Here is a 57,671-nt window from a genome sequence, read left to right as displayed (position 1 = left end):
TGCCACAGCCATTATTTATATGCTAGAGCGCGAGAAGATGTTTGTCGAGGGTGCAGGTGCCGCGGCATTTGCGGCCGTATTGAGCGGCAAACTGGGCGTGCCCGGCAGGCATATCGGCATCGTGGTCAGCGGCGGAAATGCCGATCTGGATAAAATTTCCTACTTCAAACGGCTGGCAATGGCAGGCAAAAAAAAACATAAGCTTGTTTCACTATAGAAAGCGGGGCGCCGAACCGGTGCAATATATTAAGGCGACATTCACCTTTATATTGCCCAAGGCGCCTTTTCTTTGCGCATTTCCCAGTTTTGCTAACAAAGTCTTCAAAAAATATATGAAAAAACGCAATATTTTGTTACACTAATGTTGGAAAGAGGTGAAGAGATGATTCGAACGGTATTATTTGATGTGGACGGTGTTTTGCTAAGCGAAGAGCGCTATTTTGACGCTTCGGGCTTAACCGTTTGGGAAATGATACATAGCAGCCATTATTTAGGGCTTGCACCGGAAAAATTTAAAACCACATTATCGGATGAAGAAATTACACGCATCCGGGCTGAAGTTTTCCGAAACGACCAGGTGCTCCGGCATCTAAAATCACAAGGCATGAACGCCAATTGGGACATGATCTATTTAACGTTCACTTGCCAGCTATTGCACTTGCTTTCGCAGATTAAGGAAAAAGAGGCCGGCAAAATCCGGGAGTGGCTGACGCACGAGATCGATTACGAGGTGCTAGGCGATATCCGCGGAATACTTGCAAACTATCAAGTATCCACGGATTTTGGGGTATTTTTAAAAGATTTTGCGGGAAGGCCGGAAACAAAACAGGATTTGCTGAAGGTATTGGATCAGCTTGCTTTTGAAAAATTCGGCATCACCGGCACAGCGCTTGGGAGAAAGGGTGCGCTCTGGTCTGTGTGTGAACATGCTTCCCAAGAATGGTATGTTGGTGACCAACATATTCTTGCTTCCACCGGGAAACCAAGCGTTCAAACCGGGAAAAAAGGATTTTTGGAAGAAGAAATTCCGCTTGCCGGGCCGGAAGAGATTGCTGATTTATTTTCTTATCTGTCGGAAAAAGGATTGAACCTCGGCGTCGGGACGGGGAGGCCGCAGCTGGAAACGTACGGGCCGTTCCGCGCGCTGGGTTGGCTGCCTTTATTTGATGAAAACCATATTGTGACCGCGGACGAAGTTTTAAAGGCGGAAGGGGAACTGGGCAGCGCCACCCCGCTTGCAAAACCGAATCCTTTCACCTATTTGTTCGCTTTAGAAGGAAAGCAGACCTCTGTCCGTGATTGTGTGAACACCCCGCTTCCGCTTAAAAACGGAAAAGAAGTTTTAATCGTCGGCGATTCACTTGCTGATCTTTTGGCAGCACAAAAAATGGGCTGCGTTTTTGCCGGGATTTTAACCGGCTTATCCGGCAAAGAGGCAAGGGTTGAATTTGAAGCCCATGGCGCCGATTATATTTTTGAAAATGTGACAGATCTCAAAACTATTTTTATGTAAGCAAAAAAGGCATGCACCGCCATGCCTTTTTTGTATGGCATATTTTATCACATACGAAAAATGAATTTTCAAAAAATGGCGCTTGCATTAGGTTAAGTGAAAACTTTACAAGAAATTTTTGGTGAGAAAAACGAACAAGCTTACTTTGTTGAAATAGTTTATATTAAACGGAACAAGAGCGCAAACCGTTACGAGTAGGATAAAAAATGTTAAAAAATAATATTTTTAAATAAAATATAAGATTGACTTTATTTTTTAATTGATGTAATATTTCAACATCAAAGCAAAAAGGGGCAGACCTGGATGATATATTTTCTTAAATCTGAAATTTTGCACATCATTCTCTTATACTGAAGCGGTGTTGACATATTCACACAATTAGATTTGTTTTAGTCCGCCAACCATCCAAAAATGAGGCGCCCAAACAGATAAAAGCGCCTATTGCAGTTGGTTTTTTATTCGGGTAACGATTACAGAATATTATAACAACAATATGGGAGTGGGGAAGATGAAACAGGCTACAAAAGATTACATCATTGATCGAAGTTATAAGGCGTCTGCAGGGATTGCGAACGCAGTACTGGTGACTTTGGGGCTTGGTCTATTATTTGAAACATTTGGCAAATTTTTAGGCTGGGACGGATTTCTTACGATCGGTGCCGCTACGAAATCGCTGCTCGCTCCGGCGATTGGTGCAGGTGTCGCATACCAGCTCGGCGGCAATACTTTGGTTATTTTCAGCGCAATGGCCTGCGCGGCGGTTGGCGGTAATGCAATTCACACGACATCGGATGGTTTAATTACGATCGCAACGGGCCAGCCTGTCAGCGCGGTGCTGGCTGCTGTTGTTGCAACCTGGGTTGGGAAACGTATTACAGGAAAAACGAAGCTGGATATGATGGCTATTCCGTTTGCGTCTATTCTTGTCGGCGGAGTTGCCGGAGCCGGGCTGGCTGCTGTGACAACACCGTTTTTGCAATGGCTGAGCGGGGAAATCACTACATCTGTACAAGGTTCACCACTTTTAGGTTCGATGGTTGTATCGCTTGTTTGGAGCATTCTCTTGATGTCGCCGTCATCTTCGGCTGCACTTGCGATTGCGTTGCAGCTTGACCCGGTTTCGAGCGCAGCCGCTCTGATCGGATGTACAGTGCAATTTGTTGGTTTCACGGCAATGTCGTTGAAGCAGAATGACTGGGGCGGAAACATTGCCCAATCGTTGATTACACCAAAAGTACAGTTCCCGAATTTGATCAAAAATCCGCGCCTTGTCATTCCACCATTTATTTCGTCGCTCATTTGCGCACCGGTTGCGACGATGGCGTTCCATTTGAAAGTACCGTATGAACTCGGCGGGCTTGGCTTGAATTCTTTGATCGCTCCACTGAATATCTTGGCGAACCAGGGCGTCGGTGTGTTGCTTGCCTTTGTGGCATCGGGCATTATCTTGCCGATTTTTACGACACTTGGCATTTACCATTTCCTGAAAGTACTTGGATGGGCGAAAGCCGGCGATCTGCGAATGGAAGTACAGTAAGCAGAGACAGAAAAGCGGGCTGGACTTTTGTCGTATTCAAATGTGTCCATTCCCATTCAAAAAAAGCGTTCACGCTGTACTGCGTGAATGCTTTTTTCCCATTACACCTCTACAAAGGGCTCTTCCTGAAAGGTATATCCTGTTGTCAGTTCTAAAATTTGGACATCTTTCATGCCGATCAGACCTCTTAGTTGATCCAGCACTTTGCGGCTGACGGTTTTATCTAAAGTCAGCACCATGATGGCTTCACCGCCGATTTCTTTCCGGCCGACCTGCATTGTGCCGATATTCGTGTCATTATCGCCGAGGATTGAGCCGACCTGGCCGATCATGCCCGGAATATCAAGATGCCGGATATAAAGCAGATGCTGTTCCGGCCGGATATCGACACGGTAATCGTTTAATTTGACGATGCGGCCGCCGAATCCGTTGATGATCGAAGCACCGATATTGACTTGCTTGCCTTCTTTGTAAAGCGAAAGTTCCAAATAATTGGAGAAGCCCTTGAACGAAGCATTCCGCTGGATGTTGTAAGTCAGCCCCTGCTCTTTCAACAGATGGAGGGCGTTGACAAGATTGACCGTGCTGCCGAGATGGTGGCTGAGAATGCCTTTAATGATTGTTCTCGTCAACAGCTTCGTATCTTCTTCGAGCAAGTCGCCGGCATACGTAATTTCAATTTTTTCCGGCGCTTCACGAAGCAATTGGATGCCGAGTTGTGCCACCTGTTCGCCGAGGAGCAGGTACGGTTCCATCCGTTCCCAGTTTTCCCCGGAAGTCTGCGGCATATTGATGGCGTTTCGGATTGCCTGTGATTCAAAAATATTGATGATTTCTTCGCTGACATCGACGGCCACCCGGATTTGCGCTTCCTGGGTCGATGCGCCCAGATGCGGCGTGACAATCACATTCGGCAGTTCTAAAAGCCCCGGCGTGATTTCCGGCTCTTTCTCAAATACGTCCAAAGCGGCGCCGGCGACACGGCCTTCCTTCAGCGCCTTAAGGAGCGCCTGCTCGTCGACAAGCCCGCCGCGCGCGCAGTTGATGATGCGTACGCCTTTTTTCGTTTTCGCCAAAAATGTTTCATCGATCATGTGCCTTGTTTCTTTCATGAGCGGCGTATGGAGGGTAATAAAATCGGATTGCGCGGCAATTTCATCAAGCGTCGCTTTCTTAATGCCGAGCTTGCTAGCACGTTCTTCCGTTAAGTACGGGTCATAACCGAGTACCGTCATTTCAAATGCTTTTGCCCGTTTTGTAACCTCTGTGCCGATTTTCCCTGTTCCGATGATGCCGAGCGTTTTCTTGAAAAGCTCGACGCCTTTAAATTTTTCGCGTTCCCATTTTCCCCTGGAAGCGGATCGGTGGGCCTGAGGAATATTGCGGGAGAGGGAAAGCATCATGGCCAAAGTGTGTTCTGTTGCTGAAATGGTATTTCCGCCCGGCGAATTGACGACAATGATTCCTTTTCTGGTGGCTGCATCGACATCAATATTGTCGACGCCGACGCCGGCACGGGCAATGACGCGCAAATTGCCGGCCGCTTCAATAATGTCTTTTGTGACTTTTGTCTGGTTGCGCACGATCAGGCCGTCATACTGTCCGATCACTGCCTTCAGATCCTGCGGCGCGATCCCGGGTTTATGTTCGACGATAAAATCTTTGTGTGCATATAATTTTTTCAGGCCTTCTTCGCTGACTTTATCCGTGACCAAAATTTTAAACATGTGCTTTCCATACCTCCTCTGCTTTTTTCACCGCAATGCCAAATGTATCTCTTCCTTCCAATTCGTGTACAACCATTTCCAATGCTGTTAAAACGTTTAAAACATCAAATGGGGTGCTGTAGCCCATATGGCCGATGCGGAAAATTTTCCCTTTCAGCTGCTTCTGCCCGCTTGCGATGGCCATAGAAAAATGTTCCTGTAAGTATTTTTTGATCACGTTTGCTTTGCCGTCAGCCGGTTTGACGGCGGTAACCGTAGGTGAGGCATCCGCATCATTTTCCACTAAAAGCGGAAGACCAAGGGCTTTCACGCCGGCACGGGTCATATCCCTTAAAATTTCATGCCGCTTAATGACATTGCCAAAACCTTCCTCTTCAATCATTTGGCATACTTCGTTGGCGCCGTAAACCATTGAGACAGGCGGGGTAAACGGCGTTGTCGTCCCTTCATCATATGATTGGATATAACGGTTTAAGTCGAGGTAAAACCGTTTTTTCGGCCCGTTTTTGATTTCTTCTTTGGCACGCTTGTTCACTGCGACAAAGGCAAGTCCCGGCGGCAGCATCAGCGCTTTTTGCGAACCGGAAACAAGAATATCGATCTGGTATTCTTCCATATCCACCGGCACGCCGCCGATACAGCTGACACCATCGACGATGTACAGCGCGTCCGTCAGCCGTTTTACGACCGCCCCAAGATCCTTGACCGGGTTTAAAACTGATGTCGATGTTTCACAATAAGTGGCAAAAACGGCTTTGACCGGGTGTTCCAGGCCTTTTAAGAAAGTTTCAAGCTGTTCCGGGCGGCAGGCGGTTCCCCATTCTATATCGAGGCGGTGTACATTGACACCGTATGACTCGCAAATGGAGGCAAAACGTTCCCCAAATACCCCGGTTACAACCACAACGACATGGTCGCCTTCATGGACTACGTTGCAGACGGCGCTTTCCAATGCGGATGTCCCGCTGCCGGCTATGACGATGACCGGTTCTTTGCTTCCGAAAACCGGCATCAATCTGGTTGCAACCTGCTTGAGATTATTGGAAAAAACTTCGCTGCGGTGGGCCACCATGGGCTGGTTCATTGCTTGTTTCACTCGATCCGGTACAGGTGTCGGGCCGGGTGTGAATAAAGATTCCTTGCAAAAAAGCATGTGTGCGTCAATCCTCCATTTTTAAAGATTAAAAATAAAACGCCCTCATAACAAGGTGATCCTTGTTATGAGGGACGTGATATACCGTGGTGCCACCCTCTTTTGCTGCGAAAAAGCAGCCTCTGGGCAAAATAACGGCGTGTGCCGGGTCCAGCCTACTCCAATTTCAGCCGGCCAGTTCAGAAGCGCTGGGCATTGTATTGGCAAAAGCATCGGTTCACAGCAACCACCGACTCTCTGTGGCTTTTTGCAAATACGCCTTCTTCATCATTACTTTTTCCAATGGGGTTAACTTTCTCTGTGTAAAATATTCTAACAGGTGTTTTTATTTATGTAAAGGGAAAAATTAAATAATTTTAAAATCGCCGTATTTTTTGACGAAGTAAGCGTTTTAATCCTCTTTCCGGTAATCGACAAGATTGGCAGCCGGCTTTTTCCCTGCCAAGTCCAGCCTTAAATTCGAGATGAAAATATGTTCATAAAATCCTCACATTTGAAAAGAAAAAGCGGTGTGATGGGAATGTAGGCCTTCTTCCCTCTTTTCACTTTTTGCAATATAGGGCAAAAGGACTATTTATGAACCATCATACTAAACGATAAAAAAATTAGGGGACTGCACAGACAGAAAAATCAGCCAAAGGAGTTGAACCAGATGGAAAACATTTTGAAAAAACATGTACGGTGGAATATGAAGGTGAAATTGATTATATCCATTTTATCCATTTTGCTTATTCCATCTGTACTGATCGGATATTTTTCAGAACAGTCTGCAAAAATACAGGTTGAAAAGCAGATGCTCAGTGATGCAGAAGAAAATGTAAAACTCTTGCAGGGGATTATGCGCGACACGATTCAACCGCGGATGCAGGATGTAAGTTATTTTTCTAAAAAAATCTCATCCGCATCCTATAAAAAGCAATCCTTAATTACGAATATGTTCAGCCAATATGCCGATTTGAATGAGAATGTCCTGAATGTTTATGTCGGCACCGCATCCGGGAAGATGATTATCCGGCCGAAAAACGATTTGCCGTCGGGCTACGACCCGAGGCAAAGGCTATGGTACATGCAAGCTATGGATAATCCCGGAAAAGTGATTATTACTGCCCCTTATAAGGATGCAGTTACAGGAGAGACAGTAATTACGATTGCGGAAACGACAAAAGACCAATCCGGCGTTGTCGCTGTGGACATGAAAATGAGCGCTGTCCAGCGATTGGCAAAAAAAATTAAAATCGGGCAAAACGGCTATGCCGTTCTGGTTGACTCAGCCCGCCGATATGTTGTGATGCCGGGGAAAACACCGGGCACTTACGCGAAAGAAAAAGTATATGATACCGTATTCGGCAAAGTTTCCGGTCACACAACTTATACATATAAAGGCCAGGAAAGGCAAATGTTTTTTACAACCGACAGCCTTACGGGATGGAAAATTGCCGGGACGATGTATTCAAATGAAATTGATCACGCAGCGAAGCCGATTGTCCAAAAAACCATTCTTATCGTTTTCATATTTCTTGTCCTCGGCACTTTATTAACTTATTTTGTCATCCGTTCGGTAACAAAGCCGATCAGCCGCCTGAAAGAAGCTGCACTGAAGATTTCCGGGGGTAATTTAACGGAGAAAATTGATGTGCGGAGAAAAGATGAAGTCGGCGAACTGGCCGAAAGTTTTAAAAAGATGCAGGACAGCTTGCGTGATTTGCTTGACCAAGTCGATAAAAGCGCGGAGATGGTCGTATCCTCGTCTGATCAGCTGAAGGCCAACGCGGAAAATACGACATCGGTGAGCCATGAAATCAATACCGCAGCCGCCCAAATCGCCAGCGGCGCGGAAACGCAGACGAACGGGACGGAAAGCAGCGCCCAGGCAATGGGGGAAATTGCAAAAGCAATGGAAAAAGTGGCGGACAGCACGATGGTGATTTCAAACTTGTCAAATACGACATTGGAGCATGCTAAAGCCGGCGGGGAATCTGTGCGTGAGACGGTGGCGCAAATGAGATCCATTGCCGAATCTGTAACCCATTCCAATACGAAAATCCAGGCCCTTTACGAAAATTCGAAGCAGATCAGCCAAATTACTGAGGTGATTAAAGGAATTGCCGCCCAGACAAATTTGCTTGCCCTAAATGCTGCGATTGAGGCGGCAAGGGCCGGCGAACATGGGAAAGGGTTTGCGGTTGTAGCGGAAGAAATCAGAAAACTGGCAGACCAGTCGCAAAATTCCACAAAAGAAATTGAAAATTTGATTTCCAAAATCCAAAACGACACGGAAGATTCCGTGCGGGAAATGGAAAAGGTTTCAAAAAATGTAGAAGACGGCGTGGCCCGCTCGGAAGATACGATCGAAAAATTCGAAACGATCATGGATGACATGAAAGAGATTACGCCGCAGGTTGAGGAAATGGCGGCTGTTTCTGAAGAAATTTCCGCATCCGTCCAGGAAGTTACGTCAACTGCGAATGAGCTTGCCCATATTGCCGAAGAAAACGCAGCGGCAACAGAAGAAATGGCCGCTTCTATTGAAAGCCATTTGAAGGCGATGGACGATATTGCCGATTCGGCAAGGGCGTTGTCCTACTTGGCAGAATACTTGCAGGATATTGTGAAAAAATATAAGTTTTAATTTAAATCCCCGGTTCTCTGCCTAGTGCGGAAGCCGGGTTTTTGTATTTTTTCGTCCCTTTGATTCATCAATGGGTCATTGCACCTGTATTTGATTTTTTTGCTTTTTAAGAAAGGAAAAAGGCCGCATCAGAGAAAATATGGCTTCTGGACAGATAAAAAAGGGAGTTTTGATGCCTTCTCACACTGGAAAGCATGCTGAAGCAGGCAACGGCTTTTGATATCTCGTTCCGCTATCCGAATGTAAAAACGGGCTAAAAAAATTTTTGAATAAGGGTTGACATATCCCCATTTCAGTATTAATATAATAATCAATCAATTGAAAACTCCAGGTGATGAAGAAGAAGAGTAGCCTGTATGGATTCCGAAGAGAGCCGGTGGCTGGTGTAAACCGGTGATGATGTGCAGGTGAATGGGCTTCCGAGCTTCCAAACCGAAACGATTTTGGAGTAGGCTTTGGCGAATGCCTTATCGTTACAAAAGGCAGGTATTAAGGTTTTCCCTGATACCGTCAAAGCCGGGCTGAAGAAGCCAATAAAGGTGGCACCGCGGGTTCCCCGTCCTTTACATGGATCGGGAACCCTTTTTGCGTTTAAAGGAAAAAATAAAGCAATTTTTACGATAACCAACAATATATTTTTAATAGAAAAATCGTTGAGTAAGAGGAGTATGTAAGGAAGCAGCGTCCCAGAGAGCCGGCGCGGGTGGGAGTCCGGCACGTCTGCCTTTACAGAATGGGCTTACGAGAGGTTTCCTGAAACAACAAGTAGGGAAACACGGCTTCCCCCGTTACCGGGATAGGGTATAAAAGCGGCAAATCCGTTCCGTACCCGAATGAGCGGGAAGGTTAAAAGCCTTTCAAAAGAGGTGGCACCGCGTTGGAAAACGTCCTCTATCTTTGCAGCAATGCTTGCACGGATAGAGGACGTATTTTTATTTACTTCAAATATAAAGGGGGAGCGAATGATGGAACAGATAAACTTCCAGTACAAAATTATTAAACTGAATGGCGATATTTTAACGCCGGTTATGATTTTTAAAAGATTAAATGGCAGTCGTAAATTTTTGTTTGAAAGCTCGCTGCCGAATGACAGCAACGGCCGGTTTTCTTTTATTGGAGCGGATCCGGTGAAGGAATTCATTGGGACGGCGGATGAGCTGCAGGTGATTGACCATTTGTCAGGCCGGGACGAAAAGAAAAACGGTAAGCCGCTCGAACTTATCAAAAGGCTGCTGCCTAAGCTCGATCTTCCGCTTCCTTTCCCGTTTTACGGCGGGGCGGTCGGTTATATTGGATATGACGCAATCCGCCAGTACGAAGATATCGGTGAAGTGCCGGAAGATGAAATCGGCATCCCGGATTTACATTTGATGTTGTATCAAAATGTTGTGGTTTACGACCATAAAAGCCAGTCGGTTTACCTTGTCTCTACCGGTGAAGACGGGGAGGCCATTGACAATAATCTTGCTGCCATGAAGAAAGCGATTTTTACGCAGACGGAAACAGAGCCGTTCGTTGACTACGGTCCGATCAATTTTGTTCCGTCAATCGAAAAAACAGTGTATATGCGGATGGTGGAAAAAGCGAAAAAATATATTGAAAACGGCGATATTTTCCAGGTCGTTCCTTCGCAGCGCATGAAAGGGAAAATTGATCACGACCCGTTTTATTTTTACCGGAAATTAAGAAAGGCAAACCCGTCGCCTTATATGTTTTATCTCGATTTCGGCAGCTATGTCGTCCTCGGTGCGTCCCCGGAAAGCTTGATCAAAGCAAAAGGAAGGATGGTTTACACGAATCCGATTGCAGGCACACGGCCGCGGGGGGATTCGCCGGAAGAAGACCTATATTTGGAGAAAGACTTGCTCCAGGATGAAAAAGAACTCGCCGAACATAAAATGCTAGTTGACTTGAGCCGCAATGACCTCGGCCGCGTGTGCGTGCCCGGCAGCGTTCGTGTCCATAAATATATGGTCGTTGAACGGTTCCAGTATGTGATGCACATTGTCTCGGAAGTACAGGGGAAGTTGAAAGACGGGTTCAGCGGAATTGATGCGCTTGTGTCATGCATCCCGGCCGGCACGGTATCGGGCGCGCCGAAGATTCGAGCGATGCAGATAATCAATGAACTGGAAAAGCAAAAGCGAGGCATGTACGCTGGCGCGGTTGGCTACATCAACTTTAACGGTGATATCGACTTCGCGCTCGCGATCCGCTCGCTTCTCATCAAAGACAACACCGCCTACCTGCAGTCAGGAGGAGGTATTGTGTACGATTCTGATCCGGCAAAAGAATATGATGAAACGCTAAATAAAGCAAGATCGATTTTGGAGGTGCAGACGAATGATTTTATTGCTCGATAACTATGATTCTTTCACTTACAACCTGTACCAGTATTTGTGCGAGCTTGGGGAAGAAGTGGAGGTTTTCCGGAATGATCGGATCACCATAGAAGAAATCGAGGCGCTCGCGCCGGAAGCTATTGTTTTATCGCCGGGTCCGGGTATGCCGGAAGACGCCGGGATTTCGGTCGAAGTTGTCCGGAAGCTTTACCGGAAAATCCCGATCCTCGGCGTCTGCCTTGGCCATCAGGCAATCGGCGCAGCTTTCGGGGCAAGAATCACAAAAGCAAAAGAAATCAAGCACGGCAAAACTTCGTTCATTCAGCATAACGGAAAAGGCGTGTTTGCCGGCCAGCCTGAACCGGTTGAAGTGATGCGCTACCACTCGCTTGTGATTGATAAAAAAACCGTGCCGGAAGAGCTGGAAGTTATTGCGGAATCTTTGGATGACGGCGAAATCATGGCAGTCAGACATAAAAGCGCCCCGTGCTGCGGCGTTCAGTTCCATCCCGAGTCGATCGGAACGGAAACCGGCAAACAAATGCTGAAAAACTTTTTACACGAACTTAGAAAGGATGAGCAATATGAAACCATATCTTGAAAAAATTTTATCCCAAAAAGGCCTCACGTTTGAAGAAATGCGGGAAGCATCGCGGGCGCTGTTCTCGGATGAAGTGACAGAAGGGGAAAAGGGCGCATTTTTGGCGACCTTGAGGTTTAAAGGCGAAACAGCGGAAGAAATTGCCGGGCTGGTCGAAGTGATCCGCGAAAAAGCGGTGTCGATCCCCTGCAATGTCTCCGGGCTTATGGACAACTGTGGCACTGGCGGAGACGGCAGCCACAGCTTTAACATCAGCTCGACTTCCGCATTTGTGCTTGCCGGAGCCGGGATTAAAGTCGCTAAACACGGCAACCGTAGCGTCTCCAGCCAGACCGGCAGCGCGGATGTGTTGGAGAAACTCGGCATTTCGCTGTCTTTTCCGGCTGAAGAAATTGAAAGCCTGTTAGAAAAAATCGGCATCGTCTTCCTGTTTGCGCCGAATGTCCATCCAGCCCTGAAGAAAATTATGAAAATCCGGAAAGATTTGCGGATACCGACGATTTTTAACCTGATCGGGCCACTTACGAATCCGATGAATCTGGAAACGCAACTGCTCGGCCTTTACCGCCGCGACAAGCTTGTCACGATGGCGGAAGTGCTCGGTCATCTGGGAAGGAAACGGGCACTTGTCGTAAACGGCGCTGGTTATCTCGATGAAGCTTCTTTGTCCGGTGAAAACCATTTAGCGCTTTTGGACGGAGGTAGGATCACAACATTTACGCTGTTGCCTGAAGATGTGGGGCTTCCATATTATTCAAACGAAGCAATCCGTGGCGGCGATGCACAAAAGAACAGTGAAATATTGTTGTCGGTATTAAAAGGTGAAAAAGGCCCTTACCGTGATACGGTGCTTTTCAATGCCGGGCTTGCCATATTTGCATCAGGAAAAGCGGAGACGGTGAAAGAAGGGATTAAGATAGCACAAGAAAGCATCGATTCAGGGGCAGCGCTTGAAAAGCTGCGCGCGCTCAGGAAAGCCAGCAGCAATGTGGCACGGGAGGCGATTTGATTTGACATTTTTGGAAAAAATTTTAGCCGAAAAAGAGAAAGAAGTGTCCCGCCTGAAAACATCCGGAGAAAGGTACGTGCCGGCAAACCGGGAAGCCCCTTCCCTGTATGAAACGTTTATGCAGGCGGAAAAAACATGCATCATCGCCGAAATCAAACGGGCTTCCCCTTCAAAAGGCGATATCAAAACGGTCGTCGATCCGGTTCAGCAGGCACTTGCTTACGAAAAAGCGGGTGCCGGAGCGATTTCTGTATTAACGGACGAAACCTTTTTTAATGGTACGATCAAAGATTTGAAAGAAGTAAGCGATGCGGTCCGGCTACCGGTCCTTTGCAAAGATTTTATTATTGATGAAATCCAGATCGACCGGGCAAGAGCAAACGGCGCAAGCGTCATTCTCCTGATTGTTGCGGCACTTAATCCGGAACGCCTGGAACAGCTTTATCGTTACGCGCGCGGCCAGGGGCTTGAAGTGTTGCTTGAAGTGCATACCGAACAGGAGCTAGGGACGGCGCTCCAAGTGGGTCCGGACATTATCGGCATAAATAACCGCAACTTAAAGACGTTTGAAGTGGATCTCGGCGTTGTTGAACGGCTCGCACGGAAAATCGATGATCCGGAAATCCTCATCATCAGCGAAAGCGGCATCCGCACCCGGAAAGACGTTGTTCGAGTAGAAAGAGCCGGTGCAAAAGGAATTTTAGTCGGTGAAACGCTCATGCGCTCAGGAGACCTGCTGGCAGCGGTCAAACGGCTCACCGGTGTGCCGGAAAAACGAAAAGTGAAAATCTGCGGGATTCAAACGCTTGAGGCGGCACAGGCGGCTGTTGCGGCGGGCGCCGATATGGTCGGGTTCGTTTTTGCCGAAAGCAAACGGAAAATTGAGCCAGATGAGGCGGTGCTGATTGCAAAACAATTGCCGGAAAACGTGGAAAAAGTCGGCGTGTTCGTCAATGAAACCCCTGAAAGAATGGCGGAGATTGCAGAAAGGACCTGCCTTGATTATCTCCAGCTCCACGGTGATGAAACAACGGAACAAGCGGCCCAAATCCCTTATCCGGTGATCAAAGCTTTTCCGGTTCAAACGCTTTCAGATATTGACGCATTAAAAGCTTACCGCTGCGATATTGTGCTCTTGGACAGTCCGGGTGGAAAATATCGCGGCGGAAGTGGAACAGCTTTTGAATGGGAATTGGCAAAAGATTTATCGAATGAGCGGACGGTCATGCTGGCAGGGGGGCTCTCGCCTGATAACGTTGAAACAGCGATTCTCACTGTCAGGCCGCATATCGTCGATGTTTCAAGCGGCGTGGAAACAAACGGGAAAAAAGATCCCGAAAAAATCAAAGCTTTTGTGGCAGCAGCCAAACAAGCTTTTCAAAAATTAGAGGAGCGTGACAGCTATGTTAGCATACAAACAACCCGATAAAACCGGGCACTTTGGGACATTCGGCGGAAGATTCGTGCCGGAAACACTGATGCCGGCAGTTCATGAATTGGAGAAGGCCTATCATGAAGCAATAAAAGACCCGGCCTTCCATCAGAAGTTGAATGAATTGTTGAAGCAATATGTTGGCCGCGAAACCCCGCTTTATTATGCGGAAAACTTAACAAAGCTCGGCGGAGGTCCGAAAATTTTCTTAAAACGCGAAGACTTGAACCATACAGGGGCGCATAAAATCAACAACACAGTCGGGCAGGCACTTCTGACGCTCCGGATGGGGAAAAAGAAAGTCGTTGCCGAAACAGGCGCCGGGCAGCACGGGGTAGCGACCGCCACCGTTTGCGCGCTGCTTGGACTCGAATGTTTCATTTTTATGGGTGAAGAAGATATCCGACGGCAAAAATTAAATGTCTTCCGGATGGAACTGCTGGGAGCAAAGGTTAAAAGTGTTACGCAGGGGAGCGGCACGCTTAAAGACGCGGTCAATGAAGCGCTGCGCTACTGGGTCAGCCATGTAGAAGACACCCATTATATTATGGGATCGGCAGTCGGACCGCATCCATTCCCGCAAATTGTCCGCGACTTCCAAAGCGTGATCGGGAAAGAAACGAAAAAACAGATCGTTGAACAGACCGGCAGACTTCCCGATGCGGTTGTCGCCTGTGTCGGCGGCGGCAGCAACTCGATCGGCATGTTTTATCCGTTTGTCCAGGATGAAATGGTAAAATTGTACGGCGTGGAAGCGGGGGGAGCCGGCTTTGAAACCGGGAAACACGCGGCCTCTTTAAGCGATGGCAGGCTCGGCGTTCTGCATGGCATGAAAACGTATTTGCTTCAAGATGACGACGGGCAGATCCAGGAAGCTTACTCTGTATCCGCTGGGCTCGATTACCCGGGTGTTGGCCCTGAGCATAGCTATTTAAAAGAAATCGGCCGCGTCACTTATACATCAATTAACGACGAAGAAGCGCTGGAAGCCTTCCAGCTGCTTTCCAAAACGGAAGGCATCATTCCGGCTTTGGAAAGCGCCCATGCTGTCAGCTTTGCGCTGAAACTGGCCAAAGAAATGGGAAAAGATAACTCCATTGTGATTTGCCTGTCGGGGCGCGGCGATAAAGATGTTGAAGCGGTCAGCCGCTTGCTGGGAGGGAAAAAGAATGGGTAAACAAAAATTGGAAGCGGCATTTGCAGATGTTTTAGCCCGTAATGAAAAAGCGTTTGTCCCTTATATTATGGCCGGGGACGGCGGTTTAGCGGAGACCGAAAAAAAGCTGCGGTTTTTAGAAAGCTGCGGCGCAACGGCGATTGAGCTCGGTATCCCGTTTTCCGACCCGGTCGCAGACGGCCCGACAATCCAGGCTGCCGGCCTCCGCGCGTTTAAACAAGGCACAACGGTCAAAAAAGTGCTGGACCACTTAAAAGCCCATCCGAGGCAGGTTCCGATTATTTTGATGACTTATTTTAACCCGATTTTTGCGTTCGGGATGGAAAAATTTGCAGATTCCTGCGTAGAAGCGGGCGTTGCCGGTCTGATCATTCCTGATTTGCCGCTTGAAGAAGAAGAGATCATTGCAGGGGAACTGAAAAAGCGTGGCCTTGCGCTGATCCGGCTTGCCGCGATTACAAGCCCGAAAGATCGGCTGAAAGAAATTGCCGCTCGTTCAGAAGGCTTCCTCTACGCAGTCACGGTCACCGGCACTACCGGCAGCCGCACGAGTTTCCACGACAATATCGAGGCTTATTTGGCTTACTTATCGGAAATCAGCCCGGTACCGGTGCTTGCCGGCTTCGGCGTTTCCAAACCGGAACATGTCCGCCATCTAACAAATTACTGTGCCGGCGTCGTTGCAGGCAGCAAAATTATCGAGCTTTTCAGGCAGGACGATACTGAAGCAATCCGAGAACTGATTGCAAGCGCTAAACAAACAATGGCTGATCAGAAGCTGTGACATTTTCCCACAGTTTTATACACATGAAAAACATAGGAAATTCAGGCTAATTTTAAGTTATAAACAATATCCACAATTCATACACAAAAAATGTGCACAATTTTATGCACAGACCACTGCTTTTGAAAATAGGGAAATTTAGGCATTATACACAATATCCACAAAAAGCGGGAGCCGGTCTCAGCCGGGCACCCGCTTTTGCTCCGTCAACTTCTGTTTTTTGCCCTTTTTTTCGCCGCTTCCGAACGGGCTTGCGCCTCTAAATCGTCCTGATCGGCAAGTTCACGTGAAAATTCAATATCCTTCCCGTCGCTTTTCATGTTTTTCGGTACTTGCGGCAGTGTTGCTTTGTTTTTATCGCGCGTTTTCTGCTTATGCCCGCGGCCCATGCTGAAAACCCCTTTCAAGCATTTTGCGGAAGGCCCCGCAAGCATACTTTTTGCCCAAAAGGTTTTTCTTAAACAGGTAATTATTTGCGCCCCTTGTCCATATACCCTCCGGCACGGTCCGCTTTTTTAAATTCTCTCTGATAGGTTACTTCCTGCATGCTTCTTAGCGTGCTTTTTGTTTGGACTTTTTTGTCTTTCGGCAACTGCAAAAACCTCCTTTTTTCATTTAGTGTTCCCCGATTTAACGCTTCCTACACTTTGAATGGTAAAATAAAGAGACGAGGGAGGTATTGGTGTGCCGGTCATTACAAAAATTTCTGTTCAAAAAAACAATAAAGAACGTTACAATATTTTTCTGGACGGCCAGTACCGTTTCAGTGTTGATGAGGAAGTGCTGGCGCGGTTCCGACTTTTAAAGGGGAAAGAACTGAACGAACTCGATATCGAATCCATTCTGGCCCAGGATGAAGTCCGAAAAGGGGTCAACACTGCAATCCAGTTTTTGTCATACCGGATGCGGTCTGAAAAAGAAGTTCGCGATGATCTCAAGAAAAAGGATTTTGCACCTGAAGTCATTCAGGAAGTGATTTTAAAGCTTTATGAAATGCAGTACTTGGATGATGCGGAATTTGCCGCTAGTTATGTGCGCACACAAATGAATACGACGTATAAAGGCCCGGTTGTAATTGAAATGGAACTGCGGCAAAAAGGTATTGCGCCAGACCTTATTGAAAAAGCGCTTGAGGAATTTCATACGGAGAAACAAGTGAAGCAAGCCTATGCTTATGCGGAAAAACTGGCCAGGCAGCACGCCAGGCTTTCGGAGAAACTTTTAAAACAAAAAGTGGCGCAGGGGCTGGCAGGAAAAGGGTACCCGCCTGATATAATTGCATTGGCGATGGAAAGGCTCCATCTTGAGAAGGGGGAAAAAGAAGAGTGGGAAGCGCTTTTGGTGCAGGCGGAAAAAGCAAAGCGCAAATACCGGAATTTGTCAGGATATGAATACGGACAGAAAATAAAGCAGTTTTTATATCGGAGAGGGTTTCCGCTCGATATGATTGAACGTTATTTGCGGGAGCAGGAATAGGGGGATGGAACAAATGGAAAAAAGGTACAGCGAAATGAGCGAGTATGAACTGAAGCAGGAAATTGCACAATTGACGGAGAAAGCGCGGAAAGCGGAGCAGCTTGGCATCGTTAATGAATTTGCCGTTCTGGAGCGGAAAATTGCAATGGCCAGGTCTTATTTGCTCGATCCGGCTTCTTTTAAAAAAGGGGAAATTTACGAGATCGAAGGGGATCCTGGCGCTTATTTTAAAATCGACTACATTGAAGGCGTATTTGCCTGGGGTTACCGGATCAGCGGCGGTAAACCGATCGAAGCCCTGCCGATCTCGATGCTGAAAGAAGTGAAATGAGGTTTTAAGGAGTGGATGTAGGAAAGCGGGACGGCAGGAATAAGCATGGCGGGCGCTAAAGGACAAAATGAGGCGGAATTGATGCCGGAAGGACAAAACGAGTTGAACCGGCCTGAGAAATGTCTTTTATAAGGGCCTTAAGACAGTTTGAAAGTTTTAACATGAGCGAATTGGTCTTTTCGAGACCCTAATAAAAAATGAAAACTCCCAATCGGATCAGCAGCAGAACAGGGGCTGCCAAAAGCAATGATCCCTGCTTTTTAACAGCCCTTTTTGCCCTACTGCCCCCGGTGGCTTGAAGCGTGCATGCGTTCCTGCGGATGGGTGTTGGTTGTGCCGTCCGCGCGCTTTGAAGCATATTCAGCTTTTGCGCGCGGCTCACCTTCAAATTTATTGTCACGATGAAACGGGAATCCTTTTTCTTTATTGCGCATGTTACAGCCCTCCTATAATAATAACCGGTACGGGAAAAGCCCCCGCACCGGTTATTATGCGTATTTTGCAACATAAGGAAACGCACCTTATCTTGGCACGACATCAAGTTTTTTCTTCAATTTATCCTTATTGAAAATCCAGCCGGTATAGGAACCGGTAATTTCCAGATCCTGATTGAGCTTGACAACGGCAACGAACGGATAATGGCCGTTTGTCCGGTAACGCAGGTCGGTAAAACGGACCTGGTAGCCGCCCTCATACTCTTTTACCTGCCAGCTGTAAACAGGGGAAAAACTCAGGAAAGACGATAAGTTTTTATCCTGTTTTGCCGCCTGCAAAATGTCATTTTCCGGTACAGGCAGCCGTTTGAATTTATCCAGCACGGTAATATCTGATTTATATGCTTTTGCAACATAATAAGCATCTTTCGTTTTCACCGCAATTTTCCACTGGTTAAAACGGATTGTTGGTGAAATAATGATATTTTCTGCGTCCGGGATAATGGCCAAAACGGCTTTTTTTACATCGTGACGGGCCAGGAATTTGGCGATATAATATAGGAATATAATAAAATACATGGCCAGAAAAGTTGCGCCCGGCTGTGCCCCAAGCGCCCAAGCGACCAAGCCGATGACATGGATTGTGAAAATGAAAGGGTCAAACGTATTGATCACACCAAGAGCAACCCATTTATAAGTAAACGGGCGGAGTGCCTGCGTTCCGTACGCGTTGAAAATATCAACGAAAACGTGCAGGAAAACGGCTAAAAACGACCACAACCATAAATGGAGCGCGTCAGTTCCCGGGAAGAAGATGCTGAGTACAGCCGTAATGGCGAGCGGCCACAGCAAAACGGCGGGAACGGAGTGGGTAACGCCGCGGTGGTTGCGGATGTAAACCGCATTATTTTTAAACTTCAATACCGTATCAATATCCGGTGCCTGTGAACCTAAAACCGTGGCAATAAGTACGCTGTGAAAATGAACCGCATCTTGTGCAACTACAGGGTCTAATGTTGCCAAACCACCGAGTGCAAATCCCATTACAACATGGGTTCCTGTATCCAATCTTATTCCTCCTAAAAGTGGTTCTGGTCCTGTTGTAAAGCGCTAATTTCTTTCATTATGCCTTCATCATATGGTAAATTAAAAAGAATTGCAACAGTTATGAGTAATACAATACAGTATTTTCTCGTTTATATTTTTCCCATCAAAAAGCGGATGTAACAATCATTTGGAGGATGTAAAGTGGAGAAAAATTTACCAATCGATTTTACAGGTTTTGATATACATGCCTTTCAAAAGGATTTAATTTCCTGGTTTGAAAGGGAAATGCGGGATCTTCCATGGCGGCGCGACAGTGATCCTTATAAAATTTGGGTGTCGGAAATCATGCTGCAGCAAACAAGGGTGGATACTGTCATCCCTTATTTTCAGCGTTTTATGGAAAAATTTCCGACGCTAGAAGCGCTGGCGGATGCGGATGAAGATGAAGTGTTAAAAGAATGGGAAGGGCTTGGCTACTATTCACGTGTCCGAAACCTGCACACTGCCGTGAAAGAGGTACAGGAAAAATACGGCGGTACTGTGCCAAAAACGCCTAAAGAAGTGGCAAAGCTGAAAGGGGTGGGGCCTTATACTGCCGGCGCGATTTTAAGTATTGCGTACGGCCAGCCGGAACCGGCAGTGGATGGCAATGTCATGCGGGTGCTTTCAAGAATTTTATCCGTATGGGAAGACATAGCCAAGCCTTCATCACGGAAAATTTTTGAAGATGCCGTACGAAAACTGATTTCACATGAAAACCCGTCTTTTTTTAACCAGGCGTTAATGGAGCTGGGGGCGCTTGTTTGCACGTCAAAATCACCGTCATGTCTGCTTTGCCCCGTCCGCGACCATTGCCGGGCATTTGCTGAAGGAACAACAGAAGTGCTCCCTGTTAAATCAAAAGGAAAAAAACAAAAACAGATCCAGCTGGCTGCAGCGGTACTGGAGGATGGAGACGGCCGTATTGTGATTCATAAACGGCCGGGTAAAGGTCTGCTTGCAAACATGTGGGAATTTGTCCAAACGGAAGAAAGCTCCTTCTTGCCGGCAAGGCAGGTGCTGAAAGATTATCTTTCTGAGGAATTCGGAATAGAAGCTGAGCTTGAAACGGATTATTTTACAGAAATCCGCCATGTATTTACCCACTTAATTTGGGATATTCGTGTTTACCGCGGAAAGATAAAAAACCGGGTAGAGGGAACGGATGAGTTGAAATGCGTACCGGCGTGGGAAATTGAAAAGTACGCATTCCCGGTCTCACATCAAAAAATTTGGAAAGCTTACCGGGCGTTAAAATAACGCGGGATGGTCGAAAAAGGTTAGTCAGCGTGATGTAGAATAAATGTTGGAAAATTGGCATGCCATAAAACTGCTCAAATAGTGTACATTCATAACTTACCAATGAAGCAAAATACAATAGAACAAAAAATCAGTTATTTTTCGAAATTCAGCTTGGAAAACCTGCCTACGAAAGCCATTCATTAGGTTTTCGCCACGGATTCAGGAAAATATAAGGATGAGGGTTAATTTAAGTGTTTCCATTTATTCATATTTGTTTTCATACAAAAAAGGGGTTGCCTATAACCGTCTTACAGGCTATGGGCAACCTCTTTAATTTTAATGTTAAACAGACGGTAGCTGGGCGGCAGCGGTTTTTTGCGCAAGATACAATTCAATTTCTTTTGCTGCTTTTTTTCCTTCCTGCATTGCCCAGACGATGAGGCTTGCGCCGCGTTTCGCATCCCCTGCGGCAAAGACGCCTTCACGGTTCGTTTGAAAGCTTCCCGGGCGTGTTTGAATGCGCCCGTTTTGGAGTTCTGCGCCCGCCGCTTTGGTAGGATCAACACCCTCAAATCCGATTGCGATCAGGACAAGATCCGCTTTCCAAAGTTGCTTCTCCGCAACAGGCTCATCTGTGAAAGGAACGGTGAGGAGACCGGTGACTTCATCGTCTTCATTGCCGAGAAATTCTGTTGTTTGGATATAATATTTCCGCGGGTCTTCCCCGAACGCTTTAAACGTTTCTTCGTAAGCATAATCCAACGTAAACAGGGATGGGTTAACAGGCCACGGCTCATGTTCCGGGCGTTCTTTCGGTAGTTCGCCGTGTTTGCCAAATTGTACAACACTTTTACAGCCCTGGCGGATGGCTGTTGCCACGCAGTCCGCACCGGTGTCCCCGCCGCCGATCACAATCACTTTTTTGCCTTTCGCTGTAATGCGGGGTTCACCGTTGCCGCCGTTATCCAGCAGGTGTTTTGTGCTTGTTTTCAAATATTCCATCGCCGGATATATACCTTTCAACCCGCGTCCCGGAATGTCTATTTCACGCTGCTTTTCCGCGCCGATGCAGAGCAGGACAGCGTCATATGTTTCCTGAAGCTCTTCCAGGGTAATATCTTTTCCGATTTCCGTATTGGCTATAAATTCGATGCCTTCAGCCTGAAGTAGGTCAATTCTGCGCTGAACATACTGCTTTTCGATTTTCATGTTCGGAATTCCGTACATTAACAGCCCGCCAAAGCGATCTTCTTTTTCAAAAACTGTCACATCATAGCCGGCTTGGTTCAAATCATCGGCTGCCGCCATACCGGCAGGTCCGCTTCCGACAACAGCCACTTTTAAGCCATTCCGTTTCAGTGGGATTCTCGGCTTTACCCAACCTTCTTTATAGGCGCGGTCAATGATCGCTTTTTCAATGCTTTTAATGGTGACCGGCTCACTGACCAGCCCGGCTGTGCATGACCCTTCGCACGGGGCGGGGCAGGCGCGGGAAGTAAATTCAGGGAAATTATTAGTCAAAAGCAGGCGGTAGTATGCTTCTTCCCATTTTCCCTGAGCGGCAAGCGTGTTCCATTCCGGAATTAAATTGTAAAGAGGGCAGCCGCTCGTTTGCCGGCCGATTAATTCCCCCATCTGGCAAAACGGGGTGCCGCATTCCATACAGCGGGATGCCTGGATTTTCAGTTTCTCTTCCGGAAAAGGTTTTTGGTACTCTTTCCATGTTGCGATCCGTTCGAGTGCATCGATTTCTTTCGGCTTTTCACGTTTTTGGTCAATAAAGTCTGTCGTTCCGCGCATGTCTCACACTCCCAACAAATCCATCCGACGGCTGACGGATGAATATTGATTATCGTTATTTTGCTTTAGTCGGAAAAGCTGCTTCTTTTTCGATTGCCGGCAGGCTCTTCCCGGATTTTTTAAATTCAAATGCAGCCAGTTTTGCTTCGTCAAGCGGCATTTGCTGATCCTGGAAGTATTGGATCAGTTCCATCATCGCTTTATATTCGCGAGGCACAATCTTCACAAACTGATGCAGAGACCATTCCCAATTTTTCAAAATACGTTTTGCAATCGGGCTGCCGGTATATTGGTAATGTTTCTGGATCATATGGTAAAGTTCGCGCATGTCTTCATCGGCTTCGGCGTCTTCAACGCTGACAAGTTCCTGGTTAACTTGCGATAAAGCTTCATCTTCGCCCATAATGCCGGTGTAGATATAGGCGATTCCGCCGGACATTCCGGCAGCAAAGTTTTTGCCGATGGAACCGAGCACGACAACGCGTCCTCCTGTCATGTATTCACAGCCGTGGTCGCCGATTCCTTCTACGACGGCATGCACACCGCTGTTGCGGACACAGAACCGCTGGCCGGCTGTTCCGCGGATGTATGCTTCACCGGAGGTGGCACCGAAGAAAGCGGTATTCCCTATAATGGCCTGTTCTTCATTATGCAGCCATCCGTTTCCTGGTTTAACAATGATTTTTCCGCCGGATAACCCTTTGCCGACATAATCGTTTGCGTCGCCTTCAAGATATAAGGTGAGGCCTTTTGGAATAAACGCTCCAAAGCTTTGGCCGGCGGAACCGTTCAGGTTAATTTGGATAAAATCTTCCGGCAGCCCGCGGTCACCGTATTCTTTTGTAATGATATGGCCCAAAGTGGTGCCAATTGCCCGGTCTGTATTGCGTACAGGCAGGGTAATGGCTGTCTTTTGCTTGTTCCGTACGGATATGGAAAGATGTTGCAATTCACGGCTGTCAAAACGTTCTTCCATTTTATGGTTTTGGGTGGTTTTTCCTTGTACGGAAAGCGGTGTTTCGTTTGCTTTAAACAATAGTTTATCGAAATTGAGCTGTTTTGCTTTCCAATGGTTTTTCACTTCGTCTTTCATTTTTAACAGGCCCGTTTCGCCGACAAGTTCATCGAGACTGCGGTAGCCGCATTCAGCCAAAATTTCACGGACTTCTTCTGCGATAAAGCGCATATAATTGACGACATGTTCCGGTTTGCCCATAAAATTGGCACGCAGTTTCGGATTTTGCGTGGCAACCCCGACCGGGCATGTATCAAGATGGCAGGCGCGCATCATGATGCAGCCGAGCACGACAAGCGGTGCGCTGGAGAAGCCGAATTCTTCGGCACCGAGGCAGGCGGCAATGACAACATCCCTTCCGGTCATCAGCTTACCATCCGTTTCCAGCACCACGCGGTTGCGCAAGCCATTCAGCGTTAATGTTTGATGGGTTTCAGCGAGGCCGAGTTCCCAAGGCATGCCGGCATGTTTGATGCTTGTTTGCGGGCTGGCTCCGGTGCCGCCGTCATGTCCGCTGATCAAAATCGTATCGGCGAGGCCTTTTGCCACGCCTGCCGCAATCGTTCCGACACCTGCTTTTGACACGAGTTTTACGGAAATGCGGGCGCTCGGGTTTGCGCTCTTCAAATCATAAATGAGCTGTGCCAGATCCTCAATCGAATATATATCATGATGAGGAGGAGGCGAGATTAAACCGACGCCCGGCGTGGAGCCGCGCACTTCCGCGATCCATGGATATACTTTTGAGCCCGGCAGCTGTCCGCCTTCGCCCGGCTTAGCGCCCTGGGCCATTTTAATTTGGATTTCATCCGCTTCGGTCAAATAAAGACTTGTGACGCCAAATCGGCCGGAAGCAACTTGTTTGATGGCGCTCCGCCTGAAATCCCCGTTGGCATCGCGCACGTAGCGTTCTTTTTCCTCTCCACCCTCGCCGCTGTTGCTCTTTCCGCCGATGCGGTTCATAGCAATGGCGAGCGCTTCGTGGGCTTCTTTGCTCAATGCACCGTAAGACATTGCACCTGTCTTAAATCTTTTCCAAATGGATTCCACCGGTTCCACCTCATCAATTGGGATCGGTTTCCGGTTGCTTTTGATCGTTAGCAGGCTCCGGATCGTCGCGTAAGGCCCGTGGTGGTACATTTCGGAAAACCGGCGGTACAATTCTTTATTGTTCGTCCGTGCCGCCTGCTGGAGCGTGTACATCATTTGCGGGTTAAATAAATGGTACTCGCCGTCTTTCCGCCACTGCAGTTCGCTGCCCGGATCGAGCGCTTTATTGTAATGGAAAAGGATTTCCTGGGCTTTTTCATAACGTTTATAAGACTCCATGCCGATTTCTTCAAGCCCGATGCCGCCGATTTGCGATACGGTACCGGTGAAGTAGCGGTCCACAACACTTTCTGCGATGCCGAGCGCTTCGAATGTTTGCGCGCCACGATAGCTTTGCAGCGTCGTAATCCCGACTTTTGTCATGATTTTGACGACGCTTTTCTTGATAACTTTCAAGTAATTTTCGCTTGCTTTTTTAAATGGCAGGCTGATATGCCCTTCTTCGATTAAGCCTCTAATCGTTTCAAGCGCAAGATATGGATGGATGGCATCCGCGCCGTACCCGAGCAAGGCGGCCATATGGTGCGCATCCCTGGGTTCCCCGGAATCGAGGACAAGGCTTGCTTTCGGCCTTGTGCCGCGGCGAATCATATGCTGGTGCACGGCCGACACGGCAAGCAAGGACGGGATCGGAACGGCGCTTTGGCCGACTGCACGGTCGGAAAGGATTAGGATTTCCGACCCTTCTTCAATTTTTTCGTCCACCAGCTTAAGCAACTGTTTCAGTGCCTGTTCAAGGCTTGTATCAGGCGAATGGTAAGCAGGGAGGACAGCAGCTTTCAGACCCTGGTTTTGTATGGCATGAAATTTTGCCGTGCTTAAAAACGGATGTTCCAATTGGATTTTTTTATGGGTGGTATCATCGTGCCCGTCAAGAGAGACTTGCGGACCTAGCCATGTGACCGTTGAAAGGACGCAGGCTTCGCGGATGGAATCGATCGGGGGATTCGTGACCTGCGAGAAACTTTGTTTGAAATAATGGAACAAAAGCTGCGGGCGTTCCGACAGTACCGCGATCGGCGTATCAACCCCCATCGCCCCGATCGGTTCCTTCATTTCCTGCGCCATTGGCACTATTGATTTCGTTAATTCTTCGTAAGTGTAGCCGAATAAAGTTTGCAAATAAGAAAGTTCATTTTTTTCCAGCTGGGATGCGGCCGGTATTAAATGTTTGTCTGCCGGCAGTTTGATCACGGATTCTTCGAGATGGTCCGCATATGGTTTTTCCAGGCTGATCTGCGCTTTTAATTCATCACTCGGGATCAGCATGCCTTTTTCAAGATCCACAAACAAAAGCTGTCCCGGTTTTAAATGGCGGCGTTCTTTTACATTTTCCGGTTCAACGTCAACAACGCCGACTTCAGAAGCAAAAATGATCTTATCGTCATTTGTAATATAGTAACGGGCAGGGCGCAATCCGTTCCGGTCAAGCACCGCCCCGATTTGTTTTCCGTTTGTAAATTCCAGCGCCATCGGGCCGTCCCATGGTTCCATGATCTGGCTGTGGTATTCATAAAATGATCTTAAATATGGCGGAAGGTCTTCGCTGCTTTCCCACGGCTCCGGCACCATCATCATAATGGCGTGCGGAAGGGAGATGCCGTTCATCGTCAAAAATTCAAGCACATTGTCAAAGATCGCGGAGTCCGATCCGCTCGCGTTGATCACGGGTTGGACTTTTTCCAGTGCTTCAAGATCCAGCTGATTAGCGAATAATGGGATTTTCGCGTTAAACCAGTTGACATTGCCTTTAATCGTATTGATTTCGCCGTTATGGGCGATCATCCGGTTTGGATGGGCCCTTTCCCAGCTCGGGAAAGTATTGGTGCTGAAACGGGAGTGGATCAGCGCCAACGCCGATTTGAATCGCCCATCCTGCAGGTCAACGTAAAATAAAGGAAGCTGATCTGCAGAAAGCATGCCTTTATAAACAATTGTTTGATTGGAAAAACTGGCGGCATAAAAAGAAGAACTAAATTTGTTCTCCACCAGTTTCCGCAAAATATAGACATTTCTTTGAAAAACCGATTCTTTCGTGTTATCGTTTGAAGAAGAGACGAAAATCTGAACGATGTGCGGCCGTGATTCTTCCGCCTGCCGGCCAAGTATACCCGGATTTACAGGCACATCGCGCACACCGAGGACGGAAAGGCCGAGAGAAGAAGCCTGCGTTTTAAATTCGACCAGTATTTCGTTTCGGGCGTGCGGATCATGTGGTAGGAAGAGCATTCCTACAGCATACTCCCCTTTTTTCGGAAGGGTGAAGGAACATACGGCTTCAAAGAACTCATGCGGAATTTGCATTGAAATGCCGGCGCCGTCGCTCGTTGTTTCATCTGCATTTTTACCGGCACGGTGATCCAGCCTTCTCAGCATTTCCAGAGCGGTTGTGATAATCTCATGAGACGCGCGGCCTTTAATATCCGCGTAAAAGCCGATGCCGCATGCATCATGCTCATATTCTGATCGGTAAAGTCCATAATGTTGATTATTCATTGCTTCACATTCCTTCCATTAATCAGCTCGAGTCCGAAAAGTAAGATTATTTTAAATTTTACCCTCTTGTTATTCTTTCTTACAATATATTATTAAGATGAAATTAATCTCATTTTGAGAATGGTGTGATGGCGAATGGAATTAAGGCAGTTAATTTACTTTATTGAAGTTGCAAAAAGGGAGCATGTGACAAGGGCGGCAGAAGACCTTCATGTCGCCCAGTCGGCGATCAGCAGGCAAATCTCTTTGCTGGAAGCGGAGCTCGGCGTCACCCTGTTTTTGCGTGAGGGAAGAAATGTCAAGCTGACGCCGATCGGCAAAGTATTCCTGGAACATGCCGAAAAAGTTGTGAATGAAATCAATAAAGCAAAGCAAAGAATGAATGAATTTTTGGATCCAGATACGGGCCATGTCCGTCTCGGCTTTTCTACCGGCCTGTCGGTGCAGCCGTTTTCGGCGCTGCTCGCGCAGTTCCGGAAAATGCATCCGAATTTGCAGTACCAGTTCGTGCAGGGCACCCCAAACTATTTAACTCGGTTAATCGAAAACGGGGAGCTTGATTTGGCCATCTCTTCCCCTGTTCCCGATAATCATCCGGCTGTGGCCGGAGAAATTTTATATATGGAAAAGCTGATGCTACTTTTCCGCCGCGACCATTGGCTTTCGGGCCAGGAGTTGATCCGGCTCTCCCAGCTGAAATCCGAACATTTTATTACGTTCCGGTCCGGGTTTTTAATCCGGGAAATGCTCGTGTCCGCATGCCAGCAGGCCGGTTTTGAACCTGCAATTGCTTTTGAAGGCGAGGATATGGAGACCATTAAAGGGCTCGTAGCAAGCGGAACGGGTGTTGCAATACTTCCGGAGCCTGCGCTATTATTTAATTTGTCTAAAGAAATCGTAACGGCTGAAATCAGCGATACCCAATTTATGCGCCCGGTTGGCGTGATGGTTCCGAAAAAAAGGGAAATTGCGCCGTCTGAAAAAAAGTTATATGAATTTTTAAAATCATTTTACGACAGGCTGAACCGGTTTCAAAGATAATTTTTTTAATAAAACTGTTCAATTGGTTGCGGATGTGCGGTGCCCCCGGAAAAAAAGCCGATTTTCGGGGAAATCAACTGCAGCCTTTGAAAATACGTAGGGAAGGTGTAATCCATGGCAAATAAAGTGGCACTTGTAACAGGGGCAAGCCGCGGCCTCGGCGGAGCAATCGCGCTTGATCTTGCAGAGATGGGCTATGATCTTGTGATAAATTATGCCCGGAGCCGGTCTAAGGCGATGGAAGTTGCCGAAGAAATTGAAAAACGGGGGCAAAAGGCGCTGCTCGTGAAAGCGAATGTCGGTGATGTGAAAAAAATTAAAGAGATGTTTGCGCAAATTCAGGATACATACGGCAGGCTTGATGTGTTGGTGAATAATGCCGCGTCCGGTGTCCTGCGCCCGGCGATGGAACTGGAAGAGCGGCACTGGGACTGGACGATGGATATCAACAGCAAAGCTTTTTTATTCTGCGCCAGGGAAGCCTCCAAATTGATGGAAAAAAACGGCGGCGGCAAAATCGTAAGCATAAGCTCATTAGGTTCAATCCGCTATATAGAAAATTATACGGCTGTCGGCGTCTCGAAAGCGGCGATCGAAGCGTTGACGCGCTATTTGGCGGTTGAACTGGCCCCGAAAAATATTTGCGTAAATGCCGTATCGGGCGGCGTTTTGGATACCGATGCACTCAGCCATTTTCCAAACCGCGAAGAGATGCTAGAAGATGCGCGGAAAAACACGCCGGCGGGGCGGATGGTTGAAATCGGGGATATGGTCAAAGCGGTGCGGTTTTTCATTTCGGATGATGCGTTCATGATCCGCGGGCAGACGATTATTGTTGACGGGGGCCGGTCGTTGCTGTTGAATTAAGTACATTTCCTTTTTTTGTAATGTTTGATTGAAAGGATAATTCGTTTCGCCTCTGGTTACATTATACTCGTGGAGGTGATAACGATGGCAAAAAACTTCAACAAAGCTGCCAAAGGAAATTTCGGTTCTGAATTTGCCAGCGAAACAAATGCGCAGGAAGTAAAAAAGCAAAATGCGCAATCTGCTTCCGGCCAAGGATCTTTCGGTTCTGAATTCGCAAGCGAAACTGACGCTCAGGAAGTAAGAAAGCAAAACCAGCAATCTGAAGCGAAAAAATCGCAAAATGCTGGACAATTCGGCCAGCAATAACGCGATACAAAGGGGCATCCGGTTCGGGTGCCCCTTTTTTGCATTTGTCGCCCCGGCATTCGACAAAAGCAGTCAAAGGAGTTTTACCCGACGTCCAGAATATGTGTTATTGAAAAGTTAAATTTGTCCTTTTGGGGGGAATCGTATGATGGGAGAATTTAATCGGCTTGTGGTGCAGCAAATGGATACGATGGACAAACTGCTGTATTTGCAATCGGAAATAGAAAGATGCAGGAAAATCGAATCGGAACTGCTGAAACTTGAGGAAGAAGCTAAAGCGGACGACTTACTCGCGGAAATTAAAAGGATGAATGAAGAATTGCACGAAATCCAAAAAGTTTTTGAAACGCAGACGGCGGAATTGATCCGCGTTTACCGGAGCTCGAAAATCTGCACTTAAACAATCCTATTCAAAATAGGGTTGTTTTGTTTTAAAAATTTCCAATAACCGTTATAATAAATAAAAAATAACCTGTTCCGTTCCATAATATACATAAGAGCTTGCCCCGGCCGTTTCCGGAGTGGATGCTGTCGGCCATTTGTTCCAAAACCCCTGTACGGGCGGGGGTTTACATAAACAATCATGAAAGTAGGCATGAGATTATGGGGATTCCGTCTGAAGGTGATAAAATACAAATACAAAGCTATAAGCATAACGGCCATATTCACCGTATATGGGAAGAAACAACCGTTTTGAAAAGCACAAAGACATTGGTGATTGGCGCGAACGACAGGACGCTTGTGACCGAGTCGGACGGAAGGACATGGATAACGAGGGAACCTGCGATCTGCTACTTTCACGCGGACCATTGGTTCAATATTATTGGAATGATTCGCGCAGACGGGGTCTATTATTACTGTAATTTGGGTTCCCCGTTTGTTTACGACAGCGAAGCGCTGAAATATATCGATTATGATTTGGATATTAAAGTATATCCGGACATGACGTTTACCCTGCTGGATGAGGATGAATATGAGTACCACCGCAAAAAAATGGGCTATCCAGATGTTATAGACCATATTTTAAAGCGGAATGTGGACATCCTCATTCACTGGATCCGTCAGCGGAAAGGCCCGTTCAGCCCGGACTTTATCGACATATGGTATGAGCGCTATTTGACCTATTTGCGTTAAAGTAAATTACCTGTTGACATCCAACAGGTTTTTTATATGTATCCATTTGGAATTGATTTTTAAAAAAAGAGGAAAAAACATGGTACGTTTTGTCCGTTCGGGGGTTTGTTGCGTGGATAGTGTAAAAAGATATATGAAGTTTGTAAAGCCTTACTGGATACAGATTATTGCAACCATTATTATCGGTATCATCAAGTTTGCGATTCCGCTTTTGATTCCGCTCTTGATTAAATATGTGATCGATGATATTATCGGCAGCCACAGTTTAACGGCTGAGGAGAAACTTCATAAGCTCGTCTGGATCATGGCAATGATGCTCGGCATTTTTGTCATCATCCGGCCTCCAATCGAATATTACCGGCAATATTTTGCGCAGTGGACTGCAAGCAAAATTTTGTACGATATCCGTGACCGCTTTTTTACGCATCTGCAAAAATTAAGTTTTAAATTTTATGCAAATACGCGCGGCGGGGAAGTCATTTCCCGGGTGATTAATGATGTCGAACAGACGAAGGATTTTGTCATTACAGGCCTGATGAACGTATGGCTGGATATGACAACGGTTCTTATTGCGATTGTGATGATGTTTATGATGGATGCCCGGCTGACGCTTATTTCGCTAGTTGTTTTTCCGTTTTATATTTTTTCGGTCAAATATTTTTTCGGAAATTTGCGGTTTTTAACGAGGAGACGTTCGCAGGCGCTGGCCGAGGTGCAAGGATATTTGCATGAGCGGGTGCAGGGCATGGCCGTCATTAAAAGCTTTGCGATAGAGGATCATGAGCAAAAACAATTTGACAGACATAATCAAAATTTTCTGAAAAAAGCACTCACCCATACAAGCTGGACTGCGAAATCGTTTGCCGTTGTCAATACGATTACCGATATTGCACCGCTGTTAATTATTTTTGTGTCAGGCTACCTCGTCATTAAAGGCAACCTCACGGTAGGGACGCTTGCCGCTTTTATCGCCTATATCGATAATTTATACAGTCCGCTGAGGAGGCTCGTCAACTCGGGCACAACGCTTACGCAGGCGTTTGCGTCAATGGACCGCGTGTTTGAATTGCTCGATGAAAAATACGACATCGATGACCGGCCGGATGCGGTAGAATGCCGGAATGTGCATGGCGATATCCGGTTTGAAGGTGTGGAATTCAAATATGCAGATAAGCAGGAGCCGGTGTTGAAGAATATCAATCTTCATATTAAAGCAGGGGAAACGGTTGCGCTTGTCGGCATGAGCGGCGGGGGGAAATCTTCGCTCGTGAGCCTTATTCCCCGGTTTTATGATGTCACGAAGGGTGCCATTTATTTGGACGGCCGGGATATCCGCGAGTTTAAAGTAAGAAGTCTCCGCGATAAGATCGGGGTGGTGCTGCAGGATAATATTTTGTTCAGCGAGTCGGTGAAGTCGAATATTTTACTCGGCAATCCGCACGCAACGGATGAGGAAGTGGTGCAGGCGGCCATTGCGGCCAAAGCCCATGACTTTATTATGAATTTGGCTGACGGGTATGATACGACTGTCGGCGAGCGGGGCGTTAAATTGTCCGGCGGGCAGAAGCAGCGGATTGCGATTGCGCGCGTGTTTTTGAAAAATCCGCCGATTCTGATCCTTGATGAGGCAACATCTGCACTTGACCTGGAAAGCGAGCATCTCATACAGGAAGCGATCGAGAAACTGGCGCGAAACCGGACGACTTTGATTGTGGCCCACAGGCTGTCGACCATTACCCATGCAGACCGCATTATTCTAATTGAAGACGGCGAGATCAAAGAAATGGGCACACACGAACAGCTTATGGAAAAACAAGGGCTGTACTACAACTTATTCCAAATCCAGCAATTGGACGACTAGAGAAAGCGGAGGCGACTGATTATCGGCGTATGAGCCTCACGTTCTCGAACTGAGATAAAGGAAACACGGCGAGGAAATGAGCCGATGTTGGTTTACGCAAAAAGAGGGGGGCCAGAAGTTCACTAACCGATAGGAGCCGGAGCTGGGCAATAGAAAAGCGGAGGGCGCATATATGCCCTCTGTTTTTGTTTAGGCTCTGTTAAATTTTATTGTTGATGATCGCTAATTTCTTATACTCCTGAAGGATAAGCGAGCTCTCGTGCTGAGGTATTGAGTGAGGAGGCTCGTGGCGCAGGGGTGTAGCGGATTGCGCGATCATCAATAATAACCTTTGTTAAAAGTGAAACGCTATTTCTTTTTTGATTATAATTTTTGAATAATATTGTAATTTTATTTCAAATCAGAATATAATGAAATTAAAAAGGGGGTGAATACTTGTTTGGGTTTTCAATTTATTTAAATGAAGACTGGTCTGATGCGAAAGAAGCCTATATAGCGGAAATGGCAGATATCGGGTTTAAAGGCATTTTTACATCCCTGCATCTTCCGGAAGACGATGTATTGCAATACGGTGGAAGGTTGAAACAGCTTGTGAATGCCGCAAGAAGCAGGGGTCTCAGGCTCATGGCCGATATTTCGGGAAATGCGCTTGAAGCAGTAGGCCTCTCCATCCACCGCCCCAAACAAATCAAGGAAAGCGGGATCACAGGGCTCCGCGTGGATGACGGAATTGATTTAAAAGATATCGCCGCACTTTCAAACTTCATTATAGTCGGAGTAAATGCGGACACTCTTACTGAAAGTGATTATGAAAATTTGGAAAAGTACGGTGCCAATTTCAGTCGGATGGAAGCCTGGCACAATTATTATCCACGCCTCGAAACCGGCCTTGATGAAAAATGGTTTGGCGAAAAAAACAAGTGGCTGAAAAGCAAAGGGCTTTCCGTAGCCGCCTTTGCCCCTGGGGACGGCGAGCTGCGCCATCCTTTGTACGAAACCCTTCCTACTTTGGAAATGCACAGGCATGAAAATCCGCTCGCTGCTTCATTGTCGCTTTTGCAACATTACGCTGTGGATCATGTATACATCGGTGATCCTGGCTTAACGGTTGAATCCTGCAGCCAATTCAGACAATGGATCCGATGCGAAACGATTCTCCTGCATGCTGCCGCGAAAGAAGAAAAATGGCAACCGTATATTTTTAAAAAACATCAAAACCGGATCGATCCGGCAAGGGATGTCATCCGGAGCATCTATTCCCGGAGAGAAAATAAAGATGCGGATATTCCGCCCGAAAATAACGGGCTGCGCACTGCCGGCAGCATTACATTGGATAATCAACTTTACAAAAGATATAAAGGGGAACTGCAAATTGTAAGGCGCGCCCTGCCTCCCGACCCGAAAGTCAATGTAATCGGCCGGATTGCAGCGCGCGATTTGCCGCTCCTACCCTTTATACAATCAGGAACAAAGTTTGAGATTACAGCGAGTGAGGGAGGAAAATAATGGAGCTGCAAAAACTCACTACGGAACAGCGCAACAAACGCTCTATGGATTTGGACATACTGCCTTCCATTGATATTTTGCGTTTAATGAATAGTGAAGACCAAACAGTGCCTTTGGTCGTTGGAAAAGAGCTGGGGCAAATTGAAAAAGTGGTAAAAGCAGCCGTCCGGTCTTTTCAACTTGGCGGACGCCTGATTTATATCGGTGCGGGAACGAGCGGGCGGTTAGGGGTTCTGGATGCGGTCGAATGTGTGCCAACTTTTAGCGCGGATCCTTCCATGGTACAGGGGGTGATTGCAGGGGGCGAGGCAGCCATGACGTCGGCTGTTGAAGGTGCGGAAGATTCCCCGGAGCTTGGGAAAGCAGATTTGAAAAGAATCCGTTTATCCGAAAACGATACGGTGCTTGGCATTGCGGCAAGCGGCAGAACCCCGTATGTGATCGGTGCGTTGGATTATGCGAAACGGACAGGTGCGCTCACCGCAAGCCTTGCCTGCAATAAAGGGGCAAAAATCAGCAGGCACGCCGATATCGCGATAGAGGTGGATGTTGGGCCTGAGGTGTTAACCGGATCAACGCGTTTAAAATCGGGCACGGCGCAAAAACTCGTGTTAAACATGATTTCCACCGCAACAATGGTCGGAATCGGCAAGGTTTATAAAAATTTGATGGTGGATGTCAAACCGACAAATGAAAAGCTGGTAGAACGCGCAAAAAATATCATCATGCAGGCGGCGGGCTGCAGTTATGAAACGGCTGAACAGTTTTTACGCGAATCGGGTGGAAATGCAAAAGTAGCCATCGTGATGCTGTTAACCGGCCTCTCAAAAGAAGAAGCATGTCGGAGATTAGAGGCCGCAAACGGTTTCGTCCGGAAAATCTTGTAATCTCAGGGGGGAGAAAAATGGCGGAAACAAAGGAACAACGTTTGGCGGATAAAATCTACGAAAATGTCGGTGGTATAGGAAACGTTGATAAAATCATCCACTGTATGACGAGGGTCCGAATTACCATTAAAGATTACAGCAAAATCAACATGGAAGGATTGAAAGCAGTTGACGGCGTTTTGGGCGTGGTGGAAGATGAATCGCTGCAAGTCGTTTTAGGGCCCGGCATTGTGAACAAAGTGGCGGGCATCATGGTGGCGCAGGCAGGAGTGAAATTGGGAGAAAGATTTCCAAAACACCCGGATAAAAATGAATCCGGCCTGACAAACCGTGAATTGGCAGAAGCAAAAGCCGCCGAGGTGAAAGCGAAGGAAAAAGCGAAGCGCAACGACAACACTACTTTTAAAAGAGTTTTGAAATCGATTTCAAACATCTTCGTTCCGCTGATTCCGGCATTTGTCGGCGCGGGGATGATTGCCGGGATTGCAGCGATTTTTTCTAACATGATGACTGCAGGCGACCTCGGGCATAACTGGGCACCGTTTATTACAACCTTAAACGTTATTAAAAACGGGCTTTATACTTATTTGGCCATTTACGTCGGCATTAATAGCGCGAATGAATTTGGCGCCACACCAGGACTTGGGGGCATCATTGGTGCGGCCATTTTGTTAACAGGGATGTACCCGAATGCGCCGCTTTCGAATATTTTCAACGGAGATGCGCTTGCGGTCGGGCGGGGCGGCATTATCGGTGTCATATTTGCAGTATGGATTTTGTCTTTTGTTGAAAAATGGCTGCACAAGATTGTCCCAAATGCGGTGGATATCATTGTAACACCTACGATTGCACTATTGGTTGTCGGGCTTTTTACGATTTTTATCGTGATGCCTGCCGCGGGTGTTGTTTCTAGCGCCCTTGTCGGTTCGGTAAACTGGCTGCTTGATGCCGGCGGCGTGTTTTCAGGATTCATATTGGGCCTCTTTTTTCTGCCGATGGTCATGTTCGGCCTTCACCAGATTTTAACCCCGATCCATATTGAAATGATCAATAAAACAGGCGTGACGCCGCTGCTGCCGATCCTAGCAATGGCCGGCGCGGGGCAGGTCGGTGCGGCGCTGGCGTTATGGGTGAGATGCAGAAAAAACAAAAAATTGGTACGGCTGATCAAAGGCGCCTTGCCGGTCGGCATCATGGGCATCGGCGAACCTTTGATTTACGGCGTGACCCTTCCTTTAGGGCGCCCGTTTATTACGGCGTGCATCGGCGGGGGCATTGGCGGTGCGGTGATCGCCGAAATCGGCAATATCGGGGCCATCGCGGTCGGCACAAGCGGCATTGATTTAATCCCTTTAATCGCAAATGGGCACTGGCTCGGATATGTTGCGGGGCTCGTCTCTGGGTATATTGGCGGTTTTGTTGTGACCTATTTCTTCGGTGTTCCAAAAGAAGCGATGGAGGAAGCAAATACAAAATAAGTGAGTGACGGCCTTGGAAGAAAGTATCATTTTAAAGATCAAATCGAAATTAGAAGAGCTTTCAAAAATGGAAAGGAGACTGGGGGAGTATATACTCAGCCATGCAGAAGAAATTGTGGATGAGAATACGGGAAGCTTGGCGAAAAAAGCAGGGATAAGCCCGGCAACGGTTGTGCGGTTTTGCAAATCAATCGGTTTGCAGGGATTTGCTCAGCTGAAAATCAAGTTGTATGCAGATGTTTCGGGGGAAAACGGAAAAATTTACACCGATATTTCCCCAAATGAAGATGTGCCGTTAATTGCTGAAGAACTGGCCATCAGGTTTAACCAGTCAATTTCGCAAACCGCCAACAAGCTGGATGCGGAAGCCGTGGATCAAGTGGCCGGAATGCTCGATGCCTGTCCCGTCATTTACGTCTACGGCCTGGGCGCTTCACATGTCGCGGCCGAAGATTTTACGCAAAAATTTTCAAGGATCGGCAAAGCCGTAGTCCATATGCAGGACCATCACCTGCTTGCCTCTTCGTTGGCCAATGCGGATCAGAATAGCTTGTTTATTGCGGTCTCCAATTCGGGAGAAACGATTGAAACGGTGAAGTTAATGAAAATAGCAAAGCAGAGAGGACTTCGAACGGTTGCCATCACGCAAAAGCAGGATAGCACGCTTACGGAAATGGTTGATTTCGCGGTTTTCCACCATGGCGGGGAGGCAGTCATGCTCAGAAGCGCCGCAACAACCTCACTGGCTGCGCAGTTGTTTACGATTAATGTTTTATATTTTGCCTATGTCAGCAAGCATTACAGTGAAGCTGTCGGCCGGCTGAAAACTTCAAAGAGCCGGATTCAAACTTTTTTCCGGAAAGATTAGGGCCGGCTTGCAATATTGCAAAGCCGACCCAGATGATTACTGGTCTTCCAATTCATTGATGTTTAATTCTGTTTTATCTTTATGGTATTTTTGGTAGACTTCAATCAATGCTTCCAAATGTTCGAGTTGTTCCTGGTAGTCGACCAACAGCGCAAGCAGGTTCATGATATGGTATGACTGGAGATCGGCGCGGAACGTCTTGTCTTTTAATTTTTGCAGGAAAAGATCCATCAATACATTCCGCTGTTTATCGCCCGTATTTTGCTTTTGCGCATGCGCCTTTACTTTTCCGAGGAACATGAGCAGCAGTTTTTCGTGTTCATTCACAAGATATTCTAGCTGTTCCCGGATCATCATCTGGAACGTTTCCGGCAAATGGGCAATATCCGACTTGTATTGGTACAGCCTTTTTAAAATGGTGTAGCTCAAGTTTAAGATTGAGACCATTTCTTTATATAAAACCACTTTCCGCTGCCGCTCAATTTTGCTGTTTTTCCCGTAGCTTTTTTCCTCTTTGAACAACGTGTAAAGCTGCTCCACTTTATAGACGCGTTCTTTGATGGTGGGCAGCTCTTCTTTTAACAAATGGTAATCCGCTTCCTGCCGGGATGTGATCCGGATAAATTTCAGCAGTTCTTCTGTCGCATGGGTGAGCCGTACATACAGCCTTGCTTCGTATTTAGGCGGCAGAAAAATTAAATTCACCAAAAATGAGCTGAAAATCCCGATAAACAAAGTGGCAAACCGGACCCCGGCCGCCTGCAGGAAATTGTTGTTCGGTGCTTCCATAATGACGATCATCGTAACAAGTGCAAGCCCGACTGTATCATCGAGCTTCAGTTTCAGCATTAAAATAATGATGAGCACCGACCCGAGACCGACAATCAAAAAATGGTTGCCAAAGGCCATGACGAAAATAACGGCCAGTACGGCGCCGATAATATTGCCTTGTATTTGTTCTATGATGGACCGGTAAGACCGGTAAATGGTGGGTTTGATAGCGAAAGTGGCAGCAATCCCGGCAAAAACCGGTGATGGCATTTTTAGCAATTGTGCCAAAAACAGGGCAATGGTAATTGCAATTCCTGTTTTGATGATGCGGGCTCCAACCCTCATAACGAAAATTTCCTTTCTAAAAAAAGTATTGCCTGGCGATTTATTTCTTGATCCTGTAAAAATGCGGTTTAAACAGGAATGTTCCTGCTTTTATTCTAAAAGAGGGGACTTTATGGTGCAAAAAGATGGCACAGGAACGGCAATTGAACCGCACTGCCGGGCAGGTGTCAGCGGGATAAGCTGAATGCATTGAGAAAAGCGGTGAATTGGCGCCGGATTTCGGACAGATCCGGCATTTTCGCATGCATTGTTTCTTCATTTTGTATATAAGTGCCTGTCAATTGAAGATCCTCTTTTGCATGGATAAGGAAATTTTGGAAAATTTTCTCTGTTACTTCCGGATGAAACTGAAACGCTACGATATTCGTGCCATATAAAAAGGCCTGGTTTTTGCATGCTTCGGAACTTGCCAAGACGACCGCCCCGTCCGGAATCGTAAATGTATCCCCGTGCCAGTGCAAAACATCAGGTGATGCCTGAAATGTTTTAAAATAAGGATGGTGGAGTGATTCTTCAGTAAAACGGACGGGAAACCAGCCGATTTCCGTTTCTATATTTATTTTTACGGACTACTTCGCCTAGGCAGTCCGCAATAAGCTGTGCCCCGAGGCAGATCCCCAGCACTTTTTCCCCGAGCGGATCGTTTCGTGGATAAAAGTTTTTTCTGCATTTAGCATTTAGCCATGGGAAAGCTTCTTCCTCATAAATATTCATATATTCGCCCATAATGACACACATGTCAAAATCTTCTTGTGCAGGGAATGGTTCGTTTTCATACAGAAAAGTGTGAAAGCACATGCCCGTTTTCTTTAGCCCAGTCAAGAATGGTCCCGGAGCCTTCATAAGGGACGTGCTGAATATAATGGATACGCATTGTATTCTCCCCTCCCCCCGAACTTGATTTTACTATGAACTGAATTATAACATGTTTGCCGGCAGGATAGTAGTGAAAGAATTCACAGATAATGGGAAGGCTGTTGTGTAACTCCATTTCTAACCCATATAAAAAACCTTGGCATATTGGTTGCCAAGGTTTTTTATAAATTATTTGCCCAGCTGCGAAAAAGCGTAGTCTACGGCTTTAATTGTTTCCTGGGCATCTTCTTCTGTATGTTCGGTCGTCAGGAACCATGCTTCGTATTTCGAAGGAGCAAGATTGATGCCCCGGTTAAGCATCAATTTAAAGAATTTCGCGAACATCTCGCCGTCCGATGCTTCAGCTTGTTTGTAGTTCTCAACTTTTTCATCCGTAAAGTAAACGGTGAACGCGCCGACCAAGCGGTTAATCGTAATCGTAACACCGTGCTTTTTGGCCGCTTCCATTATGCCTTTTTCAAGCATTGCGCCGAGGCGGTCCAATTTTTCATATACGCCTTCCTCTTGCAGCACTTCAAGGCAGGCAATTCCGGCCAGCATCGAAGCCGGGTTTCCGGCCATTGTTCCCGCCTGGTACGCCGGGCCGAGTGGTGCAACTTCTTCCATGATGTCTTTTCGTCCTCCGTATGCGCCAATCGGGAGTCCACCGCCAATGATTTTGCCCATCGCCGTTAAATCCGGCGTCACGCCCAGCAGGTTTTGCGCGCCGCCGTACATGAACCGGAAAGCCGTAATGACTTCATCATAAATAACGAGCGCGCCGGCCTTGTGCGCCAGTTCGTTGATCGCTTCCAAAAATCCAGGCTTCGGCGGGACAATCCCAAAATTGCCGACAATCGGTTCGACAAGTACGGCTGCCACTTCATCGCCCCATTTTTCAAGCGCCTGCTTAAACGGTTCAACATCATTGTACGGCACGGTAATCACTTCGTTTGCGATCGCCCGAGTGACCCCCGCCGAATCCGGCATACCGAGCTGCGAAGGGCCTGAACCGGCGGCAACGAGCACCAAATCAGAATGCCCGTGGTAGCACCCTTCAAACTTAATAATTTTATCGCGTCCGGTATATGCGCGCGCCACGCGGATCGTGGTCATCACTGCTTCCGTTCCAGAGTTAACAAAACGGACTTTGTCCAATGACGGGATTGCCTCTTTTAGCATTTTTGCAAATTTTACTTCATACGGGGTTGGTGTGCCGAATAAAACGCCGTTATCGGCAGCTTTTTTGATCGCAGCGCTGATATGCGGATGGGCAAAACCGGTAATGATCGGGCCGTATGCCGCCAAATAATCGATATAGCGGTTGCCGTCCACATCCCAAAAATAAGCGCCTTTACCTCTTTCCATCGCGACCGGTGCGCCGCCGCCTACCGCTTTGTACGAGCGGGACGGGCTGTTGACGCCTCCTACGATATGCTGCAGTGCTTCTTTATATAGTTTTTCGGAATTTGTAAAATCCATTTAGATTCCCTCCTCATTGGCATTGCCAATTTGCACCATATCCATTGTAGCCTTCCAATTTCTTACCGTCCAGAGGGGGATGTCATATTGGGGAAGGGAAGGGCGTACAATGTAGGGATAAACGATGAAAAGCTGGGGTATCAGGCATGTTCTATTTTCTCGGCGTACTGGTTGTCCTTTGCATCGCAATGAGTTTGCGCACCTTGTTTTATCCGTCGTCCTGGCGCACCAAACAGCTTTCTTTCGACAACTTTCTTTTTCTAGCGTTCACATACAGCAATATTGTGATCGGCTTTGGCTTGTTGTATTTGATTCTTGATATAATGGGCTTCCGCATTGCACTGAATCACGGCAGGCAATTGGAAGGACATGATTTCCGCACTTTAATGGATTATATGTATTTGAGCGCGGTTACGTTGTTTTCCGTCGGCTACGGGGATATTGTTCCGATCGGAGCAGCCCGCATCCTTATCGTGATTGAAGCGCTCATCGGCTATACAATTCCCGCAGCTTTTGTCGTAAAATCGGTTCTCGATTCGGAGAAAAAGTAATCATTTGCAATTTCCCCCAAAAGCAGGTAGGCTAAAAGAAAAAGTTAGAAAAAGGATGATGGGTAAATGGCACCGGATTTTACACTGCCTGAAACAAACGGGAAACTAATTACGTTATCGGATTTCCACGGTAAAAAACATGTTGTGCTCTATTTTTACCCGAAAGATATGACGCCAGGTTGTACAACAGAAGCGTGCGATTTCCGCGACCATTATAAAGATTTTTCCGATCTGGATGCGGTGATTATCGGGATCAGTCCGGATCCTGTTGAGAGACACCAAAAATTTACGGAAAAGCACGGGCTCCCGTTTTATCTGCTTTCGGACGAAGACCATAAAGTGGCGGAGAAGTACGGCGTCTGGAAGAAGAAAAAGACGTTCGGGAAAGAATATATGGGCATTGAACGATCCACTTTTATCATAGACAAAAACGGGGAGATTGTAAAAGAATGGAGGAAAGTGAGGGTAAACGGCCATGCTGAAGAAGCGCTGGCTTATATAAAAGAAAATCTCGCATAACTGCCTATTTTTGTGGGCCAGTGGCTTTTGTCCATGCCAAAACGGTCCGAAAACATATTTTAATAATACCTCCTCAGAAATAATTATATAAATGGGAACCGGCTGGTCCGGTTTCTTTTTTATGGCATTTTTTGCGGATTCATGTCATTTTTCGGTTCAGGTGATTTCACGAGGAAAAGGTAGTCCGTTGTTGCTTCTGCGGCCTACCGTTCAGGGGAACGTCTGAAAGATGAGCAGATAGGAGAAACGAAATTCTACAAACGAAACGTCAAACCGGAAACCATGATTTTAGCCCCTTCCAACGCTCCAAAATGGGTCTATGACCGCCAGTAGCTTTGGAATAAAGTCGAAGAATCGGAAAACCGCAAAAACTCCCGGTTGGCAAGGGAATTCAACGTGGCTTTGCCAAAAGAACTGAATCATGGCTAACAGCGTAAACTCCTGACAAACTTTGTCCAGGAACAATTCGTTGACCGGGGGATGATTGCGAATATTGCCATTCACCGGGATGATGAAAACGATCCTCATGCTCATGTATTGTTGACGACAAGGGAGATCTCCGAAAAAGGTTTTGAGGGGAAAAACCGGGACTGGGATAAAAAAGAATTGCTTGAACAGTGGCGTGAGCAATGGTCCGAACATGCCAACCGGGCGCTTGAAAAAGCCGGCACAAAAGACCGGATTACCCACCTTTCCCATAAAGACAGGGGGCTTGAGATCCTGCCGACCGTCCATCTTGGACATGTTGCCCATGAAATGGAATCGAAAGGCAAGGGAAGTTCACGGGGCACCATTAATGCCGAACTGAAGGCCTATAATGCCGTTGTCATTGACCTTCAAAAGTATCGGGAAGAGAAGGAAGCCTTACAGCACCGGATTGTTCAGCAGCATCGGTTAAACAGCCTTTCAACACCTGAGAAGAATGGGTTTCCCTAAAGACTGCGCAGAACCTCATTGGCGCTGAACCTACGGTTGAAAATATCCGGGCTGACCTACAGGAAACGGAAAAACAGGAAGCGCAGTTGCGGCAGCAACAAACCCAATTGCTCGATATGCAGGCCGAATTCAACGCCATCAACGACTTGTACGAAAGCATGCACAACACCGAAATCCGTATTCTCATAGAGGAAAACGGCTTGAAACGTATGAATCCTTTTCAAGCCTATACACCGGGATTTAAAGAGGGAAAAGTAAGCGCAAATCCGCATCTTAAAACGTGATTTAGACCGGAGAAACGAACTGCTTAAAACGTACCAAAACAAGCTTCATTTCAGTGACAAAGACGAATTTGAGCGCCTGAAAAAGATTACGATGAAATTGCCGAATTTTTATTTCGCGGGAAAAACTTAGAAAACAGGGGTAGTGATAATAATGAAAAAGGGAAAATTCCTTCCAAAAGCTTTATCTATTGCTTTAGTTTTGGCTTAATAGCACCTGCTCTACCGAATGCAATAGCCCATGCTGAAACTTCAGATGACACTCAAGTTCAATCAAATTCACAATCTGCTTCTAGCGATATCCTCTATGAAGATAGCACATTTAAAATAACTCAAACTGACACCGCTCGCTAGAACAGTTCTGAACAAAGAAACTAATCAGGTCACCACTTTAACCTTCACCAATTGTAAGCTTAGTAGCTTCATCTTCCGGATATACTAATCCAGTTCATTTCACACATAATGGCCGTACTTACTATTACGTTACTACTTACAAATACAATACTAAAACCGCAGGAGATGAAGAAAACACCGCATGGGGATTTTATCATGTATGAGTAAAATGTTTACGAGGAGTAGATAAGTTTAGGAATATTCTAACAAAAGAAAGAACAAAGAAAGGAACTCTCACCTCTGATAAAATGATTTTTGGTAGAAAATCAAAATAAGGTCACTCGGCGACCTGTCTGACGGTCCTTATATTTTCTTCGTTTAAAAGTCAAAGGACCAAAAAGGGTTTCCAGTGTATAAGACTGTCTTTCTCGATATTCAAACCGTTTAAAATCCGATTTTCCATAAACCAGACATCAAGTTCTTCAAAAATGTGCGATAGAATGACTCGGAAGTATGTTTTAGCTGTTTGAATTAAGCCATCCGTGTTGCGGGCTTCAAGGGCGAGCATGCGAGGGCGAAGCCTTTACCCTTGAAGAGCCGAAACAGATGGCTAAAATTAAAAAAGACGAAAATCGAATATCGAAGGTTGAGAGGGACCTCCCGCAAAAACTTGACTCACTCATTAAAATATCTTAGCCAAGAATATTACAAAAGCAGTATACTATTTAAAAAATGGGGAAGAAAAACAATGAAAATTGTCTTCACTTTTCAGCCTGGAAAAACTTTGTTGGCTGATTTAAATACAAATTTTCCGGGAATAGATTTTCTTGCTTTCCGAGGAATTGAAACGGCACAAGAAGCGCTCGGGGATGCGGAAGTGATCGCCACGTATGGCGAGGATCTGACAGAAGAAATCGTCATGCCGCTTCCCCGTTTGAAATGGGTGATGGTTTTTTCGGCCGGAATTGAAAAAATGCCGTTAGACGCACTAAGGAAAAAAGGCGTGTTTGTTACCAATGCGCGGGGCATCCATAAAATCCCGATGGCGGAATATACTTTTGGCTGTTTGCTCCGTCACGCAAAGTCTTTTGACCTGTTCCGTATCCGGCAGGAAAAACATGAATGGGTCCCCGATGCGCCTTTAAGCGAGATCAGCGGCCGCTGTATCATGATTGTCGGTATGGGCGCAATCGGAAGCGAAATTGCCCGCCTTGCGAAGGCGTTCGGCATGAAGGTGATCGGTGTGAATACGAACGGTAGAAAAACGGAGAATGCGGATGAAATGTATACGCCGGATACGATGGTAAGCGCCTTAAATGAGGCGGATTACGTGGTTTCCGTGTTGCCGAGTACGAAGACAACCCGCCATTTTTATACGAAAACGCATTTCGAGGCAATGAAGCCGTCTGCGGTTTGGATTAATATCGGGCGCGGGGACGCAGTGGAGCCACAGGTGCTGATCGATGCGCTGCAATCCGGAAAGATCGCGCATGCGTATTTGGATGTGTTCGATGAGGAGCCGCTGCCGCCGGAACACCCGTTTTGGAAAATAGAAAATATCACGATCACACCGCACATCTCCAGCCATTCGGAACATTATTTGCCGCGTGCGATGGAAATCTTCCGGCACAATTTACATACTTATTTAACCAAAGGAAGAGATTATATTAATACCGTTGATTTAGAAAAGGGGTATTAACATGAGGATTTATACGCGATCGGGGGATAAAGGGACGACATCCCTCGTTTACGGGGCAAGGGTGCCGAAAAATGATCCGCGTGTTGAAGCGTATGGCACATGCGATGAAGCGAATTCGATGATCGGGCTTGCGCTCGCGTTTCTACATTCGGAACATTTTCCAGAAAAAGAAGAGGTAGAACAAATTTTCAGCCGCGTCCAAACGATGTTATTCCATGCAGGGGCGGAACTTTCCACGCCCCCGGGGAAAGAAGTGCAATGGAAATTAAAACAGGAGTATATTGACGAGCTTGAGACGGTGATTGACAAATGGGACGCGCAGCTTGAACTGTTAAAAATGTTCATTTTGCCTGGGGGCCATCCGGCGGCGGCAGCCATGCACGCGGCGCGGACGGTTGTCAGGAGAGCGGAACGATGCAGTGTTTCGGTGGAAGGCGTGAATCCGCTAGTACTGCCGTTTTTAAACCGCCTGTCCGATTTCCTGTTTGTGGCGGCAAGATTCATCAACCACTGCTTAGGGATAAAAGACCAGCCGCTTCATCCGCTTGGGGATTAATTGAGAAAAACGAAACGTTTTCACATCATCCTGCATAAAAAAAGAAAACCTGAAATAAATGAATTTCTTCATTTTATTTGACAAAACCGCACTTTTTTTTGTAAACTTTTTATAAAGATTATAAATTAAGAATGATAATCGTTAGAAAAGAGGTGCATGACGGTGTCAGAGCAGCAGTTGAACAAAGCACTGGAAACATTAAAGCAGTCGGGTGTCCGTATTACCCCTCAACGTCATGCGATACTGGATATTTGATTGAGTCCATGTCACATCCAACGGCCGATGAAATTTATAAGGCACTTGAGGGTAAATTCCCGAATATGAGTGTGGCCACCGTTTACAATAACTTGCGTGTTTTTAAGGAAATCGGATTAGTAAAAGAGCTGACTTACGGCGATGCTTCAAGCCGTTTCGATTTTGTTACTTCGAATCATTACCACATTATTTGCGAAGATTGCGGAAAAATTGTGGATTTCCACTATCCTGGCTTGGATGAAGTGGAACAGCTCGCCTCACAGGTGACCGGTTTTAAAGTGAGCCACCATCGTATGGAAATTTACGGTACATGCCCGGAATGTAGCAAAAAGCACAGTTATGTCAAAAGTTGAATAATGCTCTCATACCGGTTGAACTGGTCCATTCCAGTTCTTTTTTTATTGCTGTGGATCTGCTTTTAAGGATCCGGCTCGACCGTTTTTTCCGTAGTTTTCGCGTCTGAAACATTTTGTCCAGTTCATAACCCGGAAAGTACTGCAGTTCAAACGTGCAGCCCGCGATAAAAATCCAAAAAATTTTTTTCTCAGAATTCCCACGGATTTATTCACCAATATACATTCCAAAATTGGTGTGGAATCTTAATGAAACAACAAACATCGAGTAATCATGCAAACGTTTTCATAAATAAAAGCGATTCTGTGATGTATTCCACACAAAGCCTGCTGTAATTTCCACAATGCCCAAACCGAAGATCCCCTATGATAAAGATGTACCGATGATCAACCTTCATGAAGGAAATCAAAAAGGAAATATGCCAGGAGGAGGTACAAAAATGAGACAGTCATCCAACACGACATTGGAAATATCGAAAACGAAGATGAAGTACCCGCTGCATATCACATCGGAAATCGGCGAATTAAAAACCGTATTACTGCACCGACCCGGAAAAGAACTTGAAAATTTAATCCCGGAATATTTGGAACGGCTTCTTTTTGATGATATTCCTTATTTGCCGACCGTGCAAAAAGAACATGATTATTTTGCCGGTATCTTGAAAAACCGCGGTATTGAAGTCCTTTATCTCGATAAGCTCGCGGCTGAAACACTTGAAGATGAAAAAGTGCGCCGGCAGTTTATCGATCAGATACTGTCAGAAAGCGGAGCCAATCCGAACGGCACCTATAACATTCTGAAGGATTACCTGCTGTCATTTCCGGTTGAAGAAATAGTGCACAAGGTGATGGCCGGGGTGTTGAAGACAGAAATTGCGGAGGAAAAGAAAACGCATCTGTATGAACTAATGGCAGGCCACTACCCGTTCTATCTCGATCCGATGCCGAACCTATATTTTACCCGCGATCCTGCAGCTGTGATCGGTGAAGGCCTGACGATCAATCGTATGCGAGAGGAAGCAAGACGGCGCGAATCGCTATTTATGCAGTATATCATCAAATACCATCCGCGTTTTGCAAAATTTGACATCCCGGTATGGCTCGGCAGGGGTGAACGCTTCCCGATCGAAGGCGGGGACGAGCTCATTTTAAGCAAAGACACGATTGCGATCGGGGTCAGTTCCAGGACTTCCGCGAAAGCAATTGAAAATTTGGCGGTCCAGCTATTTCAAAGACAGGGAGAAATCCAAAGGGTCGTCGCGGTTGAAATCCCGAAATCGAGGGCATTTATGCATCTTGATACAGTGTTTACAATGGTCGACTTTGACAAATTTACGATTCATCCTGCTATCCAGGGACCTGACGGAAATATGCGGATATACATTTTGGAAAAATCGGAGGATCCGGATCAGGTCAATATCCGGGAAAGGAACAACTTGCCGGCTGTTTTAAAAGAAGTGCTCCATTTGCCGGAAATTGATTTCATTCCTTGCGGCGGCGGTGATATTATTGCATCGGCCCGCGAACAGTGGAACGACGGATCAAATACACTTTCGATTGCCCCCGGGGTGGTGGTAACGTACGACCGCAACTATGTTTCCAACGAAATGCTTAGAAATCACGGCATCGAAGTCATTGAAATTCCAAGTTCGGAATTGTCGCGGGGACGTGGGGGCCCGCGCTGTATGAGCATGCCGATTTTGCGCGAAGATATTTAAAGGAGGAGAAAGATATGGCTGTTTATGCTGAAAACAAAGTCAATCTGAAAGGAAGAAACCTGCTAACCTTATCCGATTACACGGAAGAAGAAATCCTTTATTTGCTTGATCTCGCGGCGGATTTAAAAGCGAAGAAAAAAGCGGGCATTCCACATCGTTATTTGGAAGGGCAAAATATCGCGCTATTGTTTGAAAAGCCTTCCACACGGACAAGATGCGCGTTTACAGTTGCGGCTGTTGATTTAGGGGCGCACCCGGAATATTTGGGCAAAAACGATATTCAGTTTGGCAAAAAAGAATCTACTGAAGATACAGCAAAAGTGCTAGGCAGGATGTTTGACGGCATTGAGTTCAGGGGATTTTCCCATGAAACGGTTGAGCTGCTTGCAAAATATTCCGGCGTGCCGGTATGGAACGGGCTGACCGATTTATTCCACCCGACCCAGGTGCTGGCGGATTTCTTAACGATCAAAGAACAGATCGGCCACTTAAAAGGCGTTAAGTTTGTGTATGCCGGCGACGGCCGCAACAATATGGCGAATAGCCTGCTCGTCAGCTGTGCCAAAGTCGGCATGGATGTCAGAATTTGTGCGCCGAAATCGTTATTTCCGGCGGTATCGCTTGTGAAGGAAGCTGAAGCATTTGCCAAAGCTTCGCACGGCAGGGTGCTGATTACGGATAACATCGAAGAAGCAGTTGACGGCGCGGATGTTATTTATACGGATGTTTGGGTATCAATGGGCGAAGAATCGCAGTTTGAAGAAAGGATCAGACTCTTAAAACCGTATCAGGTCAATATGGAAATGATCCGGAAAACAGGCAATCAAGATGTCATGTTCCTGCACTGCCTGCCTTCTTTCCATGACCTGGAAACGGAGATTGGACAGGGCATCTACGAAAAATTCGGTCTGAAAGAAATGGAAGTGACGGATGAAGTGTTCCGCAGCAGCCATTCGTACGTATTTGACGAAGCCGAAAACAGAATGCATACGATTAAAGCCGTCATGGTTGCCACCAATCGGAGGGATTAAGAAAGCCGGTTGATCTTCAAATTAAACACTTGAGGTGAGAAAAATGGGAGACCAAAAAAAGCTCAGTTTGTTGTCGCTTATTGCCATTGTCATTGGTTCGATGATCGGCGGCGGGGCATTTAATCTGGCAAGCGATATATCGAACGGGGCGCATGCCGGCGCAATCATCATCGGATGGGTCATTACCGGGATAGGTATCATAGCCCTCGGCCTCTGTTTTCAAAACTTGTCAATGCGCCGCCCGGATTTAGACGGCGGCATCTATAGCTATGCCAAAGCAGGGTTTGGAAGTTTCATGGGTTTTAACAGCGCCTTCGGATACTGGTTGTCGGCTTGGCTTGGAAACGTTGCATACGCCACTTTGTTGTTCAGTTCTATCGGCTATTTTATCCCGGGGTTTGACGGCGGGCAAAACGTTGCTTCGATTATTGGCGCCTCCATCATGCTTTGGATCGTACATGCACTCGTGTTAAGAGGGGTACATTCCGCTGCACTTGTGAATCTTGTCACAACGATTACAAAACTTGTTCCGGTTTTCCTGTTCATTGTCATAATGATCTTCGCTTTCCATGCCAAAACCTTTACGGCGGATTTCTGGGGTCCGCATGGCACAGCGTTCCACTTTGGAAATGTGGCGGCTCAAGTGAAAAGCACAATGCTTGTAACGCTTTGGGTATTCATCGGTGTGGAAGGCGCGGTCGTCCTTTCCGGGCGTGCCCAAAACCGGAAAGATATTGGGAAAGCAACGGTTATTGGGCTGATCGGCACATTGGTCATTTATATCTTGATTTCGCTGCTCTCTCTTGGTGTTATGGCTCAAGGGGAACTGGTCGGCCTGCCAAATCCGTCGATGGCTTATCTGCTTGAACATGTTGTCGGCAAGTGGGGTGCCGTAATCATCAACCTCGGCCTGATTATTTCGGTATTAGGCGCCTGGCTCGGCTGGACGATCCTCGCCGCCGAAATTCCTTTTGTTGCCGGTAAAGACGATGTTTTCCCGGCATGGTTTGCAAAAGAAAATAAAAATCATGCCCCGGTAAATTCGCTGTGGCTGACAAATGGTTTAATCCAGCTGTTTTTGATCACGCTGCTGTTCACGGACAGAGCATACCAATTTGCTTATTCGATGGCTTCCTCGGCCATTTTAATCCCGTATTTGTTTTCGGCGCTTTACCAGTTAAAACTGGCAACGACAGGACAATATTATGAAGCCGGCGAGAAACGTGCAAAAGACATCGTGCTTGGTATCATAGCCACCGTTTATGCCGTATGGCTTGTATATGCGGCAGGGCTGGACTATCTGCTTCTGACAATGATTTTATACGCCCCGGGCATCCTCATTTTCGTCGGGGTGCAAAAAGAGCATCATATTAGGAAATTTTTCAACAGGGCCGAATTGCTTGAAGCATGTTTGATTGTCTTTCTGGCTTTATGGGCGCTCGTTTCGCTCATCACAGGTTCGATTAAGATTTAAGTATTATTCCTAAAAAATCGCGCAATTCGCGGCGGCCTCCCCATACGAAAAAAACAGTCGGATTGCGCGATGATCAGCACTCTGGGATTACAGAGCGATTTTTAAGGAGAGAGATTGAGAGATGAAAAAGAAAAAAGTCGTCATTGCGCTCGGCGGCAATGCTATCCAAGCCAAGGATGCAACAGCCGAAGCCCAGCAGCAGGCATTGAAGGAAACAGCAAGGCAACTGTTAAAAATTATGAAAGCCGGATATGATATGATCATCACGCACGGAAACGGCCCACAAGTCGGGAATATCGTGCTCCAGCAGCAGGCTTCCAATTCCGAAAAAACACCGGCCATGCCGCTTGATACATGCGGTGCCATGAGCCAGGGAATGATCGGCTATTGGATGGAAAACGCCCTTGAAGATGCGATGGAAGAAGCTGGCATCAAAAAAAATGTAGCAACGGTCGTAACGCGTGTTGAAGTTTCGCCGGATGATCCTGCTTTTCAACATCCTTCCAAGCCGATCGGCCCGTTTTATACGGAAGAAGAAGCAAGGAAAATGATGAAAGAACAAAATATCACCATGATAGAAGATGCCGGTAGGGGCTGGCGGCGGGTTGTCCCTTCGCCGCAGCCGGTCAATATTCTGGAACACAAAATGATTAACCAGCTGATGGAAGGCGGGAATGTCGTCATTGCGGTCGGCGGGGGCGGCATTCCGGTGATACGTAAAAACCACAGCCATATCGGGGTGGAAGCGGTCATTGATAAAGATTTTGCAGCCCAAAAGCTTGCCGAACTGGTCAATGCCGACATCCTGCTTATTTTAACGGCTGTCGGCCATGTATGCATCCATTACATGCGGCCGGATGAAAAGATTTTAACCGATATTTCCATTGAGGAACTAAAAAAATATCTTGAAAATGGTGAATTTCAGCCGGGAAGCATGAAGCCAAAAGTGGAAGCGGCGATCCTGTTTGTGGAATCCAATCCTTCAAGGAAAGCGATTATTACTTCATTGGATCATGCGTTTGATGCCCTCGAAGGAAAAATAGGGACGCAAATCATGGTTGAACAAGTCCCTGTATAACGATATGATGAAAAAGGAGGAATGTGTGCGTTGCCTCCTTTTCTCTGTTTTTTCAGAAAAAGGAAACGCTTTCCAAAGGCTGGTACTACATTAAAATAATATAAACGTATTGGGTGATTTTTGTGAAAGTGGACAAATCACATGAAATTAGAAGCATATTGAAAAGATTTGATGTGTTTAAAGATGTTCCTGAAAAGATTTTTATAGAACTTGAAATGAATTTATACCACCGGACTTACCGGAAAGGACAGCAGCTGTTTATGGAAGGTGACCCGCGCGAAAGAATTTACTTGCTGGTGGACGGTTATATCAAAATTGACAGGATGGACGAGAACGCCTCCTCCTTTTACGGGGATTATATCAAACCGTATGAGCTTTTTCCTTACGGCGGCCTGTTCAAAGATAAAGAATACCACTATTCTGCATATGCAGTGACCGATATCGAACTGTTTTATATTCCGGCGGTCCTGTTCGAAGAGATTGCCAAATCGAATAACACTTTGCTGCTACATATAGTTGAACATCTTTCCGATATTTTAGTTTTGCACGAATCGAGGCTGCAGCTTATCACAAACAGCAATGCTTCCGAACGTGTCCGCCATGTACTCTCCATTTTGCTTGAAGATTTAGGCATCCGTGCGGGAAAGGAAATCAAAATCCTCTGCCCCATTACGGTGGTTGACATCGCAAAGCTTGCGGGAACCTCCAGAGAAACAGCCAGCCATGTTTTAAACGAATTTAAGCGGGACCATACCATCTCTTTTGAAAGGCAGACCATCACATTCCACAAACTGGAAGTTTTCAAAATGGATAAATGATAAAATCATTTAAAGCGGGGATTCAAATATGGATAAAATGCAAAGGCAGCCGAAAATATGTGAATTGATCCAGTCGCAGCCCATTCACAGCCAAAATGAGCTGGTCCAAAAACTTGAGCAAGAGGGGATTCATGCGACGCAGGCAACCATATCAAGGGATCTTCAAGAATTGCATGTCTCCAAAATCATTGATGGCAATACATACCGGTATGCACTCTCACCAAGCAAAACGGATACTCAATGCCGCCTCGCCCATTGCATGCACATGTGGCTGAAAACCATGGTTACGGCTGACAATTTAATCGTCCTGAAAACAGACCCCGGTTGTGCCCATGTGCTCGGCGTTCTTTTGGACCAATTGGACGACAGGGATAAAATCGGTACGGTCTGCGGCAATGATACTTGCCTTGTGATTTGCCGGAACGGAAAAGCCGCCGGACATTTTCTTAACCGTATTTTGGAAAAGTATTGATAGGGTTTCAATTTTCCGGGAGTTCCCCATATTACTAAAATCCCGCTGTGACCCGGTCCGATATTTTTAAAAAATTGGCAAGGGCCGGGTTTTGGTCATCTTTTCTGTAAGCAATCGAAAGCACCGCATTTAAAGGATGCCCGTCAATTTCCCTGTACACAATATCCAAATTAAATAATTTTTCTGCTGTCCTTGGCAGTACCCCGATCCCGATACCCGCCGTAACAAGCCCTACAACCATTTGGTATTCTGTCGCTTCCTGGACAATTTTCGGGCTGAAATCGGCATCTTGGAACAAGGAAAGAAATTCATCATATAACCCCGGCCATATGTCGCGGGACACGACAACAAACGGGACATCCGCTAAATCCTCGATTCGGATCGTTTCTTTTTGTGCGAGCGGATGGTTTTTCGGCATTGACAATGCAGCTGTCCCATTTTGGATCACTTTCGTTTCGATCAGCAGATCATGGATCGGCGGATGGAGCAGGCCGACGTCGATTTCCTTCCGGTGCAACGCTTTAATTTGGTCCGGCGTCGACAGTTCGTGCAAGGAAACGGCTGTTTTTGGATATTTTAAGCGGAATTCTCGGACCACTGCCGGCAAAATATCGTAAGTTGCAGAGCCGACAAAGCCGACAACGACGTTCCCGAATTCTCCCCTGCCGGCACGCCGTGTATTTTCAACAGCCTGGTCCAGCTGTTCAAGCACCTGTTTTACTTCCCTTAAAAACACTTTTCCCGGAATCGTCAATTCAACATGCCGTTTGCTGCGGATAAAAAGATCGACCCCGATTTCTTCTTCCAGCTGACGGATCTGCTGGGAAAGCGGCGGCTGGGTCATTTGCAGCCGCTCAGCCGCTTTTCCAAAATGGAGTTCTTCCGCGACGGTCAAAAAATAATGGAGATGGCGCAATTCCATCGGCAATCTTCCTCCTTATCGACAGATGATTAATATTTTTTGTGTATTATTCATATGGCAATAATATATTTTAAACATTTCCAAAAGTAGTGTAAAGTATAGATAGAAAAAAGATCGCCCAGCCTATAAATGAACGTTTTCCCCTATAAGAAGCGGGCGAATGTTCAAAATACGGCTGCCCTTATAAGGAACAACTTTTGGGAGTGTGAGCATTCGTGGATAAAACGCAATCGATTGATACAAAGAAAAAAACAGCTGCTGACCTTGTTGTCGACTGCCTGATTAAACAGGAAGTGCCGTATGTTTTCGGAATTCCGGGTGCAAAAATTGATGCAGTGTATGATGTGCTGCAGGAACGCGGCCCTGAATTGATTGTTTGCCGCCATGAACAAAATGCGGCCTTTATGGCTGCCGCAGTTGGCCGCTTAACGGGAAAACCGGGCGTCTGCCTTGTGACAAGCGGTCCGGGGGCTTCGAATCTTGCGACCGGGATTGTGACTGCGAATACAGAATGCGATCCGGTCGTTGCCATTGCCGGTGCGGTGCCGCGGGCGGACAGGCTGAAGAAAACGCACCAGTCGATGGATAATGTTGCACTGTTCCAGCCGATTACGAAATATGCGGCAGAAGTCGTTCACCCGGACACGGTGCCGGAAGTGATGACAAACGCATTCCGTTCCGCTGCATCCGCACAGGCCGGAGCCGCTTTCATCAGCTTCCCGCAGGACGTGCTCTCAGAGCCGGCGTCGGTTAAAGCTTTGGGCCCGCTGAAAAGCCCAAAACTCGGCAAAGCAGATGAAGAAGCGGTGAAAAAAGCCGTTGAGGCGATCCAAAACGCGAAACTGCCGGTCATTTTGGTCGGGATGCGGGCAAGCCGCCCGAAAGTCGTAAAAGCGGTGCGTTCTTTGCTGAAGAAAATCGCATTGCCGGTTGTTGAAACGTTCCAGGCGGCCGGTTTAATTTCAAGGGATTTGGAAGAACATTTCTTCGGACGGATCGGCCTGTTCCGCAACCAGCCTGGCGACATTTTGCTTGAACATGCCGACGTCGTTTTGACAATCGGTTATGATTCTGTGGAATACGATCCGAAGTTTTGGAACGGCCATGGTGAAAGAAAGATTATCCATTTGGACGAAATACAGGCCGATATTGATCACGATTACCAGCCGGAAATAGAACTGGTTGGCGATATTGCCGCAAGTGTCGACAGCATTAAGGACCAGCTGACACACTTGAATATGAGCGGAAAATCGATGGAATTGCTCGAACATCTCCGCAACCAGCTGAATTTGCGCGATGAACCATCCGATAATGCGGATTCCAATCTCGTCCATCCGCTCCAGTTGATCCGGGATTTACGTTCATTGATTGACGACAATGTTACGGTAACGTGTGATGTTGGTTCTCATTATATTTGGATGGCACGCCATTTCCGCGTTTACGAGCCAAACCGCCTGCTGTTCTCAAACGGCATGCAGACGTTGGGGGTTGCGCTTCCTTGGGCGATCGCGGCAACGCTTGTCAACCCGAATGAAAAAGTGGTCTCTATTTCCGGGGACGGTGGTTTCTTATTCTCGGCGATGGAACTTGAAACGGCCGTGCGTTTAAAATCCCCGATTGTGCACATTGTTTGGAGCGACGGAGCATACGACATGGTTGCATTCCAGCAACAAATGAAATATGGCCGCACATCGGGAGCGGATTTCGGCCCTGTCGATATTGTGAAGCACGCTGAAAGTTATGGTGCAAAAGGTTTGCGGGTGAACTCTCCTGACGAGCTTGTTTCCGTTCTGCAGGAAGGGCTAAATTCCGAAGGCCCTGTTGTGATCGATGTTCCTGTTGATTACAGCGACAACCTCGAACTGGCGAAAAAACTGCTGCCAAACCAATTGGTTTAAGGTTTGAACCGCCGTCGTACCTGCTTTTTGCATGCCAAACTTTTAGGAAAGAAGGGGTTTTACATGAACACAGCTGCGAAAAATTCGAGCGTGGAACAAACTTTAACACGTCCGATGGATGAAGTTTACCAATTGTCGACGATGACTTCCCTACTTGACGGGGTTTACGAAAGCGATATGACGTTTGCCGAACTGAAAAAATTCGGGAATTTCGGCATTGGCACATTCAATCATTTGGACGGGGAATTAATCGCGTTTGACAACGAGTTTTATCAGCTCAAGGACGGTACAGCGCGCCGCGTCCGGCCTGAAGACAGCTCGCCGTTCTGCTCGTTGACGCATTTTACAACAGACATTACTTATAAAGTAGACGGGCCGCTTACCCGCCCGGAATTGGAAGAATTGATCAAAGATCTTGTTCGCAGCGAAAATTTATTTTACGCAATCCGCGTGGATGGCGTGTTTAAACAAATGAATACAAGAACCGTTTCGTACCAGGAAAAACCTGTTCCGATGACGGAAGCCGTAAAATCTCAGCCAGTTTATTCCTTTGAGGATATTAAAGGGACACTCGCCGGCTTCTGGACGCCGATTTACGCGCAAGGAATTGCAGTTGCCGGGTTCCATTTCCATTTCATTGATGACGGACGCACCGGCGGAGGGCATGTATTTGATTATGTGCTTGACTATGGCACGATCCAAATCAGCAAAAAAACGCATTTGAATCTGCAACTTCCGGAAACAGAAGGATTTTTAAACGCGAACCTCTCCCGTGCCAATCTTGCGGACGAACTGGAAAAAACGGAAGGATAATGAGCCTGTCCACTTTCGGCTGATTTGCCGGAAGCGGGCGGCTTTTTTATTGCTGTGATTTTACGAGGCTCATTGGAGGAAACGGGCAGATTTGCAGGGGCGTTTGCATAAAAAAACCGCCTGCACCGGCGGCGGGAATCATTTTTTTTGTAACTTTTTACGGTTATAAGCTTTGTTGAACGCTTTTCCTTCAAGCTCCGAATCCAATGTCAGCGGCTCGTTGCAGTGCATGCATATATCCACCCGTCCTAGCATTTTTGTCGGCTTACCGCAGCCCGGGCAAACAACCTGCACTGCTTTTGTCGAGAGCATGCCAATCCAAAAATAAACCATTGTGCTGAATAAAATAAAAAGGATCCCGAGTACCATAAAAACGGAAACAACGATCGGGTGTGCACGGAAAAACAGCCCGATATACATGACAATAAATCCAATGAAAATCAAGCTTAATGCAAATGTCCGGATTTTATTGATTTTGCTCGAATATTTCGTCAACTCCACCCCCTCATTTTAAATATAACATAACTAGCGAAAATGGAAGGAATGCAATATACTGAAATTTGTTGCTAAAATTTGCAGGGGATTTCCCGCAAATTGTTGAAATATGCGAGTATGGAGAAAATGATGGAGGAATGACGCATGAGAGACATTTTGAGGCCGATTTACCAGGAAAGGGCGAGCCAGCCAAATACGCTATCTGTCTTATATATTGAAAAAAAACCGGATGAAGAAGCCGCAACAAATCTGTTTGACGCCATTCTCTTCATCATTGTGAAAGAACAGGAACAGCCTCTGTACGTGAAGCATTACCGTTATGAGGGTAAAAAAGCCGCTTTGTATATTGTTGCTGAAAACCAAATGAAAGAGTGGCTGCTGTACGGTACGAACAGCAAGATGATCGAGTGGATTGCAGAAGGCCAAATTTTATTTGACCGCAATGAATATATGGCGCAGTTAAAAAACGAAGTGCGCGATTTCCCTTTCCAAGAGCGCAAAGTGAAAATCGGGGCGGAATTTTCGAAACTGATACGGAGATATTTGGCCGGAAAAGACTTTTTCAAGCAGGGCCAGTATTTGGATGCATACAACCACATGATCCACGCTTTGCACCATTTGGCCCGGCTTGCGGTAATTGAAAATGGCTTCCATCCGGAAATTACCGTCTGGAACCAGGTAAAGCAAATTGATTTGCAAATTTTCAAGTTGTACGAAGAACTTGTAACGAGTGAAGAATCGCTGGAAAAGCGGCTGGAACTACTCTTTCTTGCGAGTGAATTTCTCATTTATTCAAGAACGCCGCTTGGCACGCAGCATTTACTGGAGATCATGGAACAAAAAGAAGATTGGACAATTGACGAGCTGCTCTCCCATCCCTGCCTTAAGCCGTACAGCATCGATTTAACGGTTTTGCTTGAGTTTTTAATTGAAAAAAATATGATAGAAGAAGTTGCTGTGCCGACAAAAGGGCCTGAAATTTACCATCGCCATTACCGTGCCGTAAAAAAACATTAAAAAATTTTATTTTAGTATTGACGAATAATAAATAGCTTGGTATATTAATATACGTCGCTGATGAACACGAAAAAAACGATGTAAAACAAAAAATATTGACATCGACTTGTTATAGTGATATAATAACAAAGTATTTATCACAAAAAAGTGATTG

The 57,671-nt window shown here is 46.6% G+C and carries 52 protein-coding genes, 2 pseudogenes and 3 other annotated features (1 of these 57 running past the window's edge); of the genes and pseudogenes, 39 read left to right on the top strand and 15 right to left on the bottom strand.

Annotated elements, in window-relative coordinates; translation table 11 throughout:
• The 3 genes from ilvA to GBH70_RS02960 all read left to right on the top strand — a co-directional run.
• On the top strand, positions 1-217 hold the end of the coding sequence (ilvA, locus tag GBH70_RS02970) for a threonine ammonia-lyase (RefSeq protein WP_371862166.1). It extends 755 nt beyond the left edge of the window; only the last 217 of its 972 coding nucleotides appear in the window; the start codon falls outside the window, past its left edge; it ends in the stop codon at positions 215-217.
• A 165-nt stretch (positions 218-382) separates the two neighbouring features.
• On the top strand, positions 383-1,513 hold the full coding sequence (locus GBH70_RS02965; protein WP_151679632.1) for an HAD family hydrolase: 1,131 nt from the start codon (positions 383-385) through the stop codon (positions 1,511-1,513).
• Positions 1,514-2,021: 508 nt separating this feature from the next.
• On the top strand, positions 2,022-3,050 hold the full coding sequence (locus tag GBH70_RS02960; protein ID WP_151679631.1) for a PTS sugar transporter subunit IIC: 1,029 nt from the start codon (positions 2,022-2,024) through the stop codon (positions 3,048-3,050).
• A gap of 101 nt (positions 3,051-3,151) precedes the next feature.
• Here the strand turns inward: GBH70_RS02960 and serA are convergent, their stop codons facing one another.
• Positions 3,152-4,777 carry a phosphoglycerate dehydrogenase gene (serA, locus tag GBH70_RS02955; protein ID WP_151679630.1) on the bottom strand — a complete coding sequence of 542 codons (1,626 nt, stop codon included), beginning with the start codon at positions 4,775-4,777 and terminating at the stop codon, positions 3,152-3,154.
• Positions 4,770-5,930 carry a pyridoxal-phosphate-dependent aminotransferase family protein gene (locus tag GBH70_RS02950; RefSeq protein ID WP_151679629.1) on the bottom strand — a complete coding sequence of 387 codons (1,161 nt, stop codon included), beginning with the start codon at positions 5,928-5,930 and terminating at the stop codon, positions 4,770-4,772. The genes serA and GBH70_RS02950 overlap by 8 nt, the downstream gene beginning before the upstream one ends.
• A 67-nt stretch (positions 5,931-5,997) precedes the next feature.
• Positions 5,998-6,210: a binding site (T-box leader), on the bottom strand.
• A 372-nt stretch (positions 6,211-6,582) separates the two neighbouring features.
• Here GBH70_RS02950 and GBH70_RS02945 point away from each other — a divergent pair.
• The 7 genes from GBH70_RS02945 (at position 6,583) to trpA (ending at position 15,904) form a co-directional block, all read left to right on the top strand.
• Positions 6,583-8,559, top strand: a complete 1,977-nt coding sequence (locus GBH70_RS02945; protein WP_151679628.1) for a methyl-accepting chemotaxis protein — start codon at positions 6,583-6,585, stop codon at positions 8,557-8,559.
• A 325-nt stretch (positions 8,560-8,884) separates the two neighbouring features.
• Positions 8,885-9,126, top strand: a binding site (T-box leader).
• Positions 9,127-9,203: 77 nt separating this feature from the next.
• Positions 9,204-9,454 (top strand) — a binding site (T-box leader).
• Between the two features lie 67 nt (positions 9,455-9,521).
• Complete coding sequence (trpE, locus tag GBH70_RS02940; RefSeq protein WP_371862227.1) at positions 9,522-10,922, top strand: anthranilate synthase component I; 1,401 nt, start codon at positions 9,522-9,524, stop codon at positions 10,920-10,922.
• Complete coding sequence (locus GBH70_RS02935) at positions 10,903-11,502, top strand: anthranilate synthase component II (protein ID WP_151679627.1); 600 nt, start codon at positions 10,903-10,905, stop codon at positions 11,500-11,502. The genes trpE and GBH70_RS02935 overlap by 20 nt, the downstream gene beginning before the upstream one ends.
• Entirely contained in the window at positions 11,486-12,511 is a 1,026-nt protein-coding gene (gene trpD / locus GBH70_RS02930; protein ID WP_151679626.1) for an anthranilate phosphoribosyltransferase, read from the top strand. The genes GBH70_RS02935 and trpD overlap by 17 nt, the downstream gene beginning before the upstream one ends.
• A 1-nt stretch (position 12,512) precedes the next feature.
• A complete protein-coding gene (trpC, locus tag GBH70_RS02925; RefSeq protein WP_151679625.1) occupies positions 12,513-13,940 on the top strand; it encodes an indole-3-glycerol phosphate synthase TrpC in 1,428 nt (475 codons plus the stop codon).
• Positions 13,915-15,120: a tryptophan synthase subunit beta gene (trpB, locus tag GBH70_RS02920; RefSeq protein ID WP_151679624.1), complete on the top strand. Its 1,206-nt coding sequence runs from the start codon at positions 13,915-13,917 to the stop codon at positions 15,118-15,120. The genes trpC and trpB overlap by 26 nt, the downstream gene beginning before the upstream one ends.
• Positions 15,113-15,904 carry a tryptophan synthase subunit alpha gene (gene trpA / locus GBH70_RS02915; protein WP_151679623.1) on the top strand — a complete coding sequence of 264 codons (792 nt, stop codon included), beginning with the start codon at positions 15,113-15,115 and terminating at the stop codon, positions 15,902-15,904. Before trpB ends, trpA begins: the two co-directional genes overlap by 8 nt.
• 206 nt (positions 15,905-16,110) lie before the next feature.
• Here trpA and GBH70_RS02910 read toward each other — a convergent pair whose 3' ends face one another.
• A complete protein-coding gene (locus GBH70_RS02910) occupies positions 16,111-16,293 on the bottom strand; it encodes a YfhD family protein (RefSeq protein WP_151679622.1) in 183 nt (60 codons plus the stop codon).
• An 80-nt stretch (positions 16,294-16,373) separates the two neighbouring features.
• A complete protein-coding gene (locus tag GBH70_RS02905) occupies positions 16,374-16,496 on the bottom strand; it encodes a YfhE family protein (RefSeq protein WP_151679621.1) in 123 nt (40 codons plus the stop codon).
• 92 nt (positions 16,497-16,588) lie between these two features.
• Here GBH70_RS02905 and recX point away from each other — a divergent pair, with 92 nt between their 5' ends.
• Together recX and GBH70_RS02895 are read left to right on the top strand one after the other, a co-directional pair.
• Positions 16,589-17,380 carry a recombination regulator RecX gene (gene recX / locus GBH70_RS02900; RefSeq protein ID WP_151679620.1) on the top strand — a complete coding sequence of 264 codons (792 nt, stop codon included), beginning with the start codon at positions 16,589-16,591 and terminating at the stop codon, positions 17,378-17,380.
• 13 nt (positions 17,381-17,393) lie between these two features.
• On the top strand, positions 17,394-17,711 hold the full coding sequence (locus GBH70_RS02895) for a YfhH family protein (protein WP_151679619.1): 318 nt from the start codon (positions 17,394-17,396) through the stop codon (positions 17,709-17,711).
• Positions 17,712-17,989: 278 nt separating this feature from the next.
• Here the strand turns inward: GBH70_RS02895 and GBH70_RS02890 are convergent, their stop codons facing one another.
• Together GBH70_RS02890 and GBH70_RS02885 are read right to left on the bottom strand one after the other, a co-directional pair.
• Entirely contained in the window at positions 17,990-18,145 is a 156-nt protein-coding gene (locus GBH70_RS02890; RefSeq protein WP_151679618.1) for a small, acid-soluble spore protein K, read from the bottom strand.
• An 87-nt stretch (positions 18,146-18,232) separates the two neighbouring features.
• Entirely contained in the window at positions 18,233-19,213 is a 981-nt protein-coding gene (locus tag GBH70_RS02885) for a metal-dependent hydrolase (protein WP_151679617.1), read from the bottom strand.
• A gap of 180 nt (positions 19,214-19,393) precedes the next feature.
• Between GBH70_RS02885 and mutY the strand changes: the two genes are divergently transcribed.
• Positions 19,394-20,491 carry an A/G-specific adenine glycosylase gene (gene mutY / locus GBH70_RS02880; RefSeq protein WP_151679616.1) on the top strand — a complete coding sequence of 366 codons (1,098 nt, stop codon included), beginning with the start codon at positions 19,394-19,396 and terminating at the stop codon, positions 20,489-20,491.
• A gap of 324 nt (positions 20,492-20,815) precedes the next feature.
• On the opposite strand, the gene GBH70_RS02875 is transcribed toward mutY, so the two are convergent.
• The gene (locus tag GBH70_RS02875) at positions 20,816-22,273 is read right to left on the bottom strand and encodes a glutamate synthase subunit beta (RefSeq protein ID WP_151679615.1); all 1,458 of its coding nucleotides are present in this window, start codon (positions 22,271-22,273) and stop codon (positions 20,816-20,818) included.
• A 55-nt stretch (positions 22,274-22,328) separates the two neighbouring features.
• Complete coding sequence (gltB, locus tag GBH70_RS02870) at positions 22,329-26,894, bottom strand: glutamate synthase large subunit (RefSeq protein ID WP_151679614.1); 4,566 nt, start codon at positions 26,892-26,894, stop codon at positions 22,329-22,331.
• Positions 26,895-27,029: 135 nt separating this feature from the next.
• On the opposite strand from gltB, the gene gltC reads away from it, so the two are divergent.
• From gltC to GBH70_RS02820, 10 genes are all read left to right on the top strand, one after another.
• Positions 27,030-27,935: a glutamate biosynthesis transcriptional regulator GltC gene (gene gltC, locus GBH70_RS02865; RefSeq protein WP_151679613.1), complete on the top strand. Its 906-nt coding sequence runs from the start codon at positions 27,030-27,032 to the stop codon at positions 27,933-27,935.
• 114 nt (positions 27,936-28,049) lie between these two features.
• Entirely contained in the window at positions 28,050-28,802 is a 753-nt protein-coding gene (fabL, locus tag GBH70_RS02860; RefSeq protein ID WP_151679612.1) for an enoyl-[acyl-carrier-protein] reductase FabL, read from the top strand.
• Between the two features lie 84 nt (positions 28,803-28,886).
• Complete coding sequence (locus GBH70_RS02855) at positions 28,887-29,111, top strand: gamma-type small acid-soluble spore protein (RefSeq protein ID WP_151679611.1); 225 nt, start codon at positions 28,887-28,889, stop codon at positions 29,109-29,111.
• Between the two features lie 145 nt (positions 29,112-29,256).
• Complete coding sequence (locus GBH70_RS02850) at positions 29,257-29,511, top strand: YgaB family protein (protein WP_151679610.1); 255 nt, start codon at positions 29,257-29,259, stop codon at positions 29,509-29,511.
• 203 nt (positions 29,512-29,714) lie between these two features.
• Positions 29,715-30,245: a nucleoside tri-diphosphate phosphatase gene (ntdP, locus tag GBH70_RS02845; protein WP_151679609.1), complete on the top strand. Its 531-nt coding sequence runs from the start codon at positions 29,715-29,717 to the stop codon at positions 30,243-30,245.
• A gap of 112 nt (positions 30,246-30,357) precedes the next feature.
• The gene (locus GBH70_RS02840; protein WP_151679608.1) at positions 30,358-32,106 is read left to right on the top strand and encodes an ABC transporter ATP-binding protein; all 1,749 of its coding nucleotides are present in this window, start codon (positions 30,358-30,360) and stop codon (positions 32,104-32,106) included.
• 435 nt (positions 32,107-32,541) lie between these two features.
• Positions 32,542-33,612 (top strand): DUF871 domain-containing protein, encoded by a 1,071-nt coding sequence (locus GBH70_RS02835; protein ID WP_151679607.1) that lies wholly within the window; start codon positions 32,542-32,544, stop codon positions 33,610-33,612.
• Positions 33,612-34,499 (top strand): N-acetylmuramic acid 6-phosphate etherase, encoded by an 888-nt coding sequence (gene murQ, locus GBH70_RS02830; RefSeq protein WP_151679606.1) that lies wholly within the window; start codon positions 33,612-33,614, stop codon positions 34,497-34,499. The genes GBH70_RS02835 and murQ overlap by 1 nt, the downstream gene beginning before the upstream one ends.
• A gap of 17 nt (positions 34,500-34,516) precedes the next feature.
• Positions 34,517-35,977: a PTS transporter subunit EIIC gene (locus GBH70_RS02825; protein WP_151679605.1), complete on the top strand. Its 1,461-nt coding sequence runs from the start codon at positions 34,517-34,519 to the stop codon at positions 35,975-35,977.
• A 4-nt stretch (positions 35,978-35,981) separates the two neighbouring features.
• Entirely contained in the window at positions 35,982-36,845 is an 864-nt protein-coding gene (locus GBH70_RS02820) for a MurR/RpiR family transcriptional regulator (RefSeq protein ID WP_253693385.1), read from the top strand.
• A gap of 36 nt (positions 36,846-36,881) precedes the next feature.
• Here GBH70_RS02820 and GBH70_RS02815 read toward each other — a convergent pair whose 3' ends face one another.
• From GBH70_RS02815 to GBH70_RS02800, 4 genes are all read right to left on the bottom strand, one after another.
• On the bottom strand, positions 36,882-37,961 hold the full coding sequence (locus GBH70_RS02815) for an FUSC family protein (RefSeq protein WP_151679603.1): 1,080 nt from the start codon (positions 37,959-37,961) through the stop codon (positions 36,882-36,884).
• Between the two features lie 167 nt (positions 37,962-38,128).
• Positions 38,129-38,503 carry a type 1 glutamine amidotransferase gene (locus tag GBH70_RS02810; RefSeq protein WP_259370048.1) on the bottom strand — a complete coding sequence of 125 codons (375 nt, stop codon included), beginning with the start codon at positions 38,501-38,503 and terminating at the stop codon, positions 38,129-38,131.
• Complete coding sequence (locus GBH70_RS02805) at positions 38,475-38,699, bottom strand: glutamine amidotransferase-related protein (RefSeq protein WP_151679601.1); 225 nt, start codon at positions 38,697-38,699, stop codon at positions 38,475-38,477. Before GBH70_RS02805 ends, GBH70_RS02810 begins: the two co-directional genes overlap by 29 nt.
• 306 nt (positions 38,700-39,005) lie before the next feature.
• The gene (locus GBH70_RS02800; RefSeq protein WP_151679600.1) at positions 39,006-40,298 is read right to left on the bottom strand and encodes a glutamate-1-semialdehyde 2,1-aminomutase; all 1,293 of its coding nucleotides are present in this window, start codon (positions 40,296-40,298) and stop codon (positions 39,006-39,008) included.
• 146 nt (positions 40,299-40,444) lie between these two features.
• Here GBH70_RS02800 and GBH70_RS02795 point away from each other — a divergent pair, with 146 nt between their 5' ends.
• The 4 genes and pseudogenes from GBH70_RS02795 to GBH70_RS02770 all read left to right on the top strand — a co-directional run bounded on the left by GBH70_RS02795 (position 40,445) and on the right by GBH70_RS02770 (position 42,588).
• On the top strand, positions 40,445-40,849 hold the full coding sequence (locus GBH70_RS02795) for a potassium channel family protein (RefSeq protein ID WP_151679599.1): 405 nt from the start codon (positions 40,445-40,447) through the stop codon (positions 40,847-40,849).
• Between the two features lie 66 nt (positions 40,850-40,915).
• A complete protein-coding gene (gene bcp, locus GBH70_RS02790) occupies positions 40,916-41,368 on the top strand; it encodes a thioredoxin-dependent thiol peroxidase (protein ID WP_151679598.1) in 453 nt (150 codons plus the stop codon).
• A gap of 195 nt (positions 41,369-41,563) precedes the next feature.
• Positions 41,564-42,304: pseudogene (gene mobQ / locus GBH70_RS02775) on the top strand (MobQ family relaxase); the annotation flags it as partial.
• 86 nt (positions 42,305-42,390) lie between these two features.
• Positions 42,391-42,588 carry a hypothetical protein gene (locus GBH70_RS02770; protein WP_151679596.1) on the top strand — a complete coding sequence of 66 codons (198 nt, stop codon included), beginning with the start codon at positions 42,391-42,393 and terminating at the stop codon, positions 42,586-42,588.
• A gap of 656 nt (positions 42,589-43,244) precedes the next feature.
• Here the strand turns inward: GBH70_RS02770 and GBH70_RS17760 are convergent.
• Positions 43,245-43,388 carry a UPF0236 family transposase-like protein gene (locus tag GBH70_RS17760; RefSeq protein WP_151679671.1) on the bottom strand — a complete coding sequence of 48 codons (144 nt, stop codon included), beginning with the start codon at positions 43,386-43,388 and terminating at the stop codon, positions 43,245-43,247.
• A gap of 278 nt (positions 43,389-43,666) precedes the next feature.
• On the opposite strand from GBH70_RS17760, the gene GBH70_RS02760 reads away from it, so the two are divergent.
• From GBH70_RS02760 to GBH70_RS02720, 9 genes and pseudogenes are all read left to right on the top strand, one after another.
• On the top strand, positions 43,667-44,617 hold the full coding sequence (locus GBH70_RS02760; RefSeq protein ID WP_151679595.1) for a D-2-hydroxyacid dehydrogenase: 951 nt from the start codon (positions 43,667-43,669) through the stop codon (positions 44,615-44,617).
• Position 44,618: 1 nt separating this feature from the next.
• Positions 44,619-45,173, top strand: coding sequence for a cob(I)yrinic acid a,c-diamide adenosyltransferase (locus GBH70_RS02755; RefSeq protein WP_151679594.1), 555 nt, complete (start codon positions 44,619-44,621; stop codon positions 45,171-45,173).
• A gap of 156 nt (positions 45,174-45,329) precedes the next feature.
• Positions 45,330-45,781, top strand: a pseudogene (gene perR / locus GBH70_RS02750) (peroxide-responsive transcriptional repressor PerR).
• Between the two features lie 485 nt (positions 45,782-46,266).
• Positions 46,267-47,499, top strand: a complete 1,233-nt coding sequence (gene arcA, locus GBH70_RS02745; protein ID WP_151679670.1) for an arginine deiminase — start codon at positions 46,267-46,269, stop codon at positions 47,497-47,499.
• Positions 47,500-47,513: 14 nt separating this feature from the next.
• Positions 47,514-48,530, top strand: coding sequence for an ornithine carbamoyltransferase (argF, locus tag GBH70_RS02740; protein WP_151679593.1), 1,017 nt, complete (start codon positions 47,514-47,516; stop codon positions 48,528-48,530).
• A gap of 43 nt (positions 48,531-48,573) precedes the next feature.
• The gene (gene arcD / locus GBH70_RS02735; protein WP_151679592.1) at positions 48,574-50,004 is read left to right on the top strand and encodes an arginine-ornithine antiporter; all 1,431 of its coding nucleotides are present in this window, start codon (positions 48,574-48,576) and stop codon (positions 50,002-50,004) included.
• Between the two features lie 121 nt (positions 50,005-50,125).
• Positions 50,126-51,082: a carbamate kinase gene (gene arcC / locus GBH70_RS02730; RefSeq protein ID WP_151679591.1), complete on the top strand. Its 957-nt coding sequence runs from the start codon at positions 50,126-50,128 to the stop codon at positions 51,080-51,082.
• A 122-nt stretch (positions 51,083-51,204) separates the two neighbouring features.
• Positions 51,205-51,900 (top strand): Crp/Fnr family transcriptional regulator, encoded by a 696-nt coding sequence (locus GBH70_RS02725; RefSeq protein WP_253693382.1) that lies wholly within the window; start codon positions 51,205-51,207, stop codon positions 51,898-51,900.
• Between the two features lie 28 nt (positions 51,901-51,928).
• A complete protein-coding gene (locus GBH70_RS02720) occupies positions 51,929-52,372 on the top strand; it encodes an arginine repressor (protein WP_151679590.1) in 444 nt (147 codons plus the stop codon).
• 34 nt (positions 52,373-52,406) lie between these two features.
• Here GBH70_RS02720 and alsR read toward each other — a convergent pair whose 3' ends face one another.
• Entirely contained in the window at positions 52,407-53,294 is an 888-nt protein-coding gene (gene alsR / locus GBH70_RS02715; RefSeq protein WP_151679589.1) for an acetoin biosynthesis transcriptional regulator AlsR, read from the bottom strand.
• A gap of 215 nt (positions 53,295-53,509) precedes the next feature.
• Between alsR and alsS the strand changes: the two genes are divergently transcribed.
• Complete coding sequence (alsS, locus tag GBH70_RS02710; protein ID WP_151679588.1) at positions 53,510-55,192, top strand: acetolactate synthase AlsS; 1,683 nt, start codon at positions 53,510-53,512, stop codon at positions 55,190-55,192.
• A gap of 63 nt (positions 55,193-55,255) precedes the next feature.
• Positions 55,256-56,005 (top strand): acetolactate decarboxylase, encoded by a 750-nt coding sequence (gene budA, locus GBH70_RS02705; protein ID WP_151679587.1) that lies wholly within the window; start codon positions 55,256-55,258, stop codon positions 56,003-56,005.
• Positions 56,006-56,143: 138 nt separating this feature from the next.
• Here the strand turns inward: budA and GBH70_RS02700 are convergent, their stop codons facing one another.
• Complete coding sequence (locus GBH70_RS02700) at positions 56,144-56,500, bottom strand: YgzB family protein (RefSeq protein ID WP_151679586.1); 357 nt, start codon at positions 56,498-56,500, stop codon at positions 56,144-56,146.
• Positions 56,501-56,644: 144 nt separating this feature from the next.
• Here GBH70_RS02700 and GBH70_RS02695 point away from each other — a divergent pair, with 144 nt between their 5' ends.
• On the top strand, positions 56,645-57,517 hold the full coding sequence (locus GBH70_RS02695; protein WP_151679585.1) for a nucleotidyltransferase-like protein: 873 nt from the start codon (positions 56,645-56,647) through the stop codon (positions 57,515-57,517).
• Positions 57,518-57,671 lie beyond the last annotated feature (154 nt).

The sequence above is a fragment of the Weizmannia acidilactici genome (assembly GCF_008974225.1).
In the GTDB taxonomy this organism is placed as follows: domain Bacteria; phylum Bacillota; class Bacilli; order Bacillales; family Bacillaceae_C; genus Weizmannia; species Weizmannia acidilactici.
This window is presented reverse-complemented; position numbering and strand designations above follow the sequence as displayed.

Excerpts from the sequence above, each read along its gene's own strand:
- GBH70_RS02965 (WP_151679632.1), top strand. The coding sequence starts at position 383 with ATGATTCGAACGGTATTATTTGATGTGGACGGTGTTTTGCTAAGCGAA.
- GBH70_RS02960 (WP_151679631.1), top strand. The coding sequence starts at position 2,022 with ATGAAACAGGCTACAAAAGATTACATCATTGATCGAAGTTATAAGGCG.
- serA (WP_151679630.1), bottom strand. The coding sequence starts at position 4,777 with ATGTTTAAAATTTTGGTCACGGATAAAGTCAGCGAAGAAGGCCTGAAA.
- GBH70_RS02950 (WP_151679629.1), bottom strand. The coding sequence starts at position 5,930 with ATGCTTTTTTGCAAGGAATCTTTATTCACACCCGGCCCGACACCTGTA.
- GBH70_RS02945 (WP_151679628.1), top strand. The coding sequence starts at position 6,583 with ATGGAAAACATTTTGAAAAAACATGTACGGTGGAATATGAAGGTGAAA.
- trpE (WP_371862227.1), top strand. The coding sequence starts at position 9,522 with ATGATGGAACAGATAAACTTCCAGTACAAAATTATTAAACTGAATGGC.
- GBH70_RS02935 (WP_151679627.1), top strand. The coding sequence starts at position 10,903 with ATGATTTTATTGCTCGATAACTATGATTCTTTCACTTACAACCTGTAC.
- trpD (WP_151679626.1), top strand. The coding sequence starts at position 11,486 with ATGAAACCATATCTTGAAAAAATTTTATCCCAAAAAGGCCTCACGTTT.
- trpB (WP_151679624.1), top strand. The coding sequence starts at position 13,915 with ATGTTAGCATACAAACAACCCGATAAAACCGGGCACTTTGGGACATTC.
- trpA (WP_151679623.1), top strand. The coding sequence starts at position 15,113 with ATGGGTAAACAAAAATTGGAAGCGGCATTTGCAGATGTTTTAGCCCGT.
- GBH70_RS02910 (WP_151679622.1), bottom strand. The coding sequence starts at position 16,293 with ATGGGCCGCGGGCATAAGCAGAAAACGCGCGATAAAAACAAAGCAACA.
- GBH70_RS02895 (WP_151679619.1), top strand. The coding sequence starts at position 17,394 with ATGGAAAAAAGGTACAGCGAAATGAGCGAGTATGAACTGAAGCAGGAA.
- GBH70_RS02890 (WP_151679618.1), bottom strand. The coding sequence starts at position 18,145 with ATGCGCAATAAAGAAAAAGGATTCCCGTTTCATCGTGACAATAAATTT.
- GBH70_RS02875 (WP_151679615.1), bottom strand. The coding sequence starts at position 22,273 with ATGCGCGGAACGACAGACTTTATTGACCAAAAACGTGAAAAGCCGAAA.
- gltB (WP_151679614.1), bottom strand. The coding sequence starts at position 26,894 with ATGAATAATCAACATTATGGACTTTACCGATCAGAATATGAGCATGAT.
- gltC (WP_151679613.1), top strand. The coding sequence starts at position 27,030 with ATGGAATTAAGGCAGTTAATTTACTTTATTGAAGTTGCAAAAAGGGAG.
- fabL (WP_151679612.1), top strand. The coding sequence starts at position 28,050 with ATGGCAAATAAAGTGGCACTTGTAACAGGGGCAAGCCGCGGCCTCGGC.
- GBH70_RS02855 (WP_151679611.1), top strand. The coding sequence starts at position 28,887 with ATGGCAAAAAACTTCAACAAAGCTGCCAAAGGAAATTTCGGTTCTGAA.
- GBH70_RS02850 (WP_151679610.1), top strand. The coding sequence starts at position 29,257 with ATGATGGGAGAATTTAATCGGCTTGTGGTGCAGCAAATGGATACGATG.
- ntdP (WP_151679609.1), top strand. The coding sequence starts at position 29,715 with ATGGGGATTCCGTCTGAAGGTGATAAAATACAAATACAAAGCTATAAG.
- murQ (WP_151679606.1), top strand. The coding sequence starts at position 33,612 with ATGGAGCTGCAAAAACTCACTACGGAACAGCGCAACAAACGCTCTATG.
- GBH70_RS02825 (WP_151679605.1), top strand. The coding sequence starts at position 34,517 with ATGGCGGAAACAAAGGAACAACGTTTGGCGGATAAAATCTACGAAAAT.
- GBH70_RS02815 (WP_151679603.1), bottom strand. The coding sequence starts at position 37,961 with ATGAGGGTTGGAGCCCGCATCATCAAAACAGGAATTGCAATTACCATT.
- GBH70_RS02805 (WP_151679601.1), bottom strand. The coding sequence starts at position 38,699 with ATGTGTGTCATTATGGGCGAATATATGAATATTTATGAGGAAGAAGCT.
- GBH70_RS02800 (WP_151679600.1), bottom strand. The coding sequence starts at position 40,298 with ATGGATTTTACAAATTCCGAAAAACTATATAAAGAAGCACTGCAGCAT.
- GBH70_RS02795 (WP_151679599.1), top strand. The coding sequence starts at position 40,445 with ATGTTCTATTTTCTCGGCGTACTGGTTGTCCTTTGCATCGCAATGAGT.
- bcp (WP_151679598.1), top strand. The coding sequence starts at position 40,916 with ATGGCACCGGATTTTACACTGCCTGAAACAAACGGGAAACTAATTACG.
- GBH70_RS02760 (WP_151679595.1), top strand. The coding sequence starts at position 43,667 with ATGAAAATTGTCTTCACTTTTCAGCCTGGAAAAACTTTGTTGGCTGAT.
- GBH70_RS02755 (WP_151679594.1), top strand. The coding sequence starts at position 44,619 with ATGAGGATTTATACGCGATCGGGGGATAAAGGGACGACATCCCTCGTT.
- arcA (WP_151679670.1), top strand. The coding sequence starts at position 46,267 with ATGAAGTACCCGCTGCATATCACATCGGAAATCGGCGAATTAAAAACC.
- argF (WP_151679593.1), top strand. The coding sequence starts at position 47,514 with ATGGCTGTTTATGCTGAAAACAAAGTCAATCTGAAAGGAAGAAACCTG.
- arcD (WP_151679592.1), top strand. The coding sequence starts at position 48,574 with ATGGGAGACCAAAAAAAGCTCAGTTTGTTGTCGCTTATTGCCATTGTC.
- arcC (WP_151679591.1), top strand. The coding sequence starts at position 50,126 with ATGAAAAAGAAAAAAGTCGTCATTGCGCTCGGCGGCAATGCTATCCAA.
- GBH70_RS02720 (WP_151679590.1), top strand. The coding sequence starts at position 51,929 with ATGGATAAAATGCAAAGGCAGCCGAAAATATGTGAATTGATCCAGTCG.
- alsR (WP_151679589.1), bottom strand. The coding sequence starts at position 53,294 with ATGGAATTGCGCCATCTCCATTATTTTTTGACCGTCGCGGAAGAACTC.
- budA (WP_151679587.1), top strand. The coding sequence starts at position 55,256 with ATGAACACAGCTGCGAAAAATTCGAGCGTGGAACAAACTTTAACACGT.
- GBH70_RS02695 (WP_151679585.1), top strand. The coding sequence starts at position 56,645 with ATGAGAGACATTTTGAGGCCGATTTACCAGGAAAGGGCGAGCCAGCCA.